Origin of the sequence: Flavobacterium ginsengiterrae (assembly GCF_039539785.1) — a bacterium.
GTDB classification, from domain to species: Bacteria; Bacteroidota; Bacteroidia; order Flavobacteriales; family Flavobacteriaceae; genus Flavobacterium; species Flavobacterium ginsengiterrae.
The window spans coordinates 658299-715969 of sequence record NZ_BAABDU010000003.1 but is presented as its reverse complement, the minus strand read 5'-3'; the positions used below and the strand labels follow the sequence as shown (position 1 = coordinate 715969).

Here is a 57671-nt window from a genome sequence, read left to right as displayed (position 1 = left end):
CTTCCTAAACATGATCCAAACTGTTATTTATGCCCGGGCAATGTTCGCGCAAACGGAGTAAATAATCCTGCATACAAAAACAGTTTTGTGTTTGATAATGATTTTGCTGCTTTAAAACAAGACGAAATCATTTTTGAGGAAGATATTAAACATACATTCTTTAAGGCAGAACCAGAACAAGGAATCTCACGAGTGGTTTGTTTTTCACCAAGACACGATTTAACGCTTCCCGAAATGGAAGTTTCTGATATCGAAAACATTGTTAAAACATGGCAGAAAGAATACGCAGAATTAGGAAGCATTAAATACATCAACCACGTTCAGATTTTTGAAAACAAAGGAAGTGTTATGGGCTGCAGTAACCCGCATCCGCATGGACAAATCTGGGCGCAGTCATCATTACCAACTCAGGTTGAAAAAACGCATAACAGTTTAAAATCTTATTACGAAAAAAACAAAAGAACATTATTAGAAGATTATGTTCAGGCCGAATTAAAAGTAGGAACCCGTATTGTAATTGAAAATGATCATTTTGTGGCTTTAGTTCCGTTTTGGGCAATCTGGCCTTATGAAACGATGATTGTAAGCAAAAGAGCCATAAGCAAAATCACCGATTTTACTGCCGAAGAAGTTACGGCTTACTCGAAAATTTTAAGACAGTTAACGATTAAATACGATAATTTATTCAGCACATCATTTCCGTATTCTTCAGGAATTCATCAGGCTCCAACAGATGGTATGGATCATCCTGAATGGCATTTCCACATGCATTTTTACCCGCCATTGCTTCGCTCTGCAACTGTAAAAAAATTCATGGTTGGCTATGAAATGATGGGAGAGTCTCAAAGAGACATTACTCCGGAAAAAAGTGCCGAAATTATAAGACAGCAGTCTGATATACATTATAAAAACGAGGTTAATATTCGCTAAATAATAAAAAACTTAAGTCCCTAAATTTAAAATTTAACACAATTGTTTTGTTTATAAATGTAAATAACACATTTACAATGGTCGTTTTTTAAGTTTTTATTTTAAATTTGGCTTTTGTTCTTGTTTTGATAAAAAAATAACAAAATAAAAACACATATTTCATTTTTAACAAGATTACACAACACAATAACCATATTTAAAACTTTAAAACAAACAATCATTTATACTAATTATCTAAAATACTATTAACAATGAACCAAAACCTCGCTTTCGCAGATTATGCGGTTTTTATTATTTATTTCATCGTAGTCTCGGTCTACGGTTATACGGTTTACCGAAAACGTAAACAAGACGAACAAGATGCTAAAGCTTACTTTCTTGCCGAAGGAAATTTAACCTGGTGGGCTATTGGAGCATCATTAATTGCCTCAAACATTTCTGCAGAACAATTTATTGGTATGAGTGGTGAAGGTTTCTTTTTAGGAATTGCAGTTGCTGCTTACGAATGGCTTGCTGCCGTTGCTCTTATAATTGTAGCAGTATGGTTTATTCCTGTTTATCTAAAAAATAAGATTTACACGATGCCACAATTCTTAAAAACACGTTATAATGAATCTACTGCGTTGATTATGGCAGTTTTCTGGTTGTTTTTATATGTTTTTGTAAACTTGACTTCGATTTTATATTTAGGAGCTGTTGCTATTAATGGTCTTGCGGGCGGGGAATATCTTCATGTTATCATGTTAGGATTAGCTGTTTTTGCTTTGTTTATTTCTCTTGGAGGAATGAAAGTTGTAGCTTATACAGACGTTATTCAGGTTGCCGTTTTAATTATTGGAGGTTTGGTAACTTCTTATATTGCGCTTACAACTGTTGGACAATATTTTGGTGTTGGCGAAAATGCAATTGCCGGTTTCAAAGTATTAATGAAAGAAGCTCCGGAACATTTCAAAATGATTATTCCAAAACCAACTGCGACTTCTTCTCAATTAGAAATCGATAAATATTTGACTTTCCCAGGATTATTATCTTACGCTGCAGGTATCTGGATCATCAACTTAAACTATTGGGGATGTAACCAATACATTACACAAAGAGCACTTGGTGCTGATTTACAAACAGCTCGTACAGGAATTTTATTTGCTGGTATGTTAAAATTATTAATGCCGCTTATCGTAATGCTTCCTGGAATTGCAGCTTATGTTTTATACAAAGACGGACATTTACCTCAATTAGTGGGCGGAAAAGATGGTGCTTATTCTGCTGTATTAACTTTCCTTCCTACTGGTTTAAAAGGACTTTCTGTTGCGGCATTAACGGCTGCGATTGTAGCTTCATTAGCAGGAAAAGTGAACAGTATTTCTACAATTTATACTTTAGATATTCATAAAAAATACATCCAGAAAGATGCAGGTGAAAAACAACAAGTAAACATTGGTCGTCTTGCGGTTTTTGCTGCTATGCTTTTAGCTGTATTATTTACATGGAATGATATTTTAGGAATTGGCGGTGTTGGTGGTTTCACTTACATTCAAAAATATACAGGATTTATCAGCCCTGGAGTTTTTGCCATGTTCTTCCTTGGTATGTTCTGGAAAAGAACTACTGGTGCAGCAGCAATCGTGGGTGTAATTTTAGGATTTGTATTATCTGTTTTATTCAACGAATATGCTCCGGCTTTATTTGGAAACGATACACTTTTATATACTGCTTATCCTAACGGAAAAGGAGCTTTTGAAATTCCGTTCCACATTTGTATGGGATTATCATTCTTCTTCACTATGTTAGTGATGATTTTAATGAGTTTTGCAGGACCAAAAGTAAATCCAAAAGCATTTGAAACAGAACCTGGAATGTTTAAAGTTAAACCACAAACTACTGTTTTAATTGTAATTACGTTATTGATTATTATTGCACTATACGTTAAATTCTGGTAATAGAATTTTGATATAAAAACGAAAAAGGATCCTGATTGGGATCCTTTTTTGCTTATTATGTTGAATAAAAATTTATTTCTCTTTAAATAATTTTTCTAAATATTCGACTTTATCTTTTTCAGCCTGAACCAAACGCTCATATAATTCAACAACTTTATCAAGTGGATTAAATGTTGGCTGATATTGAATATTTGAATTCATTGATGCATTATCATAATTATTGATTGTATTTCCAATAATATTGAATATTGCTTCTTCTGAAAAATTCTTAATTCCCTCAACACTTACTCCAAGAGCTTTTGCAACTTCAGCTAATCTTTCTTCATCTACAGTTTCACTATTTTCCATTGCAGATATTGCTTGTTGATTTGTGCCTAAAGCTTGGGCAAGCGCCTCTTGCTTCATGTCTCTTAGTTCACGAATACGACTGATTTTTCGTCCTATATGATTTGGTTTTATAACTGTACTCATAATTCAAAGATAATAATTAAGTATAAAAAGAGAATCTGTATCTTACATAATGGTACTGTAAAAAACCATTTAATACTTTTCAAAACAAACAAATTCCCAATCGAACAAAAATACAACTTTTCAGACATAAAAAAAGCCCTGATTATTCAGGGCTTTGTTCTTTCTGCATATTTAGTAAATACGCCATATTGGCTATTACGTGATCGTGTTTTTTGACAAAAGGATTTTCCTCATTCCAGACATACCCTGCTAAAACCGAACAGATTTTTTCTTTCACATCTGGATTTTCAGGCTGATGGAAGAATAAAGTCTGCAAGTTTCCTGTATACCATTCCTGTACATAAGTTGTGAAAACCGCAATACCGCGTTTCATATATTGTGTAAATTCAACTTCCCAGTCAACAGGAATTCCCTTCGATTCTTTTAAATATAATTTTGCTGCCAGCATTCCAGATTCAGTTGCAAAAGCTACTCCTGATGAAAATACTGGATCTAAAAATTCTGAACTGTTTCCTGTTAAAGCAAAACCGTCGCCATACATTCTTTTTACAGCTCTCGAATAGTTTTCTAATTTAACCGGTTCAAACAAAAATTCAGTTCCGGCAAATCTTTTAATATAATAATCTGATTTCTGGATTGCATTTTTTAAAGCCTCAGCATTATCTTTATTTTCAGAAAGAGAATTAATAAAATCTGTTGGCCCTACAACACCTAAACTCGTATTTCCGTTTGAGAAAGGAATTACCCATAACCAAACTTCGGTTTCAAGAATATCAAATGAAATTTGAGTTCCTTCTTCACCTTCTTCTCTGTTAATATCTTTTACGTGCGTAAAAATCGAAGAATGCGGATCTAATTTTGAAGGAGTATCTAAATCTAAAAGTCTTGGTAAAACACGTCCGTAACCGCTCGAATCGATAATAAAATTGGCGTGAATTTCTTTTAAATTCCCATCTTTATCTTTTACAATAGTTTTAGATTTTTTTCCTTCAAAAGAAACTTCAAGAACTTCAGTTTCAAATTCAAGATCTACACCTTTTCTAACCACTTCCTGAGCCATTGTATTGTCAAAATCAGCACGAGGAACCTGCCAGGTCCAGTCCCAGCCTTCGCCAAATTTTTTGCTGAAATCAAAAACACAAATTTCTTCACCCCGAATAAATCGTGCTCCCAGTTTCTTTTCGAAGTTCATTGCATCAAGAGCGTCAAACAATTCTGCCTCAGCAAAATGATCCATTACTCTAGGAATTAAGCTTTCGCCAACAACAAGTCTCGGGAACTTCTGTTTTTCTACAACTTTTACCTTTACATTGTTTTTATGAAGATACGATGCCGATACGCATCCGGACGGTCCGGCGCCTATTACTAAAACATCTACAAACTCCTTTGTCATAATAAGAATATTATCAATTATTAACCTACATTTGCCATCATCAAAATAACTACATTTATTTTGATAAATAAAATTAAATTAGCACAACCAAAAACGATTTAATGAATACAATTAACGAATATTTAAGTTTAAAAGAATTTGAAGCCATAATCTTTGGAAATCAAAAAGTTACAATTAGCGATGTTGTCGTAAACCGAGTAAATGAAAGTTTCAATTTCTTAAAAGAATTCTCTGGTAATAAAGTAATTTACGGCGTAAACACTGGTTTTGGACCAATGGCGCAATACCGAATCAAAGAGTCTGATCAAATTCAGCTTCAATATAATTTAATCCGAAGCCATTCATCCGGAACCGGAAAACCTTTAAGTCCGGTTTGTGCAAAAGCAGCAATCTTAGCACGATTAAATACACTTTCATTAGGAAATTCTGGTGTTCATCCGTCAGTAATTAACCTAATGTCTGAACTTATAAACAGAGATATTACTCCTTTAATATTTGAACACGGCGGTGTGGGTGCCAGCGGAGACTTGGTGCAACTTTCGCATTTAGCCTTAGTTTTAATAGGAGAAGGAGAAGTTTTTTATAAAGGCGAAAGAAGACCAACTCCGGAAGTTTTCGAAATCGAAGGTTTAAAACCAATTCAGGTAGAAATTAGAGAAGGTCTTGCGTTAATCAACGGAACCTCTGTAATGACAGGAATTGGCGTTGTAAATGTATATCACGCTAAAAAATTATTAGACTGGTCATTAAAATCATCTTGTGCTATTAACGAATTAGTTCAGGCTTACGACGATCATTTCTCTGAAGAATTAAACCAGACTAAACGTCATAAAGGACAGCAGGAAGTTGCGGCTCAAATGAGAAAAAATCTTTCAGACAGTACTTTAATCCGTAAAAGAGAAGACCACTTATATTCTGGCGAAAACACAGAAGAAATCTTTAAAGAAAAGGTTCAGGAATATTACTCATTACGATGTGTTCCTCAAATTTTAGGACCGGTTTTAGAAACTATCAATAATGTTGCTTCTATTTTAGAAGACGAATTCAACTCGGCAAACGATAATCCAATTATAGACGTAAAAAACAAACACGTTTATCACGGAGGAAATTTCCACGGAGATTATATTTCGCTGGAAATGGATAAACTGAAAATCGTTATTACTAAATTAACGATGCTGGCAGAACGTCAATTAAATTATTTATTGAATTCAAAAATCAACGAATTACTGCCACCGTTTGTAAATTTAGGAACATTAGGATTCAATTTCGGAATGCAAGGCGTTCAGTTTACTGCAACTTCAACAACTGCCGAAAGCCAAATGTTGTCTAACCCAATGTACGTTCACAGTATTCCTAACAACAACGACAATCAGGATATTGTAAGTATGGGAACAAATTCGGCTGTTATTACATCAAAAGTAATCGAAAATGCATTTGAAGTACTGGCAATCGAAATGATTACAATTGTTCAGGCAATTGATTATTTAGGACAAAAAGATAAAATTTCATCTGTTTCAAGAAAATGGTACGATGAAATTAGAAATATAATTCCAACATTTAAGGAAGATCAGGTAATGTATCCTTTTGTACAAAAAGTAAAAGATCATCTAATCAATAATTAATCTTAAAAACTATTTCTGTTTTAAAAATAATGCCCCAAAAGAGTTTTAACTTTTTAATCATTAAACATTGAATTTTAAAAATCATGAAAAAAACATTTATTTTTTTACTGCTGGTAAGTATTCAAGTTGTTAATAGTCAGGAACTGGCATTAGTTAAAAAAAATTCCAAAATTGGTTATATCACCAAAGATGGATCTTTTAAAATAGAACCTCAATATAAATCTGCCAGAAGTTTTTCTGACGGTTTAGCTGCTGTTGAAAATGGCGGAAAATGGGGATTTATTGACTCTAAAGGAAGCTGGGTAATTCCTGCAGATTTTAAAGATGCTAAAGATTTTAACAACGGAATTGCTGTTGTGCAAAAAGATAAGGAATGGGTTTATATTGATAAAAAAGGTGAAATTTTAAAAGCACCTGCATCAGATAAAATATTCGATTTTAATAACGGTGTTGCTTTTATTAGACAAAACAATAAAGTTGGATTAATCAATAACAAAATGGCTGTTGTTCTGGAACCAAAATATGATCAGATCAAACCTTTTGAAAATGGTTATGCAAGAGTCGAACTAAACAAAAACTGGGGAATTATTAATACCGAAGGAAAAGAATTAGTAGAACCTGCTTATGCCGAAATTGGAAATTATTTTAAAGGCACAACATGGGCCAGAAAAGATAAAACGTTTGGACTTGTAAGCGGCGGAAAATTTATCCCGGTTGATGGAGCCGAAAAAATCTGGGATTTTGAAACTCAGGATCTGACTTTTGCTAAAAAGAACGGAAAAATCGGTTACATCGATTTAAAAGGAAACTGGGTAATTCTTCCTATTTATGATAAAGGAAAAGCATTCTCAAAAAATTTAGCTCCAGTTTTAGTTGGAAAAAAATGGGGATTCATTAATCCGGAAGGAAAATTTGTAATTGAACCAACTTACAGCGATGCCGAAGTTTTCAGCACAAACGGTCTTGCACCTGTAAAAGAAAGCAACTGGGGATTTATTAACGAATCTGGAAAACTGGTAATTCCAACACAATACGGCATTACAACAAACGCTATTATTGCTATGTTTGTTCAACAAGACAAAGGCTTTATTGATGGTGTGGCAAGAGTAAAAAATGAAGGAAAATGGGGTTTTCTAAAACCAGACGGAACTGTATTAAGCAACCAATGGTTTGAAAACGCTGAATTATTTTCAAAATCAGCAGAAAAACCTCAACCAGTTGCTGTTGCTCCAGCTGAAACAAAACAAGAAACAAAAACAACCAAACCAGCTGCAAAATCGGCAACGAAACCAGCAGCTAAGAAAAAGAAATAAATTTCACTTATGAAATGTGTATTAGTAACAGGCGGTTCTAGAGGGATTGGAAGTGCTATTTGCAAAAAATTAGCCGTTGAAGCTGATTATCATATTCTGATTAATTATCATTCAAACAAAACCGCAGCCGAAGAAACATTACAAGAAATACAAAAATTAGGCGCAACAGGAGAAATTTTAGGTTTTGATGTTGCCAATTTTGATCAGGTGCAAAACGTTTTAACACAATGGCAGGAAGCAAATCCAGAAGCCATAGTTGAAGCTATTGTAAACAACGCCGGAATTACAAAAGACGGTCTTTTTATGTGGATGACTCCAGAAGACTGGAACGGTGTTGTAAACACCAGCTTAAACGGGTTTTTTAATGTAACGCAGTTTTTTATTCAAAAAATGCTTCGCAATAAATACGGCCGAATTGTAAACATGGTTTCTGTTTCGGGAGTAAAAGGAACAGCCGGACAAACCAATTATTCTGCTGCAAAAGGCGCTATTGTAGCCGCAACAAAAGCTTTGGCTCAGGAAGTAGCAAAACGTAATATTACGGTAAATGCAGTTGCTCCCGGTTTTATTAAAACAGATATGACAAGCGAACTAGACGAAAAAGAATTATTAAAACTAATTCCGGTAAATCGTTTTGGCGAAGCCGAAGAAGTAGCAGATTTGGTAAGCTTTTTGATTTCAAAAAAATCAAGCTATATTACAGGCGAAATTATTAATATAAACGGCGGCATATATTCATAACATAAAACACATAGAAATATAGACTTTATGTGTAAAAAAGAATAAAAACCTATATCTCTATGTGTTAAAACCATTTACACTTATAGATTAAAAAATTACTTTGAAAGACGATGAATAAGAGAGTTGTAATTACTGGAATGGGAATTTATTCTTGTATCGGAACTTCTTTAGATGAAGTAAAAGAATCATTATACAATGGTAAATCAGGTATTAAATTTGATTCTGACCGTAAAGAATTTGGTTTTCAGTCGGCTTTAACAGGAATGGTTCCAAAAGCTGATTTAAAAAATTTACTGACCCGCAGACAGCGTATGAGCATTGGTGAAGAAACCGAGTATGCTTATATGGCAACTATTGAAGCATTGAAAAATGCGAATATCGATGATGCTTTTTTTGAAACTCGTGAAGTGGGAATTATGTATGGAAACGACAGCGTTTCTAAAGCCATTATTGATGCAACAGATATTGTTCGCGAGAAAAAAGATACTGCTTTAATTGGTTCTGGTGCGATTTTCAAATCTATGAATTCGACTGTTACCATGAATCTTTCAACGATTTTTAAACTTCGCGGTATTAATTTAACTGTAAGTGCTGCCTGCGCGAGCGGTTCTCATTCTATAGGATTAGCTTATTTTTTAATAAAAAGCGGTTTTCAGGATATTATAATTACAGGAGGCGCACAGGAAATCAATAAATATGCAATGAGCAGTTTTGACGGATTAGGTGTTTTCTCTAATCGTGAAGGCGATCCTGAAAAAGCTTCACGTCCTTTTGATTCCGGACGCGACGGATTAATTCCGAGTGGCGGCGGTGCAACTTTAATTCTCGAAAGCTACGAATCTGCCATTGCCAGAGGCGCCAATATTATTGCCGAAGTTTCTGGTTATGGATTCTCATCAAACGGAGGACATATTTCGACACCTAATGTTGAAGGTCCTTCTACAGCAATGCAGCGCGCATTAGACGATGCAAAACTAAAAGCGTCAGATATTGAATACATAAATGCACACGCAACCTCTACTCCGGTAGGCGATGCTAACGAAGCCAAAGCGATTTTTGAAGTTTTTGGTGAGAAAAATCCTTATGTAAGTTCTACAAAATCAATGACAGGTCACGAATGCTGGATGGCTGGCGCAAGCGAAATTATCTACTCTATCATCATGATGCAGAACGATTTCATTGCTCCGAACATCAATTTAGAAAACCCGGATGAAGATGCTTCAAAATTAAATTTAGTTAAAACTACGTTAAACAAAAAATTTGACATATTTTTGTCCAATTCTTTCGGTTTCGGAGGAACCAACTCTGCGTTGGTGGTTAAAAAGTTTAAATTGAACGATGAATAAAGAAGAGATTATAGCAAAAATTAATGGTTTTTTAGTTGATGAATTTGAAGTTGATAATGACGACATTGAACCAAATGCTAATTTAAAAGATACGCTTGGATTAGACAGTTTAGATTATGTTGATTTAGTAGTTTCAATAGAATCTAACTTTGGCGTAAAACTAGTTGAGGCAGATTTTGTTGGAATTTCTGATTTCCAAAGTTTCTACGATCTTATCGAAACCAAATTAAAAGCCAAAACAGCTTAATGAGTCAATGGGATGGCAAATCAAAAGGAACTGTTTTAGGTTATAGAATATTCGTTTTTTTAATTAAAAAAACGGGTGTTAAATCAGCCTATGGAGTACTTTATTTTGTTGCATCGTATTACTTTTTGTTTTTAAAAAAAAGCAACCGTGCTATTTTTTATTACTTTAAAGAGAGACTTCAATATTCAACTCTTAAATCTAAAAAAATGGTTTTCAAAAGTTATTATACTTTTGGACAGACCATTATTGATAAAATTGCTATTTCGGCAGGAATGCGAAATAAATTCACCTATGAATTTGACGGAATAGAAATTCTTAAAAATCTTTTAGCAGAAAAAAAAGGCGGTGTTTTAATCAGTGCACATGTCGGCAATTTTGAAATCGCTGAACATTTTCTGGGCGATATCGATCTTGATTTTCAAATTAATCTTGTTACTACAGATTTAGAACATTCTGCTATTAAAAATTATCTGGAAACCATTACCCAGAAACCAACCGTAAAATTCATTATTATTAAAGAAGATCTCTCTCATATTTTCGAGATCAATGCTGCTTTGGCAAATAATGAACTAATCTGCTTTACCGGCGACCGTTATTTTGAAGGTACAAAATCACTTTCAGAAAATATTCTGGGCAAAGAAGCAAACTTTCCTGCCGGACCATTTTTAATTGCTTCAAGATTAAAAGTTCCGGTTGTATTTGTGTATGTAATGAAAGAACCAAATCTGCATTATCATTTATATGCAAGAGAAGCTCAGGTAAAACACCGCGACGAAAAAGCATTACTAAAAGAATACGTAACAAGCGTAGAAAGCATTGTAAAAAAATATCCGCTGCAATGGTTTAACTATTTTGATTTTTGGAATGATCTGAAATAATAAGATCAACTCTTTATATTGTTTTCCTAAATACCTTCTAAAAACTTATTCAGGCTGTAAAATCTGCGGGCTGTAACTCCTTTCTGTTTAACGCTGGTAATTTTTTAGTATTGGCAAAAAGCCGTTTAATCAGTAAGATCTGTAAAGCATTGAACCTTATAAGTCTCAATCTGTTAAACAAGAAAATTCGTTTAAATAAATTTACTTACTTTTGTCCGCAACCAAAGCAAGTAAACCTAAAATGAAGAATGTTCTCGTAATTTATTATTCTCAGTCAGGACAATTGCAAACGATTGCACAAAACATTGCAAAACCGTTTCTAAATTCTGAGGAAATAAACGTGACTTTTCACGAAATCCAATTAGAAAACTCTTTCCCGTTTCCGTGGAATAAGGATTCTTTTTTTGATGCTTTTCCGGAATCTTTTTTACAAATTCCAACAGCATTAAAACCAATTCCGTCTGAAATTTTAAATACAAAATTCGATTTAATTTTATTTCATTATCAGGTTTGGTATTTATCGCCTTCTATTCCTATTAACTCTTTTTTGAAAAGCGAAGAAGGAAAAAAATTATTAAACAACACTCCTGTAGTTACCATAAGCGGATCCAGAAACATGTGGATTATGGCGCAGGAAAAAATCAAAAGTTTATTAAAGGAAGCCAATGCACAATTAGTTGGAAATGTAGCTTTAGTTGACAGAGTTGGAAATTTAATAAGCGTAATCACAATTGTAGAATGGATGTTCTCTGGAGTAAAGAAAAAATATTTAGGTATTTTTCCGCTTCCGGGAGTTTCAGAAAAAGATATTCAGGAGTCTCCAAAATTTGGCGAAGTAATACTTTCAGAGTTTAGGGCAGATAATTTACATAATTTACAGCCAAAATTGGTCGCAATTGATGCCGTAAAGATCAGTCCGTATTTAGTGACTGTAGACAAAACGGCTAACAAAATTTTCAATAAATGGTCAAATATCATTTATAAAAACAAAAAAAACCGAAAAAAGCTTTTAAAAGTATTTAATGTTTATTTATTCCTTGCGATTTGGTTAATATCGCCAATAGTGTATATATTGCACCTTATTTCTTACCCCTTAAAATTAAACACCATAAAAAGAGAAACTCAATATTATCAAGGAGTTTAGAAGACGATTAGATTATGTTTGAAGTATACATTACAAAAGCCGCAAAATATTTGCCAAATGAAGCTGTTTCAAATGAAGAAATGGAAGCGTATTTAGGACTTATAAACGATACTGCCTCAAAAGCAAGACGTATTATTTTGCGCAATAACAAAATTACAAGCCGATATTATGCTGTTGACAAAGCTGGAAAAAGCACACACAGTAATGCCGAATTAACTCGAAATGCTATTTTGCCGTTATTCGACGAAAATTTTACGCCTCAGGATTTAGAAGTACTTTCATGCGGAACCTCAACTCCGGACATTTTTCTGCCTTCGCACGCTGCGATGGTTCATGGTCTGCTAAAAAATAAATCGGTAGAATTAAACTCTTCAACAGGAGTTTGCTGTGCCGGAATGAACTCTCTTAAATTTGGCTTTCTTTCGGTAAGATCCGGAAACTCAAAAAATGCAATCTGCACAGGATCAGAAAAAGTTTCTACCTGGCTTAATGCTCAAAAATACAATCACGAGGCCGATAATTTAAAAAGCCTTGAAGAACAACCTATTATTGCTTTCAAAAAAGATTTCCTTCGCTGGATGCTATCAGACGGTGCCGGAGCTTTCTTATTAGAAAACAAACCAAAAGGCCCAATTTCTCTTAAAATAGAATGGATGGAAGCTTTTTCGTATGCTTACGAATTAGAAACCTGTATGTATGCCGGCGGTGAAAAATTAGAAAACGGAGAAATAAAATCATGGAGTGATTATGCTCCGGAACAATGGTTAAACGAATCTGTTTTCTCTATTAAACAAGATGTAAAAATTCTCGACGAATTTATCCTTGTTAAAGGTGCAGAAAGCATGAAAGATGCGATGGATAAAAACAACATCAAATCTGAAGATATTGATTATTTCATTCCCCACGTTTCTTCAAACTTCTTCGTTGAAGGATTGAAAAAAGGATTACAGGAAAAAGGAATTGGAATGAATGACGAAAAATGGTTCATGAACCTTTCAAGAGTAGGTAACGTAGGTTCTGCGTCAATTTACCTGGCTTTGGAAGAATTAATGAATTCAGGAAATCTGAAAAAAGGAGATCATATTCTTTTATCAGTTCCGGAAAGCGGAAGATTTTCTTTCGCGTATGCGTATTTAACAGTTTGCTAATGGAAACAATGGCTCTTTTAGAAAAAGATATGGTACAAAATTTACTGCCTCAAAAGTTCCCTTTTGTTATGGTAGATGCTATGCATTCTTATTCTGAAACTTCATTAGTTTCAGGTTTAAAAATTCAGAGCGAGAATATTTTTGTATCTAATTCAGGTTTTCTGGAAGCAGGTTTAATAGAACACATGGCACAATCTGTGGCATTACATACCGGTTATCAGTTTTTTTTAAAAAACGAAACTGCACCAACAGGTTACATAGGTTCTATTAAAGAAATTGAAATTAAAAAACTGCCAAAAGTTAACGATACCATCGAATCGGCAGTTACAATTTTACAGGAATTTGCCGGAATAACTTTAGTAAATATTGTTACGACATTAAATAATGAAGAAATTGCAAACGGACAAATGAAAACCGTTTTAGCCAAATAATTATGATTTTGAAAACAGGAGTTGACATACAAAATTATCTGCCTCACCGAGCACCTTTGCTTATGGTAGATTTAATTCTGGATATTGATGCCAACTTTGTAGAAACCATTTTTTTAATAAAAGAAGACAATATTTTTGTTCAGGATAATGTTTTTATTGAAGCAGGTTTAATCGAAAACACGGCGCAGACTTGTTCGTCTATTGTTGGAAAAAAATATTTTTTTGATGAAGACGGAACAGAAAATGAGAACGTAAATGTAATTGGATTTATCAGTGCCTTAAAAAATGTAAAAATTCATTCGCTGCCAAAAGTCGGCGATACTATAATTACCAAAGCAGATTTAGTTTCAAAATTCGCTGGCGAAGATTACACTTTATGCACGATGAGCTGTCAAAGCTCAGTCGAAGACCAGATACTCTTAGAATGCGAAATTAACCTGTTCATTCAAAAAACAGTTTCGGTTGAATAATACTAAAAAAGTCATTTTACATTTAGTAATCCGCATCGGGATTTTAGTTCTCTTACTTACATCGGTTTTCCTATTTTGGTATTTTACTTATGATCCTCATAAATATTGCGACGAAACCGGACACAAACATGTCGACGGAGGATTAGGTTTATTCATCATTGGATTTCTGATAACTCAGATGTTTTATGGAGGAATGCTTATAGAAATGATTTATTTATTTGTAAAGAAAAACAGAATTTTAGCCTTTGCAAACCTTGGATTTTTAATAATTAGTTTATGTATAGCAGGAGCCTGTATGTTTCTAATGAATTAAATTAGCTATATGGAAAAAAATAACGTACCACAAGACCAAAGCAACTTAACGAAAAATAACGTAAAAGAGCTTTTATACGCAACAGACGAAAACGGCAATTACACCACAACCTTAAGCACAGGCTGGGAACCTAAAACCATTGCCCTTTCAAATTCTATTGATGAAATAAACGAACGCATTTCCGATGCCAAACAACAGGTTTTAAACGGCGAAGCAAGTCCTATAGTTTATTTTATGGAAGTCAATAAAATGGATCTTACGATTTTATCAAGCTATGTAGGGTTTTGGAAATGGCGCGTAAAAAGACATTTTAAACCAAGTGTTTTTGCAAAACTAAACGACAAAATCCTGAAAAAATATGCCGATACTTTTGAAGTATCAATAGATGAATTAAAAAACAGCATTACCGAATAAATGGAATTAACTTTCACACATCATCAGTCTGCTCATTGCGAGAATGGAGTAGCGTCAAATCTGCTTAAAAACAGCGGACTTAACATCAGCGAACCGATGGTTTTTGGTATTGGCTCAGGATTATTTTTTGTATATCTGCCTTTTATAAAAGTCAATCATGCACCGGCAATCAGTTACAGAACCCTGCCGGGACAGATTTTTAATAAAGTTGCTAATCGTTTAAATTTAAAAATTAAAAGACAAAAATTTTCGTCTGTATCAAACGCCAATAAAGCTTTAGACGAAAATTTAAAAAATAATATTCCAACGGGATTACAAGTCGGAGTTTACAACTTAAGTTATTTTCCAGACGAATACCGATTTCATTTCAATGCCCACAATTTAGTCGTTTACGGAAAAACCGAAACCGAGTATTTAGTAAGTGATCCTGTAATGGAAACCGTTACGACTTTAACGTACGAAGACATGAATAAAGTTCGTTTTGCCAAAGGAGCTTTTGCACCGCGCGGACAAATGTACTATCCTATTCAGGTTCCTGCTAATGTCGATTTAAAAAGTGCCATTATAAAAGGAATTAAAAATACCTGCCGCGATATGCTGGCGCCAATGCCAATTGTTGGTGTTAAAGGAATCAAATTTGTTTCAAAACAAATTAGAAAATGGCCTGTAAAACACGGAACCAAAAAAGCCAATCATTACCTGGCGCAAATGGTGCGTATGCAGGAAGAAATTGGAACCGGAGGCGGCGGTTTCCGTTTTATTTATGCCGCATTTTTACAGGAAGCATCTGCAATTTTAGGTAACGAAGAATTAAAAGAACTTTCTAAAGAAATGACAAAAATTGGCGATTCATGGCGAGATTTTGCTGTTGAAGCTTCACGTATTTACAAAAACAGAAGTGCCAAAGAAGATGCCTATAACACCATTGCCGATGAACTTTTGGACATTGCCAACAGAGAAGAAATCTTTTTTAAAAAATTAAAAAAAGCAATCAGTTAAATATTTTGCAGTCTATAATTCAAATAGAATCCCTTTCGAAAAAGTACAAAGATGCCGATCAGTATTCTTTGAACAATGTTTCGCTAAACATAAATGAAGGACAAATTTTTGGTTTATTAGGGCCAAATGGTGCCGGAAAAACAACCTTAATTTCTATGCTCTGCGGATTGGTTAAACCAACATCAGGACATTTTACAATTGATGGTTTAAGCTATGCCGGCCAGTCTTCAAAAATTAAAAAAATCATAGGTGTTGTGCCTCAGGAATATGCTTTGTATCCTACTTTAACCGCCAGAGAAAATCTGCATTATTTTGGAAGCATGTATGGCATAAAAGGTTCTGATTTAAAAGATAAAGTAATCGAAACTTTAGACCTTTTAGGTTTATTAAAATTTGCCGATAAGCAGGTTCAGACTTTTTCCGGCGGTATGAAACGCCGCGTTAATTTAATTGCCGGAATTTTGCACAAACCAAAAGTTTTATTTTTAGATGAACCAACAGTTGGTGTTGATGTTCAGTCTAAAAATGCCATTATCGATTATCTAAAAGTACTAAACGAAAGCGGCACGACTATAATTTATACCTCGCATCATTTGGCTGAAGCCGAAGATTTCTGCAGCAATATTGCAATTTTAGACCGAGGACGCATTTTTATACAGGGAACTCCGTCAACGTTAATTAATTCTACAGAAGATGCCCGCAATCTCGAAGACGTTTTTATTTCATTAACCGGTAAAGATTTGCGAGATGATATATAAAATCTGGATGTCTATTGTAAAAGAATTTTTACTGCTCAAACGTGATTTAGGCGGTTTAATTATTCTATTTATTATGCCTTTGGTTTTAGTTATTACAGTAACTTTAATTCAGGACAGTACTTTTAAAACGGTAAGCGATTCTAAAATTCCTATTTTATTAGTCGATAATGATAACGGAAATGTTTCTAAAACCGTTTTTGATAATTTAGAAAAAAGCAATCTATTCAGTGTTGTTACGAAGATTGAAAATAAAACCATTACCGAAGATATCGCCAGGGAAAATGTTTACAAAGGAAAATTTCAATTAGCAATCGTAATTCCAAAAGATTTAAGCTCTGATTTACAAGCCAAAGTTGACCAAAACGTTGAGAAAATCGTAAGTTCTTTAGGTTTAACAGACAGCACGACGGTCAGCGATAAAAGAGTGATTAAAGAAAAAGAAGTAAAACTGTATTTTGATCCTGCAGTGCAGATGAGTTTCAAAAATGCCGTTATGAGTTCGATTGATAAAATGATTTCGCAAATCGAAACCAAATCAATTTATACCACTTTCCAAAATCAATTAGGGGGAACTTCAGACTTTGAACAAAAAAGTTTCATTTCTTTCAAAGAAATAATTCCAAAAATCAACAATAAAGAAGTTCGTCCAAATTCAGTACAGCACAATGTTCCGGCTTGGACACTTTTTGCTATATTTTTTATTGTAATTCCTTTGTCTATCAATATTGTAAAAGAAAAATCACAAGGAACTTTTGTTAGATTAAGAACCAATCCGGTTTCTAATTTAGTCGTTATAATTGGCAAAACCATTACATACTCCATCATTTGCATGATTCAGTTTTATATGATGGTTGCCGTTGCTGTATTTTTATTTCCATCAATAGGACTACCGTCTTTAAACATCGAAGGACATTTAGCATTAATGAGTATTGTGGCACTATTTTCAGGTTTTGCTGCAATTGGATTTGGAATTTTATTAGGAACCATTGCCAGCACACAAGAACAGTCGGCTCCGTTTGGCGCTACAAGTGTTATTATTTTAGCTGCAATTGGCGGAATCTGGGTTCCCGTTTTTGCAATGCCAAAAATTATGCAGATTATTGCCAAATCATCTCCAATGAACTGGGGATTAGATGCTTTTTACGACGTATTATTACGCAACGTTTCTTTCCTTGAAATCATTCCAAAAATAAGTTTGTTATTTTTGTTTTTCATACTTACAACTTCCATCGCATTATTTTATGATAAAAAGAAAAGAGCAGTTTAACGAGGCAACAGACTTAACCGTTACGCACGAAATTAGAATTCGTTTTAACGAAACAGATCCGCTTGGAATCGTTTGGCACGGAAATTATATCACCTATTTTGAAGATGGACGTGAAGCGTTTGGACGTGAACACGGATTAACTTATCTGGATATTGCTGCAACGGGTTATACAACACCAATTGTAAAATCGACCTGCGAACATAAATTGTCTCTGCGTTACGGAGACGTTGTAACTATAGAAACAACTGTTGTTGATACTCCGGCAGCTAAAATGATTTATCGTTTTAAAATCATTGATGATAAAGGAGAAGTTGCCTGCACCGGCGAAACAACGCAGGTTTTTTTAGATAAAGATGGAAATTTAATGCTCACGAATCCTCCTTTTTATGAGGAATGGAAAAGGAAAGTTGGGTTACTCAAATAGCCGTTCTCCCTCCTGCAAGGTTTTCAAAACGTTGTAGGTGTAAATATGCATAACTTAAAATAATACCCAACGAGGTTTTGAAAACCTTGCAGGAAATCATAAAATGAGAAAAGAAATATACATTACAAAAACAAATTGTATTACGCCTTTAGGTTTTGATGTTCAGTCGAATATCGAAGCGATTCTTCGTGGCGATTCTGGAATCCAGCTTCATAATGATGTTTCTTTAATGCCCAATTCGTTTTATGCTTCTATTATCAGCGATGAAAATATAAACAGTGCTTTTGCAAAAATCAGCGCTGAAACCAAATATTCCCGTTTAGAAAAAATGATGATTTTAGCTTTAGAGCCGATCATCAAAAATTCTAATGTCGAATTAAATTCAAAAACAGCCTTTATACTTTCTACCACAAAAGGTAATGTAACGGCATTACAAAACAATTCTCAAGAGAGCTTTAACAACGCACATTTAGATGTTTTAGCAAAAAACATTGCAGATTTTTTTGGATTTCAAACCCAGCCAATTGTAGTTTCGAATGCGTGTGTTTCGGGAATTTTAGCCGTTTCTGTAGCTAAAAGAATGATTCAGTCAGAGCTTTACGATAACATTTTTGTCGTGGCGGGCGACGAAGTTTCAGAATTTGTTTTGTCTGGTTTTAATGCATTTCAGGCCATGAGTGAACTGCCTTGCAAACCATATTCTAAAAACAGAACCGGTGTAAGTTTAGGCGAAGCGACAGCTGCTGTTTTAGTTTCGGCGGAAGCCAAAAACGCGAAAATAAAAGTACTTGGCGACAGCTCGATAAACGATGCCAATCATATTTCTGGACCTTCAAGAACAGGCGAAGGTTTGTTTAGAAGTATTCAGAATGCTTTGAAAGAAGCACAAATTGATGCTCAAAAATTAGATTATATTTCAGCACACGGAACCGCAACGCCTTATAACGACGAAATGGAAGCGATTGCTTTTAGCCGTTTAGGTTTGCAAAATGTTCCTATAAATAGTTTAAAAGGATTTTACGGCCACACATTAGGTGCTTCGGGATTGTTAGAAACCGTCATTGCGATTGAGTCTGCGAATCAAAATATGCTTTTTGAATCAAAAGGTTTTGATGAAATTGGCGTAAGTGAATCTATCAATGTGATTGAGAAAAATGAAGAAAAGAATATCGACTTCTTTTTGAAAACAGCTTCTGGTTTTGGAGGCTGTAATACAGCTGTTGTTTTTGAGAAAGTGAGATGATATGGAGAATAATGAAACAAAATTTTTAATTTATGATAATCCTAACGGTAAGGTAAAAGTTGATGTTGTTATACAAGATGAAAATCTGTGGCTCACACAAAATGCTATGGCTGAATTGTTTGACACAACTCATCAGAATATTTCTTTGCATTTAAAAAATATTTTTGAATCTGAAGAATTGGAGGAAAATTCAACCTTCAAGGAAATCTTGAGAGTTCAAAAAGAAGGTAATCGCCAAGTTTCCAGAAATCAAAAATTTTACAATCTTGATGCAATCATTTCCGTTGGTTACCGTGTAAATTCAAGTAAAGCAACTCAATTTAGAATTTGGGCAACTCAAACTCTAAAAGAATATATTATTAAAGGTTTTGTTTTAGATGACGAACGTTTAAAACAAGGACAAACAGTTTTTGGTAAAGATTATTTTAAAGAGTTATTACGCAGAGTTCGTTCTATTCGTGCAAGCGAGCGTAGAATTTATCAGCAAGTAAGCGATATTTTTGCTGAATGCAGTATAGATTATGATAAAAATTCAGAGACAACAAAGAATTTTTATGCTATGGTTCAAAATAAGTTTCATTTTGCTATAACAGGAAATACAGCTGCAGAAATAATTTACAATAATACTGACAAAACTAAAGATAATATGGGACTCACTACCTGGAAAAATGCTCCAGATGGAAGAATCATAAAATCTGATGTAATTGTTGCTAAAAACTATTTACAAGAAAAAGAAATAAGTCAACTGGAGAGAACTGTAACTGGTTACTTTGATTACATTGAAGGTTTGATTGAGAGGGAAAATACATTCACGATGGAGCAACTGGCCACAAGTGTTAATAAATTTCTCTCTTTTAACGAATACAAAATTTTAGAAGGAAAAGGCAAAATTTCAAAACTTCAAGCTGATAAAAAAGCAATTATGGAATATGATGAGTTTAATAAAACTCAAAAAATTATTTCCGATTTTGATAAAGAAATAAAACAAATTGGAAAGAAAAAATAACGTTTTATATTGATATTCTTCTTTAACAAAAATGACTCAAAACAAAACATACATACAATCCTATATCCAAATCGAAAACAACGAAATTGTTCTCAACGGAGAATCTGTTTTCAAAATTGAACCAACAGATTTTGCTGATTTCTCTAAACAAGCGTATCGTAATTTTGAAATGCAGTATCCAAAGTTTTTCAAAATGGATGCTTTGAGCAAACTTGCTTTTTTAGGATCAGAACTGCTTTTAAGTCCGATTACCTCAACGGAACAGGAAAATAATATCGCTTTGGTTTTGGCTAATAAATCGTCTAGTTTAGATACCGATGTAAAATATCAGGAATCAATTTCAGATAAAGAAAACTATTTTCCGAGTCCAGCAGTTTTTGTTTACACACTGCCAAATATATGTCTGGGCGAAATAAGTATTCGTCATCAGCTGAAAAGTGAAAATTCTTTCTTTATATTTGACACCTTTAATACCGAATTTATGTCGAATTATTCGAATATTCTTTTGAATACCAATAAGGCAGATACAGTTTTGTGCGGCTGGGTAGAATTTTTCAATGACAATTATAAAGCTTTTCTTTGCACCATAAATGCCAAAGAAAACTCAGAATATAAAAACGAAACTATCAATACATTATACAATAAATAATCATGGAAGCATTAAAAGAAGAATTAAAAAACAAAATCATTACTACTTTAAACCTTGAAGATATCGCAGTTGAAGACATTGCAGATAACGATCCATTGTTTGGAGACGGTTTAGGTTTAGACTCGATTGATGCACTTGAATTGATCGTGATTTTAGATAAAGATTACGGAATTAAATTAGTTGATCCGAAAGAAGGAAAATCAATTTTCCAGTCTATCGAAACTATGGCTGCGTATATCGACGCTAACAGAACTAAATAATATTGTAGATTTTAGCCTTAAGATTTTAGATTTCTTATACCGAAATCTAAAATCTAAAAGCGTAATCTAAAATCATAAATCTAAATTCTAAAATTAGATGAAAGGTGTTGCTATAACGGGAATGGGAATTATTTCTGCAATCGGGAATTCGGTTGAAGAAAATTACATTTCACTGATCGAAAATAAAATCGGTGTTTCCCGTATTCAAAATATTTCGACTGTTCACGCAGATGTAATCAAAGTTGGCGAAATCAAAAAAACCAACGATGAGCTCATCAATGAACTTGAGTTAAACGAGAATAATAATTTCTCAAGAACCGCTATGATTGGTACTTTGGCAGCAAAACAAGCTGTTCAAAATGCCGGCATTACCTCTATCAATGAATTTAGAACCGGACTTATTTCGGCTACAAGCGTAGGCGGCATGGATATGACCGAAAAACATTATTACGATTATTTCGAAAAACCGGAACTGGTAAAATATATTACCTGTCACGACGGCGGTGATGTAGCTGAAAAAATTGCCGAAGAATTAGGTTTAAAAGGAATGGTTTCTACCATTAGTACAGCTTGTTCTTCTGCAGCAAACTCAATTATGCTGGGAGCGAGGCTAATTAAAACCGGAAAATTAGATCGTGTAATTGTAGGCGGAGCCGATGCTTTGGCAAAATTCACCATCAACGGATTTAAAACCCTGATGATTTTATCTGACGATTACAACAAACCTTTCGACAATAACAGAAAAGGGTTAAATCTTGGAGAAGCTGCTGCTTTTTTGGTTTTGGAATCTGATGAAATTGTAGAAAAACAAAATAAAAAAGTACTGGCAAGAGTTTCTGGTTATGGAAATGCAAACGACGCTTATCATCAGACTGCTTCTTCAGAAAACGGAGACGGTGCCTATCTGGCAATGAAAAAAGCATTTGAGGTTTCAGGTTTACAGCCTTCTCAAATTGATTACATCAACGTACACGGAACAGCAACGCCAAACAACGATTTATCTGAAGGAAGAGCTATAAACCGTATTTACAACGGCGAAAATGTTCCCGATTTTAGTTCTACAAAACCGTTTACAGGACACACTTTAGCCGCAGCTGCTGCGATTGAAGCTGTTTACAGTGTTTTAGCCATTCAAAATAATTTGGTGTACCCTAATTTGAATTTTGAAACTCAAATGGAAGAATTCGATTTAACACCGCAGACTTCTTTAAAAAATAAAAATATCGAACACGTTTTATCTAACTCTTTTGGTTTTGGAGGAAACTGCTCAACTCTTATATTTTCAAAAAGCTAATGACAAAAAAAACATATATAAATGGAGTAGGCTGTATTTCGACTCAAAAAACATTTGATACTGTTTTTTTAGAAGAAGCTCAGGTAAATCATGACGAAAATGTGCTGGCTATTGTTACGCCGGCATACAAAGAATATATTTCGCCTGCTGCCAGCCGAAGAATGGCAAAAGGTGTAAAAAACGGAATCGTAGCTTCGGCATTAGCCATGAAAGATGCTAATACTGAAAACGTTGATGCCATTATTACCGGAACTGGTTTAGGCTGTATCGAAGATTCTGAAAAATTCCTAAAAAGCATTTTAGATAATAAAGAAGAATTTTTAACACCAACATCTTTTATTCAGTCAACTCACAATACTGTTGGTGCGCAGATTGCTCTTTTACAGCAATGTAAAGGATATAATTTTACGTATGTAAATGGCGCCGTTTCTTTTGAATCAGCATTGATTGATGCAAAAATGCAAATCGAAGAAGACGAAGCTAATTCAATTTTAGTGGGCGGTGTCGATGAAAACGGTGATTATACAACTGCACTTTTCAAATTAAACGGACGTATTAAACAAGACAATCAGGCTCCTTATGATGTTTTAATTTCTAAAACAAGCGGTGCCGTTTACGGAGAAGGCGCGAGTTTTTTTGTTCTAGAAAATGAAAGAAAAGAAAACACGTATGCTGAACTTGTGGATGTTTACATTATAAATACGCTCGAAGAAAACGAAGTTGAATCTGCAATGAACTCTTTTTTGAAATCAAATAATGTAGAGGTTTCAGATATTGATGCTGTTGTTTTGGGTTTTGACGGAAATGCTGATTTCGAAAACTATTATAAAAATCTTGCCGAAAATACTTTTGCACAAACACCGGTTTTGTATTACAAACATTTAAGCGGCGAATATGATACGGCTTCGGCTTTTGCTTTTTGGATGGCTTCAAAAGTTTTAAAAACACAGGAAATTCCTGAAATTGTAAAAGTAAATAAAGTTACAAAACCAGCTTACAAAACCATTTTATTGTACAACCAGTTAAACGGAAAAAATCATAGTTTTACGCTGCTGTCAAAATGATAACGCATAAAAACATATCGATATTTTTTATCTTTCTGTTGCTTTTATTGTTTCTGCTGAATCTGTATATCGCAATTCATTTTATATGGTTTGTGGTTATAATTCTGGTATGGCTTGGAATTAACGCTTTCGGTTCATCCAGAATTTCTTCTAATTATCATGTAAAAGCGTATTGTAATAATCCTTCTGAAACGGAAAAAAAAATTGCTCTTACTTTTGACGACGGACCAAGCATTTATACTTTAGAAGTTTTAGAACTTCTGAAAAAATACAATGCAAAAGCGGCATTTTTCTGTATTGGAAAAAATATCGAACAGCATCCTGAAATCCTTAAAAAAGTAATTTCCGAAGGCCATTTAGTGGGAAATCATTCCTATTCGCATTCTAAATTTTTTGATTTCTATAATGCTAAAAAAATAACCGAAGAAATTCAAAAAACCGATCAGCTGCTGGAAAAATTCACTGCTGGAAAAATCAACTTTTTTCGTCCGCCTTACGGAGTTACAACACCGTCAATTCGTAGAGCTTTAAAAATTACCGGACATAAAACAATTGGCTGGAATATTCGTTCTCTTGATGGAGGAACTCAAAATCAGGAATTGATTTTAAACCGAATGATTAAACATATTTCTCCGGGCGGAATTGTACTTTTGCATGATACCGGATCGCACTCTGTTTTGGTATTGGAACAGTTTTTGCAATTTTTACAGCAAAATAATTATCAGGTCGTTTCGATCGAAGAACTTTTGAATCTTAAAGCTTATGCGAACTAAAATATATCTATTCTTATTTTTAATTCTTTGCGGTTTCAACGTATCGGCACAAGAACAAAAAATGACCGCGGCAGAAATATCTCAATTTAAAGAAGATGTAAATGTTGTCGCAAAAAAAATCAAAACCTTAAGTACTGATTTTGTTCAGTATAAACATTTGGATTTCTTATCTAAAGATATTGAAACTTCGGGAAAAATGGTTTTTAAAGAACCTGCTCTTCTTCAATGGCAGTATAAAAAACCATACAATTACAGCATTACTTTTAAAAACGGAAAAATCCTGATTAACGATGAAGGCAAGAAAAGTGCTGTTGACATTGGCGACAGTAAAATTTTTGCCCGAATTAATAAATTAATTGTAGGAAGTGTAAGCGGTAATATGTTTGACGACAAAGAATTTACGATTTCGTATTTTAAACTAAAAGGTCAAAATCTGGCGAAATTTATTCCGAAAGATGTTACGCTGAAAAAATACATCAAACAAATTGAACTGACTTTTGATAAAGAAGAAGCAACTGTGGTTCAGGTAAAACTATTAGAATCATCTGAAGATTATACTCGAATTGTACTTAAAAATAAAGTAATCAATGCAAAAATCGACGATTCAGTTTTTACTAATTAACTGCTTTCTGGCAGTTTTTTTAATTTCTTGCGGCTCTGTCACAAAAAATTATACCTCTAAAAAATTAGACAAAACGTCTTACACCGTTCCGTATTTTGCTGATTCTAAAACGGATTATGTTTACAAAACCAACATCAGCGTTTACGGAAATGAATTATCGGGAATTTTTATTGCCAAGAAAATAAACGACACCACGCACCGAATTGTTTTTACAACCGAATTTGGAAATAAATTAATGGATTTCGAGATTTCGGAAAACGAGTTTAAAGTCAATTCGATTGTTTCAGAATTAGACCGAAAAATATTGATTAATACTTTAAAAGAAGATTTTCGTCTGCTTCTAAAAAAACAATATTTGATTCAGGAACAATTTGAAAACGAAACATCAGACATTTATAAGTCAGCCGATGGAAAACGTGATAATTATATTTTTATATCAAAAAATGATCAAAAATTAGAAAAGATCGTTCATTCATCAAAAACAAAAGAAAAATTTACACTACTTTTCAATTCAGAAAACAATATTTTTGCTGAGAAGATTCAAATCATCCACCAAAATATCAAATTGAAAATTGAGTTAAATTATTTTAAGTCAGAATAAAAATTTAAAATAACCATAAAACTAAACTAATCAAAAGATGAAAAAAATAACCTTAATTGTATTTGTTTTATTTATTGGGATTCAATCCCAAGCACAAATAAAAGTTAGTCCCGGACTTAGAGGCGGTTTAAATTTTTCAACATTAACCAATATTGATGATAATAGAACTAAAACCGATTTTTATGTGGGTGGATTAGTGAACATTAAATTTAATAAATATTTTTCGTTACAACCTGAACTTACCTATTCCAGACAAGGAGATGAAGGGAGAGAATATCTTGGAAACGGTTATAATTATCGTTACGTAAATTACGAATTAAACTACTTAACACTTGGGGCGGTTGCAAAATTTAATGTTGGCGGTAAAGGTTTTCATCTTTTAGCAGGTCCGTCTTTAGATTTTAAAATTTCTGATAATTACATTAACAGCAGCCCTGAAAATTTTGACCTTGCTATTGTTGGAGGTATTGGATATACATTGCCAAACGGATTAACGTTTGAAGCCAGAATTAAACAAGGATTAATTGATATTTATGGTTACGACGGGATTAATTATGATAATGACGATTATTATTACAATGACGTAATTTTAAATCAGGTTTTCCAAATTGGTATCAGTTATACTTTTAAAACAAAATAATGCGTTCAAAAAAATCAATACTTATTTTATTTGTTTTTTTTGCGATTGCAAATCTTCAGGCTCAGGTAAATTTTAAACCCGGTTTAAGAGGAGGTTTGTCTTTATCGACTATTTCAGAAATGCACGCTGATTACAGACCTGATTTTTATTTTGGTGGTTTTGGAGAAATCAATCTTACCAAAAAATATGCCCTTCAGCCTGAAATAACGTATGTAAAACAAGGATCTAATAATGTTGCAAGAAATTATTATGACCCCGTTACAGATACTGATCAAGTCGCTTATCAGGATTTAAGACTGGATTATTTATCTCTTTCCATGATCAACAAATTTACTTTTGGACAAGGATTTCAGGTATTATTTGGGCCTTCTCTGGATGTTCGTCTAAGTGATAATTTGGTAAGACGAAAAAACTATAATGATTTTGCTTTTAATGTAGGTCTTGGTTATCGTATGCCTTCCGGACTTGCTTTCGATTTTCGTCTTAAAAAAGGTTTTCTGGATATTCTGGACAGCGATTATTATACAAACGATTCAAATAATCATTATTTATTTGGTGATTATAATACAAATATTAATTTTCAAATAGGAATTAGTTACTCTTTTAAAACAAAATAATATACATGAAAAAAATCATTGCATTCGTTTTCCTATTTGGAGTTTTATCATCTCAGGCACAAGTAACATTTAGACCTGGAATTCAAGCAGGTTTAAATTTAGCAAAATTAACAAGCACAGAACTGGGCATAAAACCTGATTTTTATATTGGTGGATTTGGAGCTTTGAGGATTTCAAAATTATACACTTTGCAGCCTGAACTAACTTATTCCAGACAAGGCGGAAAGGGAAATCAAGTCGTGGGAACTCAAACTACTTATAATCCCCAAACTAATATGTATACTAATTCAGTTGTTAGTGCCGATGTCAATGCTTCTTTGCAATATATTTCTGCAATAACAATTAATAAATTTAATTTTAATGAAAATTTATACGCCTTGGTTGGGCCATTTTTTGATATACTAGTTGCAGATGACTTTAAAACAAATCCTGAAGGTCTGGAGAGAAATTTTTCAAAAGGACAAGATATTGATTTAGGTATTGTTGCTGGTTGTGGTTATAGTTTCAATCAAAATATTGCAATTGAAGCAAGAGTAAAAAAAGGATTAACCGATGCCTATATTAATCAATATGTGTATAGCGATAGTACTAATAATTTAGTATTTCAGTTTGGTGCCGCGTATACATTCGGAAAATAAAAAAAAATAAAATTATGGTTCTAAAAGACTTTTACGAAGTACTTTCACAAGAAAAAACTGGCGATACTAAATTTAATATTCGTATATTAGTTAATGCCAATCATGAGGTTTTTAAAGGTCATTTTCCTGGAAACCCAATTATGCCGGGCGTTTGCATGATTCAGATTATTAAAGAACTGACAGAAACAATTACTCAAAGTTCATTAATGATCCAGACTTTGTCTAATGTAAAATTCATGGCATTAATTAATCCGGAAATCAATCCGGAGCTTCTTTTAGAACTTGACATTACAACCACAGAAGATGATTTGGTAAAGGTGAAAAACACCACATATTTTAACGAAACCACAGCTTTAAAATTAAGCAATGTGTATAAAAAATTATAATTATGAAATTACTAGTATCATTACTTTTATGGATCGGATTTGCCAATACTCCGGATTTGGCATCGATCAGAAAAATTTATCCTGATGTTGCAAAATCTGAAGCTAATGCCAAAGAGTTTACAGAAAAACTTTCTGGCGTGTCTAACAACGACGAGAAAATTTTAGTGGCTTATAAAGCTGCTTCAATCTTGGTAGATTCTAAATTTGAAAGCATTATGGGAAGTAAAATTTCACGCTTTAAAGAAGGTGCAAAACTTCTGGAAGCAACCCTTAAGAGCGATCCAAATAACATCGAAATTCGAATGATCAGACTAAGCATTCAGGAAGATGTTCCGGGAATTACCGGCTATAAAAAAAATATTAAAGAAGATAAAAAATTCATAACTGAACATTATCCTGCACAAAGCGGAGCCTTAAAAGAGTATCTTAAAGACTTTGTACTGCAGTCTAAAAGTTTCTCTGAAAAAGAGAAACAATTTGTGAAGTAAGCTGCATAAAAATTCTTCAATGAAACCTATTTTATCAAAACAGGATCTTCTGGATTCAATTTCTTTTTGTGTGATTGTACCAACATACAATAATCAGAAAACATTAAAAAGAGTCTTAGATTCTATTTTAGATTTTACTTCAAATATTATTATTGTCAACGACGGTTCTACTGATGAAACGGGCGACATTTTAAAACAATATTCGCAGCTGACTCAAATTCACCATCCTAAAAATATGGGAAAGGGACGAGCGCTGCGAAATGGTTTTAGAAAAGCCATTGAACAAAATTTCGAATACGCCATCACGATAGATTCTGACGGCCAGCACTTTCCTTCTGATATTCCGGTTTTTCTGGAAGAAATTTACAACGAGCCCAATTCTCTTTTAATTGGAAGCCGAAACATGACACAGGAAAATGTGCCACGAAAAAGCAGTTTCGGAAATAAATTTTCTAATTTCTGGTTTAAGTTCGAAACCGGAATTGTTCTCGAAGACACACAATCTGGGTTTAGATTATATCCTTTAAAATTAATTCCGAAACAATTTTATACCAATAAATTTGAGTTTGAAATTGAAGTAATCGTGCGCTCTGCATGGAAAGGAATTACGGTTAAAAATGTTCCCGTTCAGGTTTTATATGATCCTGCAGAACGCGTTTCACATTTCCGTCCGTTTCAGGATTTTACCAGAATCAGTATTTTAAATACTGTTTTAGTAACCAATACTTTGTTGTATATAAAACCCCGCGATTTCTTTAGGCGGGCAAAAAAAAAAGGTTTTAAAAAATTCTTTTTAGAAGATATTCTGGAAAGCAACGATTCTAATTTTACAAAATCGGCTTCGATTGCTTTAGGAATTTTTATAGGGATTTCTCCTTTTTGGGGATTTCAAACGATACTGCTTTTTACTTTTGCTGCCTTATTCAGGCTAAACAAAGTCATTGCTTTTTTGTCATCAAATGTAAGCTTCCCTCCTTTTATTCCGCTTGTAATTTACGGTTCATTAAAAACAGGAAGTCTTTTTATTTCCAGCGATGCCCCGTTAATTTTAGATAGTTCGGCCACTCTAGACGATATTCAAAAAAACGCTGCACAATATATCGTGGGAAGTCTTATTTTAGCAACCGTTTTAGCACTATCATCCGGGTTAATAAGTTACGTACTTTTAACAGCTTTTAGTTCTAAAAATAAACCAAATATTTAAATTAAGTTTACCCCAGATTAAAAGATTAAACTGATTTTCAAACTATATTAACAACCGTGAATTCACAAATAATTACAAATTAAAAATTCGTGAATTTGCGTTGAAAAAATCCGTAAGAATCCTTTTAATCTGTGGCAAAAAATAATAAAAATCATGCATCAATACTTTTACGCCATTCATTTATTTGTAACCAAAAGAAAATCACTTTCGGTTTTGCTGGCTTTTTTGATGCTTTTGGTATTTGGCTTTTTTGCTTCGCAGATTAAATTTGAAGAAGACATTACCAAACTTATTCCGGCAAATGATAAAGCCGATGCTACAGCAAAAGTTTTAAAACAATTAAATTTTGCCGATAAAACAACCGTTATTTTTAATCTCGAAAAAAACGGTTCTGCCGAAGATTTACAAGAAATGGCTTCGGTCTTTTCAGACAGCGTTTCTAAATCCTGTAAACCTTACATCAGTGGCATTCAGGGAAAAATCGACGAAGAAAATATTCAGGAAACCATTGATTTTGTTTACAATAATCTGCCTCTGTTTCTGGACGATAAAGATTATGCTGCTATCGAAACCAAACTTCAGAAAGACAGTATTGCTGCAACCGTTCAGGGAAATTACAAATCGATTATTTCGCCGTCGGGATTTATTACCAGAGATTTTATTCAGCGTGATCCGTTTGGAATTTCTTTTATTGCTTTAAAAAAGTTACAGCAGTTAAACATTGGCGACGATTTTACACTTGAGAATGGTTTTGTAATGACCAAAGACAAAAAGAAATTACTGCTTTTTATAACATCTGACATTTCATCGAGCGAAACCGAAAAAAACAGCATTTTTGCCGAAAAGCTAAAATCGATTCAGGAAAATTTAAATACACAATTTAAAGGAAAAACATCAGTAAGTTATTTTGGTTCTGCACTTATTGCCGCTGCAAATGCAAAGCAGATTAAAAGCGATATTGTCTTGACAACTTCAATCGCAATGTTTACCTTAATGCTTATTCTGATTTTGTTTTACAGAAAAGTATTAATTCCGTTAATTATATTTCTTCCAACGGTTTTTGGAGGACTTTTTGCCGTTGCATTTTTGTATTTTGTAAAAGAGCAGATCTCCGCAATTTCACTCGGAATTGGATCTATTTTATTAGGAATCACGATCGATTATTCAATTCATATTCTTACGCATTACAAACACAACAGCGATGTAAAAACTTTGTATAAAGATATTACGATGCCGGTTATAATGAGCGGTTCTACAACAGCCGTCGCTTTTTTATGTTTGCTTTTTGTAAAATCAGATGCATTAAATGATCTCGGAATTTTTGCTGCTGTTATCGTTATGGCTTCCGCAATTTTTTCTCTTTTAATTGTACCGCATTTGTACAAACCAAAAGAAAATCCTGCTGATCATAAGAAAAATGTTATCGATAAAATGGCGCATTTTTCATTTCACAACAATAAATTCTTAATCGGATTCTGTGTTATTATTACCATTATCTGCTGTTTTACCTATAATGATGTTGGTTTCAACAACGATTTATCTCAGCTCAATTTTGTACCAAAAGACATTAAAGCTGCCGAAAAACAATTAGAAGAAAGCACAAGTCTTACTTCAAAAACTATTTATGTTGCGGCTTACGGAAAAAGCATGGAAGAAGTGCTGCAAAACAACACAAAGCTTTTCGACGATTTATCTGCAGCAAAACAACAGCATAAAATTTTGAATTTCAGTTCTGTTGGCGGCATTGTACTTTCGCAAACAGCGCAAGAGCAAAAAATAGAAAAATGGAATTCCTTTTGGAATGCTCAGAAAAAACAACTTTTAAAATCAGGATTAATTGCCGAAGGTTCTAAACTAGGATTTAAACCTACAACATACTCTCAATTTTTTGATCATTTAGATTTTGATTTCAAACCTGTTTCTGCTGATGATTATTTAAAAATTCAGGCGCTTCAGTTAAAAGAATTCATAACCGAAAAAAATGGTTTTTATACCATTTCGACTTTAGTAAAAGTATCTCCGCAGCAACGCGACGCCTTTGTAAAATTGGCTTCTGCCAAAGAAAATCTAATTGCAATTGACCGTCAGCAGATGAATGAAACTTTTTTCAGCACTTTAAAAACTGATTTTAATTCGCTTGTAAATTATTCTTTTGTTGCCGTAATCCTGATTTTGTTTTTCTTTTTCAGAAGAATCGAATTGGTCATTATCAGCTGTATTCCAATAGCTTTAACGGGAATTGTCACGGCAGGAATTATGGGCATTTTTGGCATTCAAATGAATATTTTCAGTATGATTGTCTGTACGTTGATTTTTGGTCACGGAGTCGATTTCAGCATTTTTATGACCAGCGCTTTACAAAAAGAATATACCAACGGAAAAAATGAAATTGCCATTTACAGAACCTCGATTATTCTGGCGGTAATTACCACCATTCTGGGAATTGGAGCAATGATTTTTGCCAAACATCCGGCGCTGACTTCTATTTCATCGGTTTCATTAATTGGGGTTTTTGCAGCCTTGATTATTACTTTCATTTTTTATCCTATTCTGTTCAAAGTATTTTTATCGAATCGTCCTAAAAAAGGAAATCCGCCATTTAAATTAAGAACATTTATTCATGGTGTAATTTCGTTTGCCTATTATGGTTTAGGCGGCATTGTAATGTCGATTTTCAGTTTTACGCTCATGCCGATTATTCCGCTTAAAGCGAAAACAAAAATGAAAGCCTTTCGATATGTGGTTTCAAAATTGATGAAATCTGTATTGTATTCAAATCCGTTTATACGCAAAAAAATTGTCAATAATTATCAAGAAACTTTTAAAAAACCAGCTGTAATTATTGCCAATCATTCTTCCTTTATCGACATTTTAGCGATTGGAAGTTTGAGTCCTAAAATTATTTTTCTGGTAAGCGACTGGGTTTACAACTCTCCTATTTTTGGCGGTATTGTTAGAAAAGCGGGTTTTTATCCGGTTTCAGAAGGTATCGAAGGCGGTGTTGAACATTTGCGTAAAAAAGTAGAAGAAGGTTATTCGTTAATGGTTTTTCCGGAAGGAACCCGTTCTGAAAATAATGTTATTAAAAGATTTCATAAAGGCGCTTTCTTTTTAGCCGAAGAATTTAAACTGGACATTATTCCGGTAGTCATTCACGGTGCTTCAGAAGCCATTCCAAAAGGCGATTTTGTCATTCACAAAAGCTGGCTTACACTTACTATTTTAGAAAGAATAGCACCGGAAAATCTTTCGTTTGGAAATAATTACGCCGAAAGAACCAAACAAATCAGCGCGTTCTTTAAAGCAGAATACCGCAAAATTCGTCAGGAACTTGAAGGTCCTGAATATTTCAAAAAAATGCTCATCAACAGTTACGATTATAAGGAAATTGAAATTGGTGACAGTGTCAAAAAAGATTTAAAACAAAATCTGAAAACGTATTATAATCTAAACAAATACATTAATCCAAAAGCAAAAATTCTTCATCTAGGCAATGATTACGGACAATTAGACGTTTTATTGACTTTGCAGGAAGCACAGCGCAAAGTATTTTCTTTTATTAATGATGAAGAAAAAATGCTGGTTGCCAAAACGAATTATTTCCTTGTAAAGAGAAAAATAGTTTATCTGGATAACCTGGAATCAGTAATTGGAGATCAATATGATGTACTTTTAGTTTCTGATGAAAGTTTTAAAGATGAAATCGAAAGATTAACTTTAAATATTTCATCTGTAATTTTAGTGAACTCTTCAGCCTTAAAAAATCAGTTACTCAATTCAGATTTTGAAATAGCAGTTGAAGAAAATAATATAATCGTTTTGAAGAAAAAATAATGAAAGCGCAATACGATGTAGTTATAATTGGCAGTGGTTTAGGCGGACTGGTTTCGTCTATCATTTTGGCTAAAGAAGGCTATAGCGTTTGTGTACTCGAAAAAAACAATCAATACGGTGGAAATCTGCAGACTTTTGTGCGCGATAAAACGATTTTCGATACCGGAATTCATTATATCGGCGGATTAGAAAAAGGACAGAATCTTTATAAATATTTCAAATATTTAGGAATTATCGATAATCTGAATCTGAAAAAATTAGATGAAGATCGTTTCGATATGATTACTTTTGAAGATGATCAAAAGGAATATCCGCATGCACAAGGCTACGAAAATTTTGTAAAACAGCTTGCTGAATTTTTCCCTGACGAAAAAGAAAATCTCGAAAAGTACTGCCAAAAATTACAGGAAACCTGCGATGCATTTCCGCTTTATAATTTAAAGTGGGAAGGAAAATACGACACCGAAATTCTGGAACAAAATGCAAAAGAAATCATAGATTCCTGCACGAAAAACGAAAAGCTGAAAGCTGTTCTTGCAGGTTCAAATTTTTTGTATGCCGGAATTCCAGATAAATCGCCTTTTTACGTTCATGCGCTTTCTGTTAACTCCTACATTCAAAGTTCATGGCGATGCATTAACGGAGGAAGCCAGATTACCAAACAGCTTTTAAAACAGCTGAAAAAATACGGCGGTGAATTTTACAAATACAAAGAAGTTACACGTTTAAATGTAGAAGATAATAAAGTTGTTTCGGCAGATTTAAAAGATGGAACACAAGTCTCGGGTTCGCTTTTTATTTCGAATATCGAGCCTAAAACTACTTTGAAAATGGCAGGCCAGGAAAATTTTAGAAAAGCCTTTTTCAATCGTATTCAAGATCTTGAAGACGTGATTTCGGCTTTTAGTTTGTACATCGTTTTTAAACCGGAAAGTTTTAAATATATCAACCATAATTTTTATCATTTCAAGAATAGTTCTGATGTCTGGACAGCTCAGTATTATGATGAAAATTCATGGCCAAAAAGTTATATGGCGTCTATGAATGCCTCTAAAAAAGAGGAAATCTGGGCAGAAGGCATGACTTTTTTAACCTACATGAAATATAAAGATGTAGAACAATGGGCCGATACTTTTAACACTACTGCAGAAGAAAGCGACCGCGGTGAAAGTTATGAAGATTTTAAAAACCGAAAAGCCGCTAAATTTCTGGATGAAATCGAAATCAAATTTCCCGGAATCAGAAACTGCATAAAATCAATTCATACTTCTACTCCATTATCGTATCGGGATTATATTGGCGGACACAACGGAAATATGTACGGATATGTTAAAGATTCTAATAATCCCATGAAAACCATGATTCCGGTAAAAACTAAGCTGGAAAATCTGTATCTTACGGGCCAAAGTACCAACATGCACGGCGTTCTGGGCGTTACGATTGGAGCCGTAAATACCTGCTCTGAAATTGTTGGAAAAGAATATCTGGTCACTAAAATCAATAAAGAATCTGAGTAAACAATTATGAAAAACCGAGCTTTATTTTTCTTATTTATCGGTTTTTTATTGCTGTTTGTTTCGTGCGGAACATCGAAATCGATGCGCCATAAACCAGATCTTTCACACTACAATTCGGCAAAACCAATTGTTATCAAAAAATCAGATTCGGTTTTTGTATCCGGAAAAAATTCACTTTTAAAAAATAAACAAGGGCTTTGGGAGTTATATGCCGAAGGCGATCCGCTCGAAATTGGTTTAAACACCGGCGCTTTAACGGATTCTCTTTTGAAGAAACAGCAAAAAATTTTCTTCTCAAAAATAAACGATTTTATTCCGTCAAGTTTCCAACAACGTTTATTGCGCCAGTTTTTAAGATGGTACAATCGAAAATTATATTTGAATGTTCCCGAAGAATATCAAACCGAAATCTATGGGGTTTCAGAATATACTTCGGATGAATTTAACAACATCGCACCAAAATATCAGCGTGGTTTGTATCTGCATGGCGCACACGATATTGGGCACGCTTTGCAAGATTTGGCTTTGGTTGGCTGTTCGTCTTTTGCCGTTTGGAACGAAAAAACAGAAGACGGAAGCTTAATTCTAGGACGAAATTTTGACTTTTATGTCAACGATGCTTTCGCAGAAAATAAAATCGTTGCCTTTATAAATCCAAAAGAAGGAAACAAATTTATGATGGTTACCTGGCCGGGAATGGTTGGTGCTGTTTCTGGAATGAATCAGGAAGGTTTAACGGTTACTATTAATGCTTCAAAATCTAAAATTCCGCTTATTGCCAAAACTCCTATTTCTATTGTAACACGCGAAATTTTACAGCACGCCAAGAATATAGACGAGGCAATTGCGATTGCAAAAAAGCGAAAAGTATTTGTTTCTGAATCGATTATGGTGGGAAGTGCCCATGATAATAAAGCGGTTTTAATAGAAGTTTCTCCCAATAAAATGGACGTTTACGATGTTCCAAATACCGATCAGTTAATTTGTTCCAATCATTTTCAGGGCGAAGCTTTTAAAAATGATAGACGAAATCAAGAGCAGATTTTAAACAGTCATTCTGAATATCGCTACGAAAGAATGCAGGAACTTTTGTCTGAAAATAAAAAAGTAAATCCCGAAACTGCTTCTGAAATTCTTCGAAATAAAAACGGTTTAAAAAATATTGAATTAGGTTATGGTTCCGAAAAAGCTCTTAATCAGCTAATGGCACATCATGGCATTATTTTTCAGCCCAAAGAAAAACGGGTATGGGTTTCGGCAAATCCGTATCAGCTGGGTGAATTTGTTTGTTATAATCTTGATTCTGTTTTTGGTGAAAGAAAAAGCGATGTTGAATCTTTTCAAATCGAAAATCTGAATATTGCCAAAGATCCGTTTCTGGAAACTACTGCTTTTCAGAACTATAAAAAATTTAAAATTGAAGATCATAAAATAGATTCGTTTCTGGATAAAAAAGAAACTATTTCACCAGAATTTCTTAACAATTATCAATCATTAAACCCTGATTATTGGGTTGTGTATTATAAAGCAGGATTGTATTTTTACCAAAAAAAAGAATTCAAGCAGGCGCAGCTTAATTTTGAAAAAGCATTGACTAAAGAAATCACTACTTTGCCTGAAAAAGAACAAATTGAAAAATATTTAAAAAAGATCAAAAGAAAATTAAAATGATTCCAGCAATAGAAAAAGATTCTTTAGAAGAAATTAAAATTTTTCAGGAAAAAAAATTAGCCGAACTTTTAACCTATATCAGCGAGAATTCTCCTTTTTATAAAAGACTTTTTGCGGGACAGAATATTGATATTTCAAAAGTAAAAACTCTGGAAGATTTACAGCATTTGCCTATAACTACAAAAGAAGATTTACAACAATATAATGATGATTTTTTGTGTGTTCCGCAGCATAAAGTTATCGATTACGCTTCAACATCAGGAACTTTGGGCGATCCCGTAACATTTGGTTTAACAGATTCTGATCTTGACCGACTGGCTTATAATGAAGCTATTTCATTTGCTTGCGCGGGAATTGCACAAGGCGATGTTGTGCAGTTAATGACCACAATTGACCGAAAATTTATGGCAGGACTGGCCTATTTTCTGGGTCTTCGAAAATTGAAAGTCGGTGTTATTCGTGTAGGTGCCGGAATTCCTGAAATGCAATGGGATTCAATTTTAAAATACAATCCGAGTTATTTAATTACGGTTCCTTCTTTCCTTTTAAAATTAATTGAATACGCCGAAATTCACGGAATCGATTATAATAATTCGAGTATAAAGGGTGCTATTTGTATTGGAGAATCTTTGAGAGAACAGGATTTTTCAATGAATATTTTATCGAAAAAAATTACTGATAAATGGAATATTAAGTTGTATTCAACTTATGCTTCTACTGAAATGAGCACGGCTTTTACAGAATGTGAACATGGAAAAGGCGGGCACCATCATCCGGAATTAATTATTGTTGAAGTCTTAGACGAAAATAATATGCCGGTTAAAAACGGTGAAACGGGCGAACTTACTTTTACAACTTTAGGAATTGAAGCGATGCCTTTACTTCGTTTTAAAACGGGAGATATTGTACAGTTTCACAATGAACCTTGTGAGTGCGGCAGAAATACTTTGCGTGTTGGACCTGTTGTGGGACGTAAAAAACAAATGATTAAGTATAAAGGCACAACGCTTTATCCGCCTGCGATGAATGATGTTTTGAGCAGTTTTGATAATATCGAAAATCACTTGATCGAAATTTCAACCAACGATTTAGGCACAGATGAAATCGTGATTAAAATTGCCGTGAAAAATCAATCTCCTGAATTTCTTCAGGAAATTAAAGATCATTTTAGAGCCAAATTAAGAGTAACGCCTAAAATAGAATTTGCTTCAAAAGAAATCCTGAATCCATTGGTTTTTAACCCAATGAGCAGAAAACCAATTCGATTTTTTGATTATAGGACTTAATAAAGTGACAAAGAAACAAAGATGCAAAGTTACAAAGGCTTAAATTCTGAGTATAAAACCTTTGCAACTATGTCACTTTGCCACTCATATAACGTCAATTCGAAGAAATGTTGTAATTTTGCAAAAAATATAGATGATGGTTAAGATTGGCAATATAGAACTACCCGAATTTCCTTTACTACTTGCACCGATGGAAGATGTGAGTGATCCGCCGTTTCGCAGATTATGCAAAGCGCACGGAGCCGACATGATGTATTCTGAATTCATCTCGTCTGAAGGATTAATTCGCGATGCGATAAAAAGCCGCATGAAGCTGGATATTTTTGATTATGAACGTCCGGTTGGAATTCAGATTTTTGGTGGTGATGAAGAAGCAATGGAAATGTCGTCTAAAATTGTTTCGACTGTAAAACCTGATTTAGTAGATATTAATTTTGGATGTCCGGTAAAAAAAGTGGTTTGCAGAGGTGCCGGAGCCGGGGTTTTAAAAGATGTTGATTTAATGGTTCGCTTAACAAAAGCGGTTATTAAAGGTACTGATTTACCTGTTACGGTAAAAACACGTTTGGGCTGGGATGAAAGTTCTATTAATATTGATGAAGTTGCAGAAAGACTTCAGGATATTGGTGTTCAGGCATTAACAATTCATGCGAGAACCCGCGCTCAAATGTACAAAGGTCATTCTGACTGGTCTCACATTGCCCGAGTAAAAAATAATCCTAGAATTACAATGCCAATTTTCGGAAACGGCGATATCGACAGTCCGGAAAAAGCACTGAAATATAAAAATGAATATGGAATTGACGGCATTATGATTGGCCGTGCAGCAATTGGTTATCCGTGGATTTTTAATGAAATCAAACATTACTTTAAAACTGGTGAACATTTACCTGCTCCAACGGTTATTGATCGTGTAGAAGCTGCCAGAAATCATTTAAAATGGTCTATGGAATGGAAAGGTGAGCGTTTGGGAATTGTAGAAATGCGCCGTCATTACACAAACTATTTTAAAGGAATTCATTCGTTTAAAGAATTCAAACAAAAATTAGTTACAACAGATGAACCTGAAAATCTTTTCGCCATTATGAAAGAAATTGAACAGGTTTATGCAGGATACGAATTTGTTTAAACATAAAAAAAAGACCTTCAATATTGAAGGTCTTTTTTTTATGTTTAAATCATTTTAGTTTAATGATTCTAAGATTTTAGAAGCAATTTCATTTTGCCCGTCTTCACTTGTAATATAGTTTCTATCATTTTCATTTGATAAAAATCCTATTTCTAAATGAACCATGCTGCAATTTGCATACTTTAAGATATGAAATGGAGCTTCATTTATTTGCCTTTTTGAAAGCTTTCCTGTCGAAGTAATTTTGTCTACTGCAATTTCTGCCATTTTTTTAGACTCATCATAAAATGTTTTGTTTGAAGAAATATAGGCACCTACCCCATTAGCTTTCATATTCGAGTTTGCATTAATATGTATAGAAAGTACCAAATCAGGTTTCAACTTATTTATTATTGTAACTCTGTCTGTGAGATTCATACTCATATCGCCATCACGAATCAAAACAATTTCTACATTTTCATTATTATTTTGTTCTTTTATTTTTCTGGCTATGGCTTCTGTTATTGCTTTTTCTTCAAATCCATACAAATCCTTCCCAACATCGTAACCTCCATGACCTGCATCGATTAAAACCACTTTTTTATCTAATGGTTTAAAGGCCATAAATCCTAACACTGCTATACTTAAAACAGCTAAAATTTTAATTTTCGTTTTCATAAATCTATTGTTTTGGTTAAATAGACTTAACGAGTATTTTTAGGAAATATTGTACAAATTTATACTTGAACCCGTTTCCACTTTCCTCTTTTATAGAAAAAGATTCCAGCCAAAGTAATCGCAGTTTCTGCAACCGGAATGGCAATAAAAACGCCTGTTGGTCCCATATTAAAATGTTTCGCTAATACATAAGCTAACGGAATCTGGAACAGCCAAAAACCAAAGAAATTAATTCCGGTTGGTGTCCAGGTATCGCCTGCTCCGTTGAAAGTATTAATGAGAACCATTCCTATTCCGTAGAAAATGAATCCTATGCTCATAATTTGCAAAGCTTCCACAGCAATTATTATATCCATTTTATCATCAATAAAAAAGGAAATAATTGGTTTACTAAAACCTAATGTAATAATCATAATCGAAGCCATAAAAATTACACTATATTTTGCTGTAGTTAAAACCGATTTTTCGGCACGATCGATTTGTTTGGCTCCTAAATTCTGTCCGACTAAAGTTGCTGCAGCATTACTTAATCCCCAAGCCGGAAGTATGAAAAACATCATAATTCTAAGTGCTGTCTGATAACCCGAAGAACCGTGATCGCCTCCTGTTGTGGCTACTAATTGTGCCAGGAAAATCCAGCTGCAGGAAGCAATTACAAATTGTAAAATTCCGGGAGCCGCAATTTTTATTAAAGCTTTGATTTGTGTAAAATCTGGAGCGAAATAAGGTATTTTGATTTTTAAAACTCCGTTTCCAAAAAACAAATGATAAACCTGATATAAAACTCCAATACTTCTTCCGATAGTGGTTGCCAAAGCTGCTCCAATTAATCCAAAAGCCGGAACTGGTCCAAAACCATTAATTAAAATTGGGCATAAAATAATGTTGCAGATATTTGCAATCCACAGACTTTTCATGGCAATTGCCGCATTTCCTGCGCCGCGAAAAATTCCATTTATCAGGAACAAAAGCATAATACACAAACTTGAACCAATCATAATTTGTGTAAATCGATAACCATGTTCTGCTGATACTATGGAAGAACCCATTAAAATCAAAATATCTTTTGCGAAAATAATTCCGAAAATACTCAAAACACTGTTTATTGCAAATGCAATTATAATGGACTGCATTCCGGCTTTTGCTGCAGCAACCGGATCTTTTTCGCCAATTCTTCTGGCTACAACTGCAGTTGTAGCCATACTCATACCAATGGCCAAAGAATATATAATGGTTAAAACTGATTCGGTCAAACCAACGGTTTGAATAGCAAAACTGCTGTGTTCTAAATGACCAACAAAATACAAATCGACTAAGGCAAAAACCGATTCCATCATCATTTCTAAAACCATTGGAATGGCTAATAGAATTACGGCTTTTTTTATACTTCCGGAAGTATAATCAAATGATTCGTCGCCTTTTAAAGCTTGTTTTGTTGTAGTAAAAACTTTGGAAATAAAACTTTCCTTTATAGATGTTTCTGTCATGATATGTTAGGGTAAATGATAAGTCTGGCTCAGATATTTAAATCTGAACTAAAAAGTAAAAAACGTAAGTATCCTAAATTATTCTAAAAAAATAAAATTAGGATTAGGCAGAAACAATCATATGCTGTAGATTTTTAAGGCGGTAAATATAAGTAATATTTCTTACTGAAATATTAATCCAGCAATTTTTTACTTACACGGCTGCTTGCAATAAGTGAAGCAGCAAATCCAAGAGAAACAATTGTCGCCATTACAATCAATACATTTTCTAATGTAAAAACAACAGGATAAGCCAGAGTTGGAGTAATCATAATCAGCTCATAATGCTGTTGTAAGATTACTAAAAGTATTCCCAATCCAAGGCCTATCAAACCACCAAAAATACTGAGTAAAGTTCCCTGAAGCAGAAATATTTTTCGTAGTCCGTTTATTTCTGTTCCCAGATTAAAAAGGGTTTTTAGATTTCCTTTTTTATCCAAAATCATCATAATCAAAGCACCTATTAAATTAAAAAGTGCCACAATAATTACGAGTGTAAATATTAAATAAACGGCAATATTTTCAGTATTGAGCATTTTATATAAAGACTCGTTTAACTGAGCTCTGTTTTTTAAAGTGATCTTATTTTTGAAAATATTTTGAAGCTGTCTTTTTACATCGTTTTCATCTGCATTTTCTTTAAGATGAAATTCAATTCCCGAAATCTGGTTCGGTTTGTACAATAATAATTCTTGTGTTAGTCCTAAATCGGCAAACACATATTTCGAATCTAAATCTTCACTGATGGAGTAAATTCCAACCGGAAGAACATCCGTTTTATTAAAAGCTTCTTCAGGATTTTCAATAGCTCCTTTTCCGGGTTTTGGAGCAAAAATCTGCAGTGGGTTTTCAAAATCGAGAATTCCCATCGAAAAATCCTGTGCAATGCCGTAACCAATAACTACCTGATATGAATCTGGTTTGAGCCACTGGCCATTAAAAAGTTTTCTTTTAATATCATTTACAACAGGATAAACACTGTCTACTCCTTTTAAATAGGTAACATGCTGTTTGTCTTTAAAAATAAACAAAACACGTTCTTCGATAATTTTGGTATATGAAGCAACTCCGTTTATTTTTTTTATTTCTTGTTCCTGCTGAGGCGAAATAAAAAATGATTTTCCTAATGTGCTCGTTAGTTTTAAATCCGGATCTATTTCGTTTGTAAATGAAAGACTAAATACTTTTAATCCGCTGAAAACAGATAAAACCACAAACAAAGCCATCGTTCCAACAATGATTCCCATGCTGGCAATGTAATTTATGATATTAATAGCGTTGTTTTTGCTTCGGCTAAAAATATAACGTCTGGCTATGTAAAATGGGAAATTCAATTTATGATTTTCTTCTTTTTTCTAAAAGATCACGGTTTTCTATTGGATTTTCTTTTCCTGCTAAAGCATTGTCAATTTTTTCAATATAATCTAAAGAGTCATCTATAAAGAAAACCAGATTAGGTACACGACGCAATTGCAAACGCACACGTTGTGACAAATCATGTTTGATTAAAGTTGTATTTGATTTTATTCCTTCTAATGTTTCTTTTGCTTTTTCCTGAGGAAAAATACTTAAATATACTGTTGCCACAGATAAATCTGAAGTAACACTTACTTTGGATACCGAAATTACCAAATTACTAACTCCGTTTTTTCTCACTTCACCCTGCAGAATATCAACCAGATCTTTCTGAATTACACTGCCTATTTTTTTCTGTCTATTTGTTTCCATACTGCAAAAATACTATTTTTAAATTCAATCGTCATAATTTCAAATTAACTTAAGAATGAATTTGAAATTATAAGGTTAAAAATTTCTTTTCTAAGTCATTCTTCATTAAAAACTTCTTGTTAATTAGTTAATTATACATCTTTAAAATTACTTGTGGTATGATAAAGGTCATGTGAATTATCAGAAATATTTGACACATTTGATATAACATAAAACTTATCTATTATGAAAAAAAGAGAACCAATTAGTCACATCATGACTAAAAGCGTGGTGACTGTAAATCAAAATGACGATTTAACCCAAGTTGTAGAAAAACTAAAAGCTAATTCTATCCGACATCTTCCGGTTGTTAACGGAAAAAAGGTAGTTGGTATTATCAGCCGAACCGATATTAACCGTCTTACATTTGGTGCTTTGTTTGACGGACAGGAAGGCAGCGACGAAGCTGTTTTGCAAATGCTTACGATTCCGCAGGTTATGACTTCAAAACCAAAAACGGTTTCTTCAGATGTTATAATAAGAGATCTGGCCGAGATTTTTTCTAAAGAAGAGTTTCATGCTCTGCCAGTTGTAGATAATGGAGAATTAAAAGGAATTGTAACAACAACTGATGTTATTAGATATTTTTTAGAACAATATGATTAAAAGAAAAGGGAGCTCAATAGCTCCCTTTTTATTATCTGTTTTGTAACCAATTTTCAGGATCGGAATTTGTTGTATTTTGAAGAATCAAAAATTTGATAATTGTTTTTCCTGTATCACCGCTGGTTCTAACTTTTCCAATATTTTGTTTAATCGAAACTTTATCGCCCTGACTAACAGAAACTGAACTTAAGTTTTGATATACGGTAAAGAAATCTCCGTGCTGAATTACAACTGCTTTATTAACCGGCGATAAAACGATAACTTTCGAAACTTCTCCGGCAAATACTGCTCTTGCGCTGGCACCGTCTTCGGTTGTAATCTCAACTCCTGAGTTGTGTACTGTAATTGAAGGATGCAGCGGGTGAGGCTGATCTCCATAGCCAAGAGAAATAAATCCTTTTTCTACCGGCCAAGGTAATCTTCCTCTGTTGGCTTTAAAATCTGCAGCCAAAACTTTATCTTCTGGTGTTAAAGCAATTTTTGATGAAGAAACCGGAGCTTTAGTTTCAGTTGATCCTGGATTAGCTTTTGCTCTTTCGGCAGCCGCTTTTCTGTTTGCTTCGGCAATTGCTTCACGAATTAAACGATCAATTTGTCTGTCGATTCTTTTAGACTCGCTTTGTTTTGATTTAATATCAGCCGCAATTTTGTTTTTATCTTTCTTAAGTGCATTAACGAGTTTTTGCTGCTCTTTTTTCTCTACTTCTAAACCTTGTTTTTCTTTTTCGTTTTCGGCAATAATCTTTTTCTTAACCTTTCTTTGCCCGTCTAATTTGGTATTGAAGTCAACTAATTGTGCCGTTTTTGTTTGAATTTCTAAACCTTGGTTTTTTCTGAAATTTGTATACTGCTTTAAATATTGTGCTCTTTTGTATGCCTGTAAAAAACTTTCGGAAGACAAAATAAACATTGCTCTACTTTGTTCAGAACGGCTTTTATATGATTTTAAAATCATTTTTGCATAGTCTTCTTTTAAAACTGCAAGCTCTTTTTTTAGCTTATTTACCTGAACCTGATTTATATACATATCATTGCTTAATACTTTTTCCTGCTTTGCAGTTGTATTAATCAATTTTTCTTTGAGCTTGATTTTATTTGCCTGAATTAAATATTCGTTTACCGCTGATTTTTCTTTTTTCCTTACAGATTGCAGCATTTTTTCGTTGTCTTTTATTTCCTGAAGAATCTGCGCTTTGCGCTGTTCAAGTTTTTCTTGCTGCGAATCCTGCGCCCAGACAAAAGTCGTGGCACAAACAAAAATTAGGCTTAGGAGAAATTTTGGCATCTTTCTATTTATATTTTTGCAAATTTACTTAATTAAAACTTTTTTATACCCGCTTGGCACGCTGTATGGAAAAGAAAGTTCTTCGTTAAATGAAATATTATTGTAATTTAAATTAATATTGGTTGTGCCTTTTGGCTGTATTGCATTTATAACCAATGTTGTTGGAATCGTTCCTTGATTATATGTTTTAGCATCCGAATAATTAATCTCTAATTTTCTGTTTTCAGATGGCTGTGAAATTTCTTCTTTCTGAACTAAGTATTTTTCAGGATCTAAATAAAATGCTTTCTTTATGTTTTGATCTTTTTCATCTTCAAGACGGAAAAGATTTTCTACAATAGTCTGCGTATATTTTCCTTCTCTTAAATCATCAAAAGCTTCACCAACTAGCAAGTTTTGAACTTTAGTATAATCTAAATCTGTTCCAAGCCATTTGCTTAAACTAGTAAAATCGCCTTCGTAATATGTACTGTTTATTTTTTCGTAATAACTTACTGCTGATGGTGTTATTAAAGCTTTTGCCATTGTAATTCCTAAGAATCGAACACTGATCAGGATTTGTTTGTCTTTCTCTATTCGTATCTCGGCAGTAACATTTTGATTTTGTTTTTCATCAGAATATTTTGCTGCCGCTTTAATATATAAAGTCTTGAAATCTAATTTGTTTTCGTAATGCTTTTCTATTGCTTTATTGTCTTTTTTTGCGACAACTTCTGTTGTATTACTGTTTTGTACAGCTGCTGATTTGGATTTACATGAAATCACTAAAACCGACATTGCTGCTATAATTATATATTTTTTCATCGTGTTTTCTCCTTATTTCTTTTTTAATAATTCATTTGCCTTCAAAAAGTATTCCTCTTTTTTCTTGGCATCTCCCAATCCATTATATGCTTCGCCCAATTGAATATTAAAATTTGCTTCTAATTTTTTGTCATCAACCACATAATCAAGTCCCATTTCTAAAACGGTTTTTGCATTTTTAAATTGCTGTAACTGATTGCTTCCCAATCCTGCATAGTAATAAAACTGGGGCTGACTTGGATAAACTTCGATCATTGTCATGGCACGTTTTGTCATGGGTGCATATTGTTTTGCCTGGCTGTATGCCTCCAGCAAAAGCATATTGGTTTCTCTGTCTGTATCTGAATTTGCTGCTAAATCTTTTTCATAATATTTAATGGCATTTTCAAACTGGTTTTTGCTATGATAAAATTTTCCTATTTCTTTGGCAACATCAACTTGTTTGTCGTTATCAAAATAAGAAATTGCTTTTTCTAATTCTGGCGCGTACTGCGGGTTTTTATTTACATAAATCAAGAACTCGTTTAAAGTTCTGTGTTTTATTTTTGAATCTATTTTTGAACTTGACAAAATTACATTCATAGACTTAATTGCCTTATCAGCCTGATTAGCGTCTAAATAGGTTTTAAACAAACTAACCTGTCCCCATTCTGAGTTTGGAATTTCTTTTGCCAATTGTTTTGCAACATCGACAGCTTTGTCTGTTTCATCTGATTTTGAATATAAAAAAATCAGATTTACATAATTGGATTCTTCTTTTGGATTTTTTTTGATTTGGTCTATCAAATTAGCAATTTCTGCATTTTGATATTTTCCCTGCGATAAAATCTGGCTTTTGTATATTTCACGATCTGATGATTTTCCAAATTTATCATTCATTTCGTTAATTGCTGTAAGAGCTTTATCATATTGATTGGTAAGCATATAAAGCGATATTAAATCGTCTTTATATTCTTCATCAAAAACAATAATTTTTTGAATGGTTTCTATTGCCAGAGAATAATTTTTGGTCTCAAAACTTACATCGTAAATTCCTAACCAGTACCATTTGTTTTTTGGATCTAACTGCGTTGCTTTTTCAAATGCCGTTTGAGCATTTTGATATTCTTTTAATGCCAGATAGTTTTTCCCTAATTCGAAATAAGCGACTGCATCAGAAGGTTTTATCTTGATACATTTTTCTAATGATGCAATTGCTTTATCGTAATTTTCGATTCCTTTTTGTTTTAAAGATTCGTAAAAAGCATCTTGATATTCATCTGGAGCCAAAGCAATATCTTCGGGTTCTGTCTGTGCAAAAACCGAAACTGAACTGCTCAAAAAAGCCAAAAATAAAATTACCAAAACACCTTTTTTCATCTTTATCTATGATTTCATTTTATACAAAACGAATCTGATTTTCTAAGTTTTTTATTCTAAAACTGAGTAATCTCCAATGCTTATGCTTGTAAATTTTCCATCATAACTTACATGATTTCCAATCATTGCATTATCTAAGTTAGCATTTTTTATCTGAGAAAACGTTTGTATTAAGCTATTTTTAATATTACTGTCGGTTACATGACAGCCTTTTCCTATTGAAACATTTGGTCCTACAGTTGTATTTTTCAGGACAACATTTTCTCCAATAAAACATGGCGGAATGATTGTTGAATTTTCTAAAGTAACATTTTGATCTACTAAATGTTCTCCGTCATTATGCAAAAAGCCTAACATTCTGCTATTCGTTTCTACCGTAACATCTTTGTTTCCGCAGTCCATCCATTCGTCAACGCTTCCGGTTTTAAAAACTTTACCGTTTGCCATCATGGCTTTGATTCCGTCGTTGATTTGGTATTCTCCTCCGTTTTGAATGTTGTTATCTAAAACTCCCTGAAGTTCTTTTTTCAAATCGCCTACTTCTTTGAAATAGTAAATTCCAATAACAGCTAAATCGCTTACGAATTCTTTTGGCTTTTCAACCAACTCTATAATTTCATTATTCTGATTTAATTTTACAACTCCAAAAGCTTCTGGCTGGTCTACTTGTTTAACCCAGATTACAGCATCGGCAGATGGATCTAATTCAAAATCAGCTCTGATTAAAGTATCGGCGTAAGCAATAACTGCAGGTCCAGACAAAGAATCTTTGGCACACATAATTGCGTGACCAGTTCCTAAAGGTAAATCCTGACGATATATAGACGCTTTTGCTCCAAGACCTTTTGCTAAATCTTCAAGACTTGCTACTAAATCAGCTCCAAAAAATGCTTCGTCGCCAAGAATAAAAGCCACTTCTTCAATTGGTTCTTTTAATATTTTAGCGATATCTTCTACTAAACGATGTACTATAGATTTTCCTGCAACAGGAATTAATGGTTTTGGAACTGTTAGAGTATGAGGTCGTAGTCTTGATCCGCGACCTGCCATTGGGACGATTATTTTCATGTAATATCTATTTAATGTGTGAAGATTTGAAAATCTTCTATTTGGTTTAGTTCAAGTTTTAATTTTTAAAATCAGGAGAAATTTATACCGTCAAACTGGGACTTTGACTCAAAAATTTATTTAACTCCTGTACTTCCAAAACCGCCTTCTCCTCTCGAAGTTTCAGAAAGTTCTTCAACTTCAATCCATTCTGCTCTTTCGTGTTTGGCGATAATTAACTGTGCAATTCTTTCTCCGTTTTCGATTACAAATTCTTCATTTGATAAATTTACCAAAATGACTCCTATTTCACCTCTGTAATCAGCATCGACAGTTCCAGGAGAATTTAAAACCGTTACTCCTTTTTTTGCTGCCAATCCGCTTCTTGGTCTGACCTGCGCTTCGTAACCAATTGGAAGTTCAATAAAAAGTCCCGTTTTTACAATCGTTCTTTCTAAAGGTTTTAACGTAATTGGTTCAGTAATATTGGCACGCAAGTCCATTCCTGCAGATGCGATAGTTTCGTAATTTGGTAAATCGTGCTGCGATTTATTGATAATTTGAATTTTCATTTTTTATTTTAAAGATTAAAAAAGCACCTTACTTTCTATTCATAATTCCTTTGATCGTGTCTTTTTCGTTGTGATAAACAAAATACATGAAAGCTAATAATAACGGAATTCCAACGAAATAATTTTCTCTAAATCCATAAAATGAAATAGCCGAAAATAAAATTGAAATTCCTAAATACGCTCCAATTTTGTTCATATCATAAGGAATTGGATAATATTTGTTTCCTAAAACATAGGATATTAACATCATACTTCCATAAGCTGATATAGTCGCAATTGCTGATCCGTAATAACTGTATTTTGGAATTAAAAAGTAATTTAAAAGCAGGGTTACAATAGCGCCGACTATTGAAATATAAGCACCTATTTTTGTTTTGTCTGTAAGTTTATACCAAACCGAAAGGTTGTTGTAAATTCCTAAAAAGAAGTTTGCCAAAATAATTAATGGCACTACTTTCATTGCTTCCCAATAGGACTTATTGTCAAGCAATAAGAATTTTAAAACGTCTGCAAAAACAATAACGCTTAATAAAATAAGTGATCCAAAAATGACAAAATATTTTGTAATTACGGCATAAGTCTGAGGTGCTTTTTCATTTTTTGCATGGCTAAAAAAGAAAGGCTCAATTCCTAATCTAAATGCTGTTGCAAAAAGAACCATAAATAATCCTAATTTATAACATGCAGAATAGGCTCCAACTTCAGATTTTGCTAAGTTTTCAGGAAGAAGATATCCTAGCAAGATTTTATCGAAATGTTCGTTAACCGCAAAAGCAAGTCCGGCAACAAGAATTGGCAGACCGTATTTCATCATTTTTTTCCAAAGTACGGGATCAAATTTTCTTCCAAGCGAAAGATAATTTGGAGACAGAACTATAAAAGTGGCTAAACTCGCCAGTAAATTGGCAATGAAAATATACGCAATCTGGAAATTTTCTATATATAAATTATCCCAAACTGAATTTGGATGTGAAGCTGCCAGTTTAGGAAGATACATTAAAAAGAAAATGTTCAGTAGTAAATTGATTACTACATTTCCTATTTTAATAGCAGCATAAACCATAGGTCTCTGGTTGGCTCTCAGCTTAGAAAAAGGTACTAAAACCAATGCATCGAGAACTAAAATCCAAACCGAATAGGTAATATATTGCGCATCGACTTCGGCCCAGTTTGCCAGAGTATTTCTAAAAATTAAAGCCGCAAATAAAAATCCAATCGATGACCAGAATATTGATATTGTAGAAGTTGCGATAACATTTTTCTTATCTTCTTCGGCACTGTAAAATCTAAAAAAAGCAGTTTCCATACCGTATGAAAGAACCACGTTAAAGAAAACCATCCAAGATAAAACAATCGAAACTTCGCCATATTCAGCCGTTGGTAAAATGCCTGTATATAATCTAACCAATAAAAAACTCAGCATTCGCGGTAAAACGGTTGCCAGTCCATAAATAGCGGTCTGTTTAAATAGATTTTTATATAATCCCAAAATAATTAGTAATAAAGTTCGGAAAACAAAAATAACCAATTCTTTGGTTTTATTGATGTTTTTAAAGATTCAATAAAAAAGTTAGTTCAATTTTTATTGCGTTAATTTTTTTTCATCTAAAACTTTTACAAAATGAAAACCTTTTGGTGCATATCCTTGATTGTAATAAAATCGATGTGCTCCAAAATTTCCTGTAAAAGCATCTAGAACAATACTGCTGCAACCTAAATCATTAGCTTTTTGTTCTACAAAATCAGTAAGCATTTTTCCAATTCCTTTTGAGCGATGTTCCGGATTTACAACAAAATTATCTATTTCGAGGTATTTTCCTGTCCATAATTTTGTAGCAGACCAGCATCCGGTAATTCCCAGACAAACTTCATTTTCGAAAACTGCAATTTGGGTGTAATTATGAGGAATCATTTCCGAAAGATACGATTCGTATTTTTCTATCGTTATATTAGGGTATAGAAATCTAATCGTTTCTATTTGATCCAGCATTTCTTGTATTGTGGTAAGTTCTCGTAATTCCATCATCCTAAAATAGGATTCAAAATTACTTAAAAAAAAACAGATCGAATTTAAAATATTAAATTTGATCTGTTTTTAATCTCTTTTTTAGATTTTTACTTCTAAATCAAGCATCATTAGAGATGTTAAAAGCTATTCTTTTCTGTGTTTCTTTGGGTTCAGGAATGTCTTCTTCCAAAAATATTTTCAATGTTTTCTGATTGATTTTCTTCAATTTCACAATTCTATTCGCTTGATTTTGAACACATTTTTCAAATAGATTTCTCACTACTCTTGCATTTCCAAAGGTTTCATCTTTTTCAGAATACAACAACTCAAAAGTATCTGTCAATTTTTCTTTGGCTTCTACAGAAACTATAAAATCAGATTTTTTACAAAACGATTCGAAAACTTGAAATAATTCGGCTGGTGTAAAATGTTGAAAATGGAAATACCTATTAAATCGGGATTTCAAACCTGGATTCGATTCAATAAAAAGCTGCATCGGCTCTGTATATCCCGCCACAATAACAGCCAAATCATTACGATGATCTTCCATTCTTTTTATTAAAGTATTTACGGCTTCTGTTCCGTAATCATTTCCTGTAAGATTTTGTGTCAATGCATAGGCTTCATCAATAAATAAAACACCGCCAAGACTTAATTTTACCGCGTTATCAACTTTTGCCGCGGTTTGTCCAACATAACCAGCAACCAAACCTTCTCTATCTGTTTCAAACATTTGCCCTTTTGATAAAAATCCTAAATGCTTAAAGATTCGGCTTAACAATCTTGCAACAGAAGTTTTTCCCGTTCCCGGAGGTCCTAGAAAAACGGTATGCAATGTTATGTCGACATTTTTTAGACCTTGCTCCGATCTTTTCTTTTGTATTTTTAATAAGTTTATCAGCTCGGCAACATCTTGCTTTACTTCTTTCAAACCTATTAAAAGATTTAGTTCTTCTAAGACTTTTTCTAACGAATCTTCTTCTGGAATATCTTCCGTTTTTTCACTTCGAGGAATATCTTTTTGATTTAAAGAAGCAGCCAAAACATTTGAACTTTCTAATTTTCGATCAAAAGCAAAAAGAAAGAAATTTTGATAAAACTGTAAAATTTCCTGAAGTTTACTGTTCTTGTTTTCTGCTAAAATTTCAGGCAATAAATACTGATTCGGCTGTTCGTTTATATAAGATACTTTGTTCTCTTTTTTAATTTTTAATAAATGACTTTTAAATTCATTTGTAAAAACCAATTGATTTAATCCATTTACCGAATTTGCATCTGCAAAGTGGTTATTACGGAGCGCATCGTAATAATAGGCTAAAACAAATTGTGCTTTTTCGGTTTTTCTTTCAGCCTCATTATCAAATATTTTAATGATATCTGAGAGAAAAAAATGTTCCGCCTTAAGCCATAATCCCGAAGAAGTAGTAGAAACCTGCATGTTTATTTTATCAACAAAATCTGCATCTTGATTTAGCACTTTACATATTTCCAGAACCCGATTCGTTTCTTTATAAAGATCATTAATAAATGAAGCCGTAAAAACGGCTTCATTGGTATTTAACTGCAAATATTTTTTTAGAGATAAGAAAGATTCTTCTATAATAGACATTGGCTCTTATTTTTTGATAAACAATCCGTTTACGAAATCATCATTTGATGAATAATTTCTTTTGACAATTTTAAATGATCTTCACAATAATCTCTCCATGCCAAGCCCATTTCTCTTAGATCGTATTTAGCGACAATCGTTCCGTAATTCTGTAATTTCCCATCAATTGTTGGATACCCAATTATGTAAATGGTTTGTGCCAATTCTATAGCTAAGTCTATATCATGCGTAGAAAATATTACGGTATTTACTTCGGATGATTGTCCTAATAAATCAAATGCTTTTTTTACTTCCTGGATATTTCCAACATCTAATCCCGAAAATGGTTCGTCTAAAACAATAAATTGATCTGATGAAAATAACTGTTCGATAATGGCAGTTCTTTGTCTTTGTCCTCCAGAAAGTTCGTTAGGATATTTGTGTGCACAATTTTCTAATCCCCATTCTTTTAAATATTGTTTTATTTTAGAATCTTTTTCAGACGCCGCAAGCGTTGTTTTTCTCAAAGAAAATTTTAATGCCTCGGTAACCGTTTTGTGTCTAAACAAGGTATACTTCTGATCTACTAAACCAATGTCTCCTTCTTTTACTGGTTTTGCAGCATTAGGTTCTTTGTTTTCAAAATCTCTAATCAAAATTTTTCCCGCTGTTGACGGAATCAAACCTGTAAGTGCTTTAAAAAAAGTGGATTTTCCTCTTCCTGATCTTCCTAAAAAAGCAACAACCTGTCCTGTACAATCTACATTTTCGCGAACAACATCTTTTTCGATCAGATTTATATCTTTTATAATAACGGTATCATCGTAGGCAACACTCAGATTTTCAACATATAAAAGTGTTTCTTTAAATTCGTATTTCATGCTTATATTTTTGAATATCTAAATATGGCTTTTCTTAAAAAATTGATTCCAGAATCTAATCCTAGTCCTATCAATAAAATGATAATTTGTAGTGCTATAATTCGTCCGGTATTCATGAATTTATCCGAATTTTTTATTAGAAATCCTAAACCGCCAGAGGCGACCACAATAGATTCTACAGTAACCAGCATCATCCAGGTTATAGCAAGATTTTGCCTGATTACATCAATTACATAATCTAGTCTGCCCAGAATAATAACTTGCCAAAGCACTTCTAACCTTGTGCATTTTAACATTTTGGCATGATCAAATTCTTCCTGCGGAATATCTTTAATTACTGCAATTAATGAAGTCGTTAAAAAGGTAGTCAAGAAAATAACTAAAATCCAAACCTGCATCATTCTGGCTTCGTGAATGACCATTGTGATATAAAATGAAAGTCCGGTAAAAGGAAGAAACCTAAATTTAGTAACGAATTCTGAAACCGATTTTAATAATGGAATCGGCCATGAATACGCTAATACTAATGAGATTATTGTTGCAAGAAAAATCGAGATAAAACACAATTTTAAAGAATTGAAAACATGAACGACCAAACCTTCATTATACAATTCATTAAATCCTGTTAAAACTTGACTTGGAGACGGAAACAAATGTTTTTCACCAGATGTTCCTACAAACCAAATAATTATCAAAAGAACCAACCACCCTGTTAAAATGAGTGTTTTGTTTAGTTTTGATATTTTTTCAAAGGGCGTTAAAATTTTTATCATATTAATATAAAGGCGGTCTACTGAGACCGCCTTTTTTAAAATTATTATTTTAAGAAAGTAATTACCACACGTCTGTTTAGTGCTTTTCCAGCTGGAGTATTATTATCTCCAATTGGGTCATTCTGTCCTTTTCCATCTACAAGCTGAAAACGGTTTGCAGGAATACCTTTTTGTTTTAAATAGTTTACAACCGCTTCTGCTCTGCTTTTTGATAAAGCTAAATTAGAATCTGGATTTCCTATATTATCGGTATGACCAACTACAGTAACTTTTGTGTTTTCTGCCTGAACTAAAAGATTATAAATCTTTTCAACTTCTCTACTCGATGTGTTAGAAATTTCAGCACTTCCTGTATTAAAATTAATCTTCCATTCTCCTGAAGCTAATACTTCTGTTGCTTGAGAACTATAATCTGCTTTGTCTGCAGAAGTAGACTCTATATCGTTAATATTCTTTAAGAAAAATAAGTTTACCGCTTGATCATAAGGAACAACTGCACCCACATTTTCATTAAATCCAAAAGGGTTTAGTTCTGTTAAATATCCAGAAACTTGATTATAAACAGATTTATATCTATTAACTCCATCTGTCAATCCGTAGTATTGCATAGCATCGGCATAATTAAAAACTTTTGAACCTCCCATATTGTAGGTCAATCCATTTTTAGTTCCTTGCTGTCCTTTAAACATTTTGTACCAATATTCTGGAGTTTCTAATTTATAGGTATCAGCAACTGCCTGCGAGGCTCTTACTTTCCAGTCTTCATAATTTTTCATTTGATTAGAAGCTGTAAGTGAAGATTTTAAAATGTTAGAAACAATTTCCGGATTTTTTTCTGCCCATTCTTTAACTCCAATAATAGTGGTTGGCATTTGATTATTAAATTCTTTTGTTGAAGCAATATCAACAAAACCAGATAATCTGTCAAAAACTGTTTTATCACCTGGAGTCCAAGTTGCACATCCATCGATTTTTCTATTTACATTTTTTCCTGTCAGCTTTCCGTTGACAACTTCTTTAAGCGTTACCGTCCATCCTGTGGTTTGCGATTTAATCAACTCTTCTGCAGATTTAATATAGTCATCATTTTCTGACGGATAAATATTAACAGCTTCTGCATCGTATGTCGTCGGATCCGGATTTACTTTCAATCCGTTTGCAAAACAATAGTTAACTGTTGTAACCCAGTCACCATCACCCAAAACTGCAGATATAACAGAACCTTTCATAGATTTTGGATCCGATTTCCAGTTTGGAGGACCAATTAATTTATCTTCTCCATAACTCATACCAACAGCCCCCATAACTTGCAAATGGTATTTATCTTTTCCGTATTTCTCGTTTAAAGATTTTTGAACTGAGCTAATATAAAAAGGCGCTCCATCTCCCATAATAATAACAGCAAAAGCGCTTTTGTCTGAATTTGGAAAAGCTTCACCTTTATCAAATTCTTCAATAAATTTCATTTGCATATTACGAAGTTCCGAAAGCCAGTCTTGACGAACAATCTCAAGATTAACTCCATTTTTTTCCATCAACGAACCTTTAGTGGTTTTTGGTCCTCCATTAGAAACAATAATTCCCGATTGTGCATTCCATGCATAAGCAGCAATTCTTACTAAAGGTTTATTTGAAACTTCTGTTGATAATTCTGTAGACGGAAGTGCTATTTTTTGAGCATTTGTAACATTATTTACATCTGTCGAATTAAGATCAATTCCTGATAATTGTTTTGAAACAGCTGTTTTAATTCCTGGAGATAAATAATAGATTCCTCCCAAAATGACACCAATTACACCCACTACAATTATCAGTTCTGAGAGTGTTGTTAATTTTGCTGTTCTTAAAATTTTTCCCATTTTAGTTTTAAAATTAAATTAATGTGTTAAAAAATATCCCCAAATCCACCACTTGAGAGTTTGTCTTCTTTAGTCATTTTATAATTTTGACTTGAATATTTTGTTGAATCTGGTATTGTATTGTCTCCTGTTTTAATTTCGTCAGCCAGCGAATCTAATCTTGAATATAATTCATCATTATCTACAGAATATTTAGACGTTAATGCATCAATGTCTATCAGATTTTCTGAAGTTTTGGCAATATCCTGAGCAATTGTTGATGTTACTACTTCAAGCGCATATTCTAGTTCCCAGTCTTTTGTAAACATCATAGCACTTTTGGCACTTTCTGTTGCTTCTTTGGCATTTCTAGCAAACTCATATTCTTTTTGAAGCATGGTAACAGTGGCATCAAAATCGGCAATTTTTATATCAATTGCAGTTCCTGCTAATGTTAGTTTTCGATCCATTTTTCCTAATACATTCGCACGAACACCATATTTTTGGATGAAGCTTTTACTTTGTTCGTATTGGGTTGAAATTCTTTGTGAGTCACTTAATTTTCTAGCCAGCTCACTTTGCAAAGCCACATATTCATCTGTATCTTTCGCTGCAACACCGTTTACTTTTACCATTTCATCCATAGAAGATTTAAGCCTTTCAGACTGACGCTGTAAGCTTAAAACTTCTTCTTGAAATGACTTTGCTTCTTTTTCAGATTTATTGGCCTCAACTTCCATTTCATTTTTCAAGCCTTTCAGTTTTGCTTTTGTGTTTTTAAAAACTTCGCGGTTTTTAATCATCTTTTGCTTTTGCTCTTCCAGTTCATTAAACGGATCGCTTTGTATCAATGCTTTATGAATGTTTCTTGTTGCAAAACGCAATCCTTTCATAATAACAGGATACATCATGATTAAAAACACTAAAAAAACTCCCGTGGCAGACAAAGCTATTGCCTGACCAAGCATCGTAAATAATGGCGGAATTATATAAGTCCAAACTAAATAACCGCCAATTCCTAATAAACCAATTGCCAGAGCAAGAAATAAAGATTTTTCACCTTTCTTTAATACATCAGATTTCAAAGCAATTTCTCCCTTTGATTCATCAAAATGTTTTAAAATTGGTAATGATAAAAGAGTGTTTTTTTCTTGTTCGAATTTATTATCCATTATAAATATTGATTAATTCCTGTTATGACAGTATTTATTGAGTTTAATATTCTTTGTTTTGCTAAATCGTTTGCTTCCATTTTCAATTGTATTTCAGAAAGCTGTTCCATATTTACGGGATCAATTTTTTGAAGCTCGGTTTTTTTAGATTCTAATTCTTTCTGTAATACATTGATATTAGTTTCTAATTCAGAAATCTTTTTGGATAAATTATATTTCTCTTTTGTAATATTATTATCCAATTCTGATTTTTTAGCTTTCCCCGCAGCATCGTATTTTGCGTAGACTTTTTCTATTTCAGTTACATAAAAGCTAGCTTTCTGTAAAAGAAAATCTTTATCTAAATTTGGCTGTATGGTTTTTCCCATTGTAAAAGCCATCTGATAACTTTGCGGATTTGTAATTCCTACTGCTACAACAGATTTATATAATTCAAAAAAATCAAAACCTTCAAGGTTCAATGATTCAAAACCTTTATCATAAACCTCGATTACCTCTTTCAAAAAATGATTTGATTTATTTTCTTCAGATGTTGAATATGTAGTTTCAGGAAACCTATTGTCAGTGTCTACAGGAAATGAATCCTGCACATTCTTAATTACCTCTTTTTCAGACTTATT

At 33.2% G+C, this 57671-nt stretch carries 58 protein-coding genes (2 of these 58 cut by a window edge); 39 read left to right on the top strand and 19 right to left on the bottom strand.

Features of this window, described 5'->3' with window-relative positions:
* Together ABD859_RS05990 and ABD859_RS05985 are read left to right on the top strand one after the other, a co-directional pair.
* Positions 1-930 carry the 3' portion of a UDP-glucose--hexose-1-phosphate uridylyltransferase gene (locus ABD859_RS05990; RefSeq protein WP_345141607.1) on the top strand. Its footprint begins 132 nt before the window's first position, so the window shows 930 of its 1062 coding nt (coding positions 133-1062); the start codon falls outside the window, past its left edge; it ends in the stop codon at positions 928-930.
* A gap of 251 nt (positions 931-1181) precedes the next feature.
* Entirely contained in the window at positions 1182-2867 is a 1686-nt protein-coding gene (locus ABD859_RS05985; RefSeq protein WP_345141605.1) for a sodium/sugar symporter, read from the top strand.
* 72 nt (positions 2868-2939) lie between these two features.
* Here the strand turns inward: ABD859_RS05985 and ABD859_RS05980 are convergent, their stop codons facing one another.
* Positions 2940-3338 carry a helix-turn-helix domain-containing protein gene (locus ABD859_RS05980; RefSeq protein WP_345141604.1) on the bottom strand — a complete coding sequence of 133 codons (399 nt, stop codon included), beginning with the start codon at positions 3336-3338 and terminating at the stop codon, positions 2940-2942.
* 142 nt (positions 3339-3480) lie between these two features.
* Complete coding sequence (locus ABD859_RS05975) at positions 3481-4731, bottom strand: NAD(P)/FAD-dependent oxidoreductase (protein WP_345141602.1); 1251 nt, start codon at positions 4729-4731, stop codon at positions 3481-3483.
* A 101-nt stretch (positions 4732-4832) separates the two neighbouring features.
* Between ABD859_RS05975 and flxA the strand changes: the two genes are divergently transcribed.
* The 36 genes from flxA to dusB all read left to right on the top strand — a co-directional run bounded on the left by flxA (position 4833) and on the right by dusB (position 39168).
* Positions 4833-6353, top strand: coding sequence for a flexirubin biosynthesis tyrosine ammonia-lyase FlxA (flxA, locus tag ABD859_RS05970; RefSeq protein ID WP_345141599.1), 1521 nt, complete (start codon positions 4833-4835; stop codon positions 6351-6353).
* 83 nt (positions 6354-6436) lie between these two features.
* The gene (locus tag ABD859_RS05965; protein ID WP_345141597.1) at positions 6437-7666 is read left to right on the top strand and encodes a WG repeat-containing protein; all 1230 of its coding nucleotides are present in this window, start codon (positions 6437-6439) and stop codon (positions 7664-7666) included.
* Positions 7667-7675: 9 nt separating this feature from the next.
* Positions 7676-8407, top strand: coding sequence for a flexirubin biosynthesis SDR family reductase FlxB (flxB, locus tag ABD859_RS05960; protein WP_345141594.1), 732 nt, complete (start codon positions 7676-7678; stop codon positions 8405-8407).
* Between the two features lie 110 nt (positions 8408-8517).
* On the top strand, positions 8518-9753 hold the full coding sequence (locus ABD859_RS05955) for a beta-ketoacyl-[acyl-carrier-protein] synthase family protein (RefSeq protein ID WP_345141591.1): 1236 nt from the start codon (positions 8518-8520) through the stop codon (positions 9751-9753).
* Positions 9746-10000 (top strand): acyl carrier protein, encoded by a 255-nt coding sequence (locus ABD859_RS05950; protein ID WP_012023190.1) that lies wholly within the window; start codon positions 9746-9748, stop codon positions 9998-10000. The genes ABD859_RS05955 and ABD859_RS05950 overlap by 8 nt, the downstream gene beginning before the upstream one ends.
* Positions 10000-10878 (top strand): lysophospholipid acyltransferase family protein, encoded by an 879-nt coding sequence (locus ABD859_RS05945; RefSeq protein ID WP_345141585.1) that lies wholly within the window; start codon positions 10000-10002, stop codon positions 10876-10878. Before ABD859_RS05950 ends, ABD859_RS05945 begins: the two co-directional genes overlap by 1 nt.
* Before the next feature lie 241 nt (positions 10879-11119).
* Entirely contained in the window at positions 11120-12022 is a 903-nt protein-coding gene (locus ABD859_RS05940) for an NADPH-dependent FMN reductase family protein (RefSeq protein WP_345141582.1), read from the top strand.
* Between the two features lie 14 nt (positions 12023-12036).
* On the top strand, positions 12037-13170 hold the full coding sequence (gene darB / locus ABD859_RS05935; protein ID WP_345141579.1) for a dialkylresorcinol biosynthesis protein DarB: 1134 nt from the start codon (positions 12037-12039) through the stop codon (positions 13168-13170).
* On the top strand, positions 13170-13601 hold the full coding sequence (locus ABD859_RS05930) for a hotdog family protein (protein WP_345141576.1): 432 nt from the start codon (positions 13170-13172) through the stop codon (positions 13599-13601). Before darB ends, ABD859_RS05930 begins: the two co-directional genes overlap by 1 nt.
* 2 nt (positions 13602-13603) lie before the next feature.
* Entirely contained in the window at positions 13604-14071 is a 468-nt protein-coding gene (locus ABD859_RS05925) for a hotdog family protein (RefSeq protein ID WP_345141574.1), read from the top strand.
* Positions 14064-14384: a hypothetical protein gene (locus tag ABD859_RS05920; RefSeq protein ID WP_345141571.1), complete on the top strand. Its 321-nt coding sequence runs from the start codon at positions 14064-14066 to the stop codon at positions 14382-14384. Before ABD859_RS05925 ends, ABD859_RS05920 begins: the two co-directional genes overlap by 8 nt.
* Positions 14385-14393: 9 nt before the next feature.
* Positions 14394-14798 carry a flexirubin biosynthesis protein DarG gene (DarG, locus tag ABD859_RS05915; protein WP_345141568.1) on the top strand — a complete coding sequence of 135 codons (405 nt, stop codon included), beginning with the start codon at positions 14394-14396 and terminating at the stop codon, positions 14796-14798.
* Positions 14799-15797 (top strand): BtrH-related acyltransferase DarH, encoded by a 999-nt coding sequence (gene darH / locus ABD859_RS05910; protein ID WP_345141564.1) that lies wholly within the window; start codon positions 14799-14801, stop codon positions 15795-15797. It begins immediately after the preceding gene.
* Between the two features lie 5 nt (positions 15798-15802).
* Entirely contained in the window at positions 15803-16555 is a 753-nt protein-coding gene (locus ABD859_RS05905; protein ID WP_345141560.1) for an ABC transporter ATP-binding protein, read from the top strand.
* Positions 16545-17822: an ABC transporter permease gene (locus ABD859_RS05900; protein WP_345141557.1), complete on the top strand. Its 1278-nt coding sequence runs from the start codon at positions 16545-16547 to the stop codon at positions 17820-17822. The genes ABD859_RS05905 and ABD859_RS05900 overlap by 11 nt, the downstream gene beginning before the upstream one ends.
* Positions 17797-18246, top strand: coding sequence for an acyl-CoA thioesterase (locus ABD859_RS05895; RefSeq protein ID WP_345141554.1), 450 nt, complete (start codon positions 17797-17799; stop codon positions 18244-18246). The genes ABD859_RS05900 and ABD859_RS05895 overlap by 26 nt, the downstream gene beginning before the upstream one ends.
* 103 nt (positions 18247-18349) lie before the next feature.
* Positions 18350-19489, top strand: coding sequence for a beta-ketoacyl synthase N-terminal-like domain-containing protein (locus ABD859_RS05890; RefSeq protein ID WP_345141551.1), 1140 nt, complete (start codon positions 18350-18352; stop codon positions 19487-19489).
* A 1-nt stretch (position 19490) separates the two neighbouring features.
* Positions 19491-20495: a virulence RhuM family protein gene (locus tag ABD859_RS05885; protein ID WP_345141548.1), complete on the top strand. Its 1005-nt coding sequence runs from the start codon at positions 19491-19493 to the stop codon at positions 20493-20495.
* Between the two features lie 31 nt (positions 20496-20526).
* Positions 20527-21144: a 3-oxoacyl-ACP synthase gene (locus ABD859_RS05880; protein WP_345141545.1), complete on the top strand. Its 618-nt coding sequence runs from the start codon at positions 20527-20529 to the stop codon at positions 21142-21144.
* A gap of 2 nt (positions 21145-21146) precedes the next feature.
* Positions 21147-21404: a phosphopantetheine-binding protein gene (locus tag ABD859_RS05875; RefSeq protein WP_345141542.1), complete on the top strand. Its 258-nt coding sequence runs from the start codon at positions 21147-21149 to the stop codon at positions 21402-21404.
* A 97-nt stretch (positions 21405-21501) separates the two neighbouring features.
* Positions 21502-22698 (top strand): beta-ketoacyl-[acyl-carrier-protein] synthase family protein, encoded by a 1197-nt coding sequence (locus tag ABD859_RS05870; RefSeq protein WP_345141540.1) that lies wholly within the window; start codon positions 21502-21504, stop codon positions 22696-22698.
* Complete coding sequence (locus tag ABD859_RS05865) at positions 22698-23762, top strand: beta-ketoacyl synthase N-terminal-like domain-containing protein (RefSeq protein ID WP_345141538.1); 1065 nt, start codon at positions 22698-22700, stop codon at positions 23760-23762. Before ABD859_RS05870 ends, ABD859_RS05865 begins: the two co-directional genes overlap by 1 nt.
* Positions 23759-24535 carry a polysaccharide deacetylase family protein gene (locus ABD859_RS05860; protein WP_345141536.1) on the top strand — a complete coding sequence of 259 codons (777 nt, stop codon included), beginning with the start codon at positions 23759-23761 and terminating at the stop codon, positions 24533-24535. The genes ABD859_RS05865 and ABD859_RS05860 overlap by 4 nt, the downstream gene beginning before the upstream one ends.
* The gene (lolA2, locus tag ABD859_RS05855) at positions 24525-25157 is read left to right on the top strand and encodes a flexirubin biosynthesis/transport protein LolA2 (RefSeq protein ID WP_345141533.1); all 633 of its coding nucleotides are present in this window, start codon (positions 24525-24527) and stop codon (positions 25155-25157) included. Before ABD859_RS05860 ends, lolA2 begins: the two co-directional genes overlap by 11 nt.
* Positions 25123-25758 carry a flexirubin biosynthesis protein LolB2 gene (gene lolB2 / locus ABD859_RS05850; RefSeq protein ID WP_345141531.1) on the top strand — a complete coding sequence of 212 codons (636 nt, stop codon included), beginning with the start codon at positions 25123-25125 and terminating at the stop codon, positions 25756-25758. The genes lolA2 and lolB2 overlap by 35 nt, the downstream gene beginning before the upstream one ends.
* 37 nt (positions 25759-25795) lie before the next feature.
* Positions 25796-26398 carry a porin family protein gene (locus ABD859_RS05845; RefSeq protein WP_345141529.1) on the top strand — a complete coding sequence of 201 codons (603 nt, stop codon included), beginning with the start codon at positions 25796-25798 and terminating at the stop codon, positions 26396-26398.
* Positions 26398-27015: an outer membrane beta-barrel protein gene (locus ABD859_RS05840; protein ID WP_345141527.1), complete on the top strand. Its 618-nt coding sequence runs from the start codon at positions 26398-26400 to the stop codon at positions 27013-27015. Before ABD859_RS05845 ends, ABD859_RS05840 begins: the two co-directional genes overlap by 1 nt.
* Before the next feature lie 5 nt (positions 27016-27020).
* Positions 27021-27653: an outer membrane beta-barrel protein gene (locus tag ABD859_RS05835; RefSeq protein WP_345141524.1), complete on the top strand. Its 633-nt coding sequence runs from the start codon at positions 27021-27023 to the stop codon at positions 27651-27653.
* A 14-nt stretch (positions 27654-27667) separates the two neighbouring features.
* Positions 27668-28039: an ApeI family dehydratase gene (locus ABD859_RS05830; RefSeq protein WP_345141522.1), complete on the top strand. Its 372-nt coding sequence runs from the start codon at positions 27668-27670 to the stop codon at positions 28037-28039.
* A 2-nt stretch (positions 28040-28041) separates the two neighbouring features.
* Positions 28042-28527, top strand: a complete 486-nt coding sequence (locus tag ABD859_RS05825; protein WP_345141520.1) for a hypothetical protein — start codon at positions 28042-28044, stop codon at positions 28525-28527.
* A gap of 19 nt (positions 28528-28546) precedes the next feature.
* Positions 28547-29731 carry a DUF2062 domain-containing protein gene (locus ABD859_RS05820; RefSeq protein WP_345141518.1) on the top strand — a complete coding sequence of 395 codons (1185 nt, stop codon included), beginning with the start codon at positions 28547-28549 and terminating at the stop codon, positions 29729-29731.
* Between the two features lie 153 nt (positions 29732-29884).
* Positions 29885-33565 (top strand): MMPL family transporter, encoded by a 3681-nt coding sequence (locus ABD859_RS05815; RefSeq protein ID WP_345141516.1) that lies wholly within the window; start codon positions 29885-29887, stop codon positions 33563-33565.
* On the top strand, positions 33565-35082 hold the full coding sequence (locus ABD859_RS05810; RefSeq protein WP_345141513.1) for a phytoene desaturase family protein: 1518 nt from the start codon (positions 33565-33567) through the stop codon (positions 35080-35082). The genes ABD859_RS05815 and ABD859_RS05810 overlap by 1 nt, the downstream gene beginning before the upstream one ends.
* A gap of 6 nt (positions 35083-35088) precedes the next feature.
* Positions 35089-36753, top strand: coding sequence for a C45 family autoproteolytic acyltransferase/hydrolase (locus ABD859_RS05805; protein ID WP_345141512.1), 1665 nt, complete (start codon positions 35089-35091; stop codon positions 36751-36753).
* Positions 36750-38039 (top strand): flexirubin biosynthesis putative acyl-CoA ligase FlxY, encoded by a 1290-nt coding sequence (gene flxY / locus ABD859_RS05800; protein WP_345141511.1) that lies wholly within the window; start codon positions 36750-36752, stop codon positions 38037-38039. The genes ABD859_RS05805 and flxY overlap by 4 nt, the downstream gene beginning before the upstream one ends.
* A gap of 136 nt (positions 38040-38175) precedes the next feature.
* On the top strand, positions 38176-39168 hold the full coding sequence (gene dusB, locus ABD859_RS05795) for a tRNA dihydrouridine synthase DusB (RefSeq protein ID WP_345141508.1): 993 nt from the start codon (positions 38176-38178) through the stop codon (positions 39166-39168).
* Positions 39169-39222: 54 nt separating this feature from the next.
* Here dusB and ABD859_RS05790 read toward each other — a convergent pair whose 3' ends face one another.
* From ABD859_RS05790 to rbfA, 4 genes are all read right to left on the bottom strand, one after another.
* Entirely contained in the window at positions 39223-39825 is a 603-nt protein-coding gene (locus tag ABD859_RS05790) for an N-acetylmuramoyl-L-alanine amidase family protein (protein ID WP_345141505.1), read from the bottom strand.
* Positions 39826-39884: 59 nt separating this feature from the next.
* The gene (locus ABD859_RS05785) at positions 39885-41312 is read right to left on the bottom strand and encodes an MATE family efflux transporter (RefSeq protein ID WP_345141503.1); all 1428 of its coding nucleotides are present in this window, start codon (positions 41310-41312) and stop codon (positions 39885-39887) included.
* A gap of 173 nt (positions 41313-41485) precedes the next feature.
* A complete protein-coding gene (locus ABD859_RS05780; RefSeq protein ID WP_345141502.1) occupies positions 41486-42685 on the bottom strand; it encodes an ABC transporter permease in 1200 nt (399 codons plus the stop codon).
* Between the two features lies 1 nt (position 42686).
* On the bottom strand, positions 42687-43079 hold the full coding sequence (gene rbfA, locus ABD859_RS05775) for a 30S ribosome-binding factor RbfA (protein ID WP_057121824.1): 393 nt from the start codon (positions 43077-43079) through the stop codon (positions 42687-42689).
* 225 nt (positions 43080-43304) lie between these two features.
* Between rbfA and ABD859_RS05770 the strand changes: the two genes are divergently transcribed.
* Complete coding sequence (locus tag ABD859_RS05770) at positions 43305-43724, top strand: CBS domain-containing protein (RefSeq protein ID WP_345141497.1); 420 nt, start codon at positions 43305-43307, stop codon at positions 43722-43724.
* A 31-nt stretch (positions 43725-43755) separates the two neighbouring features.
* Here the strand turns inward: ABD859_RS05770 and ABD859_RS05765 are convergent, their stop codons facing one another.
* The 13 genes from ABD859_RS05765 to ABD859_RS05705 all read right to left on the bottom strand — a co-directional run.
* Positions 43756-45009, bottom strand: coding sequence for a murein hydrolase activator EnvC family protein (locus ABD859_RS05765; protein WP_345141495.1), 1254 nt, complete (start codon positions 45007-45009; stop codon positions 43756-43758).
* A 24-nt stretch (positions 45010-45033) separates the two neighbouring features.
* A complete protein-coding gene (lolB1, locus tag ABD859_RS05760; RefSeq protein ID WP_345141493.1) occupies positions 45034-45813 on the bottom strand; it encodes a lipoprotein insertase outer membrane protein LolB1 in 780 nt (259 codons plus the stop codon).
* 12 nt (positions 45814-45825) lie between these two features.
* On the bottom strand, positions 45826-47172 hold the full coding sequence (locus ABD859_RS05755; RefSeq protein ID WP_345141491.1) for a tetratricopeptide repeat protein: 1347 nt from the start codon (positions 47170-47172) through the stop codon (positions 45826-45828).
* A 51-nt stretch (positions 47173-47223) separates the two neighbouring features.
* Positions 47224-48240, bottom strand: a complete 1017-nt coding sequence (locus ABD859_RS05750; protein WP_345141489.1) for a sugar phosphate nucleotidyltransferase — start codon at positions 48238-48240, stop codon at positions 47224-47226.
* 116 nt (positions 48241-48356) lie between these two features.
* On the bottom strand, positions 48357-48791 hold the full coding sequence (gene dut / locus ABD859_RS05745; RefSeq protein ID WP_345141487.1) for a dUTP diphosphatase: 435 nt from the start codon (positions 48789-48791) through the stop codon (positions 48357-48359).
* Between the two features lie 28 nt (positions 48792-48819).
* Complete coding sequence (locus ABD859_RS05740) at positions 48820-50280, bottom strand: lipopolysaccharide biosynthesis protein (RefSeq protein ID WP_345141484.1); 1461 nt, start codon at positions 50278-50280, stop codon at positions 48820-48822.
* Positions 50281-50373: 93 nt separating this feature from the next.
* Positions 50374-50814 (bottom strand): GNAT family N-acetyltransferase, encoded by a 441-nt coding sequence (locus ABD859_RS05735; RefSeq protein WP_345143868.1) that lies wholly within the window; start codon positions 50812-50814, stop codon positions 50374-50376.
* Between the two features lie 103 nt (positions 50815-50917).
* Positions 50918-52408: an AAA family ATPase gene (locus tag ABD859_RS05730; protein ID WP_345141483.1), complete on the bottom strand. Its 1491-nt coding sequence runs from the start codon at positions 52406-52408 to the stop codon at positions 50918-50920.
* 29 nt (positions 52409-52437) lie between these two features.
* Complete coding sequence (locus ABD859_RS05725; protein WP_345141481.1) at positions 52438-53268, bottom strand: ATP-binding cassette domain-containing protein; 831 nt, start codon at positions 53266-53268, stop codon at positions 52438-52440.
* 2 nt (positions 53269-53270) lie between these two features.
* Positions 53271-54041: an ABC transporter permease gene (locus ABD859_RS05720; protein ID WP_345141479.1), complete on the bottom strand. Its 771-nt coding sequence runs from the start codon at positions 54039-54041 to the stop codon at positions 53271-53273.
* A 44-nt stretch (positions 54042-54085) separates the two neighbouring features.
* A complete protein-coding gene (locus tag ABD859_RS05715) occupies positions 54086-55900 on the bottom strand; it encodes an OmpA family protein (protein WP_345141477.1) in 1815 nt (604 codons plus the stop codon).
* Between the two features lie 26 nt (positions 55901-55926).
* Positions 55927-57051, bottom strand: coding sequence for an MFS transporter (locus tag ABD859_RS05710; protein WP_345141474.1), 1125 nt, complete (start codon positions 57049-57051; stop codon positions 55927-55929).
* Positions 57051-57671: the 3' portion of a hypothetical protein gene (locus ABD859_RS05705; RefSeq protein WP_345141471.1), read on the bottom strand. Its footprint extends 54 nt past the window's final position; 621 of the gene's 675 nt are visible here — the last part of the coding sequence; the start codon falls outside the window, past its right edge; the stop codon is at positions 57051-57053. The genes ABD859_RS05710 and ABD859_RS05705 overlap by 1 nt, the downstream gene beginning before the upstream one ends.

Excerpts from the sequence above, each read along its gene's own strand:
- ABD859_RS05815 (WP_345141516.1), top strand. The coding sequence starts at position 29,885 with ATGCATCAATACTTTTACGCCATTCATTTATTTGTAACCAAAAGAAAA.
- ABD859_RS05755 (WP_345141491.1), bottom strand. The coding sequence starts at position 47,172 with ATGAAAAAAGGTGTTTTGGTAATTTTATTTTTGGCTTTTTTGAGCAGT.
- lolB1 (WP_345141493.1), bottom strand. The coding sequence starts at position 45,813 with ATGAAAAAATATATAATTATAGCAGCAATGTCGGTTTTAGTGATTTCA.
- flxB (WP_345141594.1), top strand. The coding sequence starts at position 7,676 with ATGAAATGTGTATTAGTAACAGGCGGTTCTAGAGGGATTGGAAGTGCT.
- ABD859_RS05885 (WP_345141548.1), top strand. The coding sequence starts at position 19,491 with ATGGAGAATAATGAAACAAAATTTTTAATTTATGATAATCCTAACGGT.
- ABD859_RS05965 (WP_345141597.1), top strand. The coding sequence starts at position 6,437 with ATGAAAAAAACATTTATTTTTTTACTGCTGGTAAGTATTCAAGTTGTT.
- ABD859_RS05805 (WP_345141512.1), top strand. The coding sequence starts at position 35,089 with ATGAAAAACCGAGCTTTATTTTTCTTATTTATCGGTTTTTTATTGCTG.
- ABD859_RS05880 (WP_345141545.1), top strand. The coding sequence starts at position 20,527 with ATGACTCAAAACAAAACATACATACAATCCTATATCCAAATCGAAAAC.
- ABD859_RS05950 (WP_012023190.1), top strand. The coding sequence starts at position 9,746 with ATGAATAAAGAAGAGATTATAGCAAAAATTAATGGTTTTTTAGTTGAT.
- rbfA (WP_057121824.1), bottom strand. The coding sequence starts at position 43,079 with ATGGAAACAAATAGACAGAAAAAAATAGGCAGTGTAATTCAGAAAGAT.
- ABD859_RS05940 (WP_345141582.1), top strand. The coding sequence starts at position 11,120 with ATGAAGAATGTTCTCGTAATTTATTATTCTCAGTCAGGACAATTGCAA.
- ABD859_RS05900 (WP_345141557.1), top strand. The coding sequence starts at position 16,545 with ATGATATATAAAATCTGGATGTCTATTGTAAAAGAATTTTTACTGCTC.
- ABD859_RS05955 (WP_345141591.1), top strand. The coding sequence starts at position 8,518 with ATGAATAAGAGAGTTGTAATTACTGGAATGGGAATTTATTCTTGTATC.
- ABD859_RS05790 (WP_345141505.1), bottom strand. The coding sequence starts at position 39,825 with ATGAAAACGAAAATTAAAATTTTAGCTGTTTTAAGTATAGCAGTGTTA.
- ABD859_RS05895 (WP_345141554.1), top strand. The coding sequence starts at position 17,797 with ATGATAAAAAGAAAAGAGCAGTTTAACGAGGCAACAGACTTAACCGTT.
- ABD859_RS05840 (WP_345141527.1), top strand. The coding sequence starts at position 26,398 with ATGCGTTCAAAAAAATCAATACTTATTTTATTTGTTTTTTTTGCGATT.
- ABD859_RS05725 (WP_345141481.1), bottom strand. The coding sequence starts at position 53,268 with ATGAAATACGAATTTAAAGAAACACTTTTATATGTTGAAAATCTGAGT.
- flxY (WP_345141511.1), top strand. The coding sequence starts at position 36,750 with ATGATTCCAGCAATAGAAAAAGATTCTTTAGAAGAAATTAAAATTTTT.
- dusB (WP_345141508.1), top strand. The coding sequence starts at position 38,176 with ATGGTTAAGATTGGCAATATAGAACTACCCGAATTTCCTTTACTACTT.
- lolB2 (WP_345141531.1), top strand. The coding sequence starts at position 25,123 with ATGCAAAAATCGACGATTCAGTTTTTACTAATTAACTGCTTTCTGGCA.
- ABD859_RS05835 (WP_345141524.1), top strand. The coding sequence starts at position 27,021 with ATGAAAAAAATCATTGCATTCGTTTTCCTATTTGGAGTTTTATCATCT.
- darH (WP_345141564.1), top strand. The coding sequence starts at position 14,799 with ATGGAATTAACTTTCACACATCATCAGTCTGCTCATTGCGAGAATGGA.
- lolA2 (WP_345141533.1), top strand. The coding sequence starts at position 24,525 with ATGCGAACTAAAATATATCTATTCTTATTTTTAATTCTTTGCGGTTTC.
- ABD859_RS05715 (WP_345141477.1), bottom strand. The coding sequence starts at position 55,900 with ATGGGAAAAATTTTAAGAACAGCAAAATTAACAACACTCTCAGAACTG.
- darB (WP_345141579.1), top strand. The coding sequence starts at position 12,037 with ATGTTTGAAGTATACATTACAAAAGCCGCAAAATATTTGCCAAATGAA.
- ABD859_RS05825 (WP_345141520.1), top strand. The coding sequence starts at position 28,042 with ATGAAATTACTAGTATCATTACTTTTATGGATCGGATTTGCCAATACT.
- ABD859_RS05945 (WP_345141585.1), top strand. The coding sequence starts at position 10,000 with ATGAGTCAATGGGATGGCAAATCAAAAGGAACTGTTTTAGGTTATAGA.
- ABD859_RS05985 (WP_345141605.1), top strand. The coding sequence starts at position 1,182 with ATGAACCAAAACCTCGCTTTCGCAGATTATGCGGTTTTTATTATTTAT.
- ABD859_RS05710 (WP_345141474.1), bottom strand. The coding sequence starts at position 57,051 with ATGGATAATAAATTCGAACAAGAAAAAAACACTCTTTTATCATTACCA.
- ABD859_RS05930 (WP_345141576.1), top strand. The coding sequence starts at position 13,170 with ATGGAAACAATGGCTCTTTTAGAAAAAGATATGGTACAAAATTTACTG.
- ABD859_RS05845 (WP_345141529.1), top strand. The coding sequence starts at position 25,796 with ATGAAAAAAATAACCTTAATTGTATTTGTTTTATTTATTGGGATTCAA.
- ABD859_RS05975 (WP_345141602.1), bottom strand. The coding sequence starts at position 4,731 with ATGACAAAGGAGTTTGTAGATGTTTTAGTAATAGGCGCCGGACCGTCC.
- ABD859_RS05770 (WP_345141497.1), top strand. The coding sequence starts at position 43,305 with ATGAAAAAAAGAGAACCAATTAGTCACATCATGACTAAAAGCGTGGTG.
- ABD859_RS05750 (WP_345141489.1), bottom strand. The coding sequence starts at position 48,240 with ATGAAAATAATCGTCCCAATGGCAGGTCGCGGATCAAGACTACGACCT.
- ABD859_RS05730 (WP_345141483.1), bottom strand. The coding sequence starts at position 52,408 with ATGTCTATTATAGAAGAATCTTTCTTATCTCTAAAAAAATATTTGCAG.
- ABD859_RS05765 (WP_345141495.1), bottom strand. The coding sequence starts at position 45,009 with ATGCCAAAATTTCTCCTAAGCCTAATTTTTGTTTGTGCCACGACTTTT.
- ABD859_RS05860 (WP_345141536.1), top strand. The coding sequence starts at position 23,759 with ATGATAACGCATAAAAACATATCGATATTTTTTATCTTTCTGTTGCTT.
- ABD859_RS05875 (WP_345141542.1), top strand. The coding sequence starts at position 21,147 with ATGGAAGCATTAAAAGAAGAATTAAAAAACAAAATCATTACTACTTTA.
- flxA (WP_345141599.1), top strand. The coding sequence starts at position 4,833 with ATGAATACAATTAACGAATATTTAAGTTTAAAAGAATTTGAAGCCATA.
- ABD859_RS05735 (WP_345143868.1), bottom strand. The coding sequence starts at position 50,814 with ATGGAATTACGAGAACTTACCACAATACAAGAAATGCTGGATCAAATA.
- ABD859_RS05980 (WP_345141604.1), bottom strand. The coding sequence starts at position 3,338 with ATGAGTACAGTTATAAAACCAAATCATATAGGACGAAAAATCAGTCGT.
- ABD859_RS05925 (WP_345141574.1), top strand. The coding sequence starts at position 13,604 with ATGATTTTGAAAACAGGAGTTGACATACAAAATTATCTGCCTCACCGA.
- ABD859_RS05830 (WP_345141522.1), top strand. The coding sequence starts at position 27,668 with ATGGTTCTAAAAGACTTTTACGAAGTACTTTCACAAGAAAAAACTGGC.
- ABD859_RS05870 (WP_345141540.1), top strand. The coding sequence starts at position 21,502 with ATGAAAGGTGTTGCTATAACGGGAATGGGAATTATTTCTGCAATCGGG.
- ABD859_RS05865 (WP_345141538.1), top strand. The coding sequence starts at position 22,698 with ATGACAAAAAAAACATATATAAATGGAGTAGGCTGTATTTCGACTCAA.
- ABD859_RS05820 (WP_345141518.1), top strand. The coding sequence starts at position 28,547 with ATGAAACCTATTTTATCAAAACAGGATCTTCTGGATTCAATTTCTTTT.
- DarG (WP_345141568.1), top strand. The coding sequence starts at position 14,394 with ATGGAAAAAAATAACGTACCACAAGACCAAAGCAACTTAACGAAAAAT.
- ABD859_RS05890 (WP_345141551.1), top strand. The coding sequence starts at position 18,350 with ATGAGAAAAGAAATATACATTACAAAAACAAATTGTATTACGCCTTTA.
- ABD859_RS05720 (WP_345141479.1), bottom strand. The coding sequence starts at position 54,041 with ATGATAAAAATTTTAACGCCCTTTGAAAAAATATCAAAACTAAACAAA.
- ABD859_RS05810 (WP_345141513.1), top strand. The coding sequence starts at position 33,565 with ATGAAAGCGCAATACGATGTAGTTATAATTGGCAGTGGTTTAGGCGGA.
- dut (WP_345141487.1), bottom strand. The coding sequence starts at position 48,791 with ATGAAAATTCAAATTATCAATAAATCGCAGCACGATTTACCAAATTAC.
- ABD859_RS05785 (WP_345141503.1), bottom strand. The coding sequence starts at position 41,312 with ATGACAGAAACATCTATAAAGGAAAGTTTTATTTCCAAAGTTTTTACT.